At 38.8% G+C, this 56,047-nt stretch carries 53 protein-coding genes and 1 rRNA gene (1 of these 54 running past the window's edge); 38 read left to right on the top strand and 16 right to left on the bottom strand.

The window, feature by feature from the left end:
- The 9 genes from nirB (M3175_RS14480) to menC all read left to right on the top strand — a co-directional run.
- Nucleotides 1-962: the 3' portion of a nitrite reductase large subunit NirB gene (gene nirB / locus M3175_RS14480; RefSeq protein WP_251520118.1), read on the top strand. It extends 1,399 nt beyond the left edge of the window; the window shows 962 of its 2,361 coding nt (coding positions 1,400-2,361); its start codon lies off the left edge, out of view; its stop codon occupies nt 960-962.
- A 39-nt stretch (nt 963-1,001) separates the two neighbouring features.
- Nucleotides 1,002-3,146 carry an assimilatory nitrate reductase catalytic subunit NasC gene (gene nasC / locus M3175_RS14485; protein ID WP_251520122.1) on the top strand — a complete coding sequence of 715 codons (2,145 nt, stop codon included), beginning with the start codon at nt 1,002-1,004 and terminating at the stop codon, nt 3,144-3,146.
- Nucleotides 3,147-3,292: 146 nt separating this feature from the next.
- Nucleotides 3,293-5,707 carry a nitrite reductase large subunit NirB gene (nirB, locus tag M3175_RS14490; RefSeq protein ID WP_251520125.1) on the top strand — a complete coding sequence of 805 codons (2,415 nt, stop codon included), beginning with the start codon at nt 3,293-3,295 and terminating at the stop codon, nt 5,705-5,707.
- A gap of 27 nt (nt 5,708-5,734) precedes the next feature.
- On the top strand, nt 5,735-6,058 hold the full coding sequence (gene nirD, locus M3175_RS14495; protein ID WP_251520128.1) for a nitrite reductase small subunit NirD: 324 nt from the start codon (nt 5,735-5,737) through the stop codon (nt 6,056-6,058).
- A gap of 287 nt (nt 6,059-6,345) precedes the next feature.
- Nucleotides 6,346-7,209 carry a MurR/RpiR family transcriptional regulator gene (locus M3175_RS14500; RefSeq protein WP_251520131.1) on the top strand — a complete coding sequence of 288 codons (864 nt, stop codon included), beginning with the start codon at nt 6,346-6,348 and terminating at the stop codon, nt 7,207-7,209.
- Between the two features lie 33 nt (nt 7,210-7,242).
- Complete coding sequence (locus M3175_RS14505; RefSeq protein ID WP_251520134.1) at nt 7,243-8,631, top strand: YjiH family protein; 1,389 nt, start codon at nt 7,243-7,245, stop codon at nt 8,629-8,631.
- A 20-nt stretch (nt 8,632-8,651) separates the two neighbouring features.
- Entirely contained in the window at nt 8,652-9,782 is a 1,131-nt protein-coding gene (locus tag M3175_RS14510) for an amidohydrolase (RefSeq protein ID WP_251520137.1), read from the top strand.
- A gap of 26 nt (nt 9,783-9,808) precedes the next feature.
- On the top strand, nt 9,809-10,594 hold the full coding sequence (locus M3175_RS14515) for a GNAT family N-acetyltransferase (RefSeq protein ID WP_251520140.1): 786 nt from the start codon (nt 9,809-9,811) through the stop codon (nt 10,592-10,594).
- A 15-nt stretch (nt 10,595-10,609) separates the two neighbouring features.
- Nucleotides 10,610-11,716 (top strand): o-succinylbenzoate synthase, encoded by a 1,107-nt coding sequence (gene menC, locus M3175_RS14520; protein ID WP_251520143.1) that lies wholly within the window; start codon nt 10,610-10,612, stop codon nt 11,714-11,716.
- Between the two features lie 48 nt (nt 11,717-11,764).
- On the opposite strand, the gene M3175_RS14525 is transcribed toward menC, so the two are convergent.
- Nucleotides 11,765-12,196 carry a VOC family protein gene (locus M3175_RS14525; protein ID WP_251520147.1) on the bottom strand — a complete coding sequence of 144 codons (432 nt, stop codon included), beginning with the start codon at nt 12,194-12,196 and terminating at the stop codon, nt 11,765-11,767.
- Between the two features lie 135 nt (nt 12,197-12,331).
- Between M3175_RS14525 and M3175_RS14530 the strand changes: the two genes are divergently transcribed.
- The 5 genes from M3175_RS14530 to M3175_RS14550 all read left to right on the top strand — a co-directional run bounded on the left by M3175_RS14530 (nt 12,332) and on the right by M3175_RS14550 (nt 17,372).
- Nucleotides 12,332-12,523 carry a YwbE family protein gene (locus M3175_RS14530; RefSeq protein WP_251520149.1) on the top strand — a complete coding sequence of 64 codons (192 nt, stop codon included), beginning with the start codon at nt 12,332-12,334 and terminating at the stop codon, nt 12,521-12,523.
- 101 nt (nt 12,524-12,624) lie between these two features.
- Nucleotides 12,625-13,608 (top strand): DUF3231 family protein, encoded by a 984-nt coding sequence (locus M3175_RS14535; RefSeq protein ID WP_251520160.1) that lies wholly within the window; start codon nt 12,625-12,627, stop codon nt 13,606-13,608.
- Between the two features lie 189 nt (nt 13,609-13,797).
- A complete protein-coding gene (locus M3175_RS14540; RefSeq protein ID WP_251520184.1) occupies nt 13,798-14,784 on the top strand; it encodes an HD domain-containing phosphohydrolase in 987 nt (328 codons plus the stop codon).
- A gap of 92 nt (nt 14,785-14,876) precedes the next feature.
- Nucleotides 14,877-15,503: a GerMN domain-containing protein gene (locus tag M3175_RS14545; RefSeq protein ID WP_251520207.1), complete on the top strand. Its 627-nt coding sequence runs from the start codon at nt 14,877-14,879 to the stop codon at nt 15,501-15,503.
- 141 nt (nt 15,504-15,644) lie between these two features.
- Complete coding sequence (locus M3175_RS14550; RefSeq protein ID WP_251520209.1) at nt 15,645-17,372, top strand: methyl-accepting chemotaxis protein; 1,728 nt, start codon at nt 15,645-15,647, stop codon at nt 17,370-17,372.
- 39 nt (nt 17,373-17,411) lie between these two features.
- Here M3175_RS14550 and M3175_RS14555 read toward each other — a convergent pair whose 3' ends face one another.
- The 3 genes from M3175_RS14555 to M3175_RS14565 form a co-directional block, all read right to left on the bottom strand.
- Entirely contained in the window at nt 17,412-18,662 is a 1,251-nt protein-coding gene (locus M3175_RS14555) for an MFS transporter (protein ID WP_251520211.1), read from the bottom strand.
- An 83-nt stretch (nt 18,663-18,745) separates the two neighbouring features.
- Nucleotides 18,746-20,032 (bottom strand): alkaline phosphatase family protein, encoded by a 1,287-nt coding sequence (locus M3175_RS14560; RefSeq protein WP_251520213.1) that lies wholly within the window; start codon nt 20,030-20,032, stop codon nt 18,746-18,748.
- A 125-nt stretch (nt 20,033-20,157) separates the two neighbouring features.
- Nucleotides 20,158-22,482 carry an immune inhibitor A domain-containing protein gene (locus M3175_RS14565; protein ID WP_371321699.1) on the bottom strand — a complete coding sequence of 775 codons (2,325 nt, stop codon included), beginning with the start codon at nt 22,480-22,482 and terminating at the stop codon, nt 20,158-20,160.
- A gap of 343 nt (nt 22,483-22,825) precedes the next feature.
- Between M3175_RS14565 and M3175_RS14570 the strand changes: the two genes are divergently transcribed.
- Nucleotides 22,826-23,299 carry a flavodoxin domain-containing protein gene (locus M3175_RS14570; protein WP_251520218.1) on the top strand — a complete coding sequence of 158 codons (474 nt, stop codon included), beginning with the start codon at nt 22,826-22,828 and terminating at the stop codon, nt 23,297-23,299.
- A 59-nt stretch (nt 23,300-23,358) separates the two neighbouring features.
- Here M3175_RS14570 and pepT read toward each other — a convergent pair whose 3' ends face one another.
- The 4 genes from pepT to M3175_RS14590 all read right to left on the bottom strand — a co-directional run bounded on the left by pepT (nt 23,359) and on the right by M3175_RS14590 (nt 26,315).
- Nucleotides 23,359-24,594, bottom strand: coding sequence for a peptidase T (gene pepT / locus M3175_RS14575; RefSeq protein ID WP_251520220.1), 1,236 nt, complete (start codon nt 24,592-24,594; stop codon nt 23,359-23,361).
- A 351-nt stretch (nt 24,595-24,945) separates the two neighbouring features.
- Nucleotides 24,946-25,116 carry a YfhD family protein gene (locus M3175_RS14580; protein ID WP_251520222.1) on the bottom strand — a complete coding sequence of 57 codons (171 nt, stop codon included), beginning with the start codon at nt 25,114-25,116 and terminating at the stop codon, nt 24,946-24,948.
- A gap of 92 nt (nt 25,117-25,208) precedes the next feature.
- Nucleotides 25,209-25,337 carry a YfhE family protein gene (locus M3175_RS14585; protein WP_084362114.1) on the bottom strand — a complete coding sequence of 43 codons (129 nt, stop codon included), beginning with the start codon at nt 25,335-25,337 and terminating at the stop codon, nt 25,209-25,211.
- Nucleotides 25,338-25,412: 75 nt separating this feature from the next.
- A complete protein-coding gene (locus tag M3175_RS14590) occupies nt 25,413-26,315 on the bottom strand; it encodes a TIGR01777 family oxidoreductase (RefSeq protein ID WP_251520224.1) in 903 nt (300 codons plus the stop codon).
- A 102-nt stretch (nt 26,316-26,417) separates the two neighbouring features.
- On the opposite strand from M3175_RS14590, the gene recX reads away from it, so the two are divergent.
- Nucleotides 26,418-27,215: a recombination regulator RecX gene (gene recX / locus M3175_RS14595; RefSeq protein WP_251520227.1), complete on the top strand. Its 798-nt coding sequence runs from the start codon at nt 26,418-26,420 to the stop codon at nt 27,213-27,215.
- A 7-nt stretch (nt 27,216-27,222) separates the two neighbouring features.
- On the opposite strand, the gene M3175_RS14600 is transcribed toward recX, so the two are convergent.
- Nucleotides 27,223-27,882: an SDR family NAD(P)-dependent oxidoreductase gene (locus tag M3175_RS14600; protein WP_251520230.1), complete on the bottom strand. Its 660-nt coding sequence runs from the start codon at nt 27,880-27,882 to the stop codon at nt 27,223-27,225.
- A gap of 82 nt (nt 27,883-27,964) precedes the next feature.
- On the opposite strand from M3175_RS14600, the gene M3175_RS14605 reads away from it, so the two are divergent.
- Nucleotides 27,965-28,309 carry a YfhH family protein gene (locus tag M3175_RS14605; RefSeq protein WP_251520232.1) on the top strand — a complete coding sequence of 115 codons (345 nt, stop codon included), beginning with the start codon at nt 27,965-27,967 and terminating at the stop codon, nt 28,307-28,309.
- 5 nt (nt 28,310-28,314) lie between these two features.
- Here the strand turns inward: M3175_RS14605 and M3175_RS14610 are convergent, their stop codons facing one another.
- Nucleotides 28,315-28,467, bottom strand: coding sequence for a small, acid-soluble spore protein K (locus M3175_RS14610; protein WP_119707021.1), 153 nt, complete (start codon nt 28,465-28,467; stop codon nt 28,315-28,317).
- Between the two features lie 93 nt (nt 28,468-28,560).
- On the opposite strand from M3175_RS14610, the gene M3175_RS14615 reads away from it, so the two are divergent.
- A complete protein-coding gene (locus tag M3175_RS14615; protein ID WP_251520234.1) occupies nt 28,561-28,830 on the top strand; it encodes a YfhJ family protein in 270 nt (89 codons plus the stop codon).
- Nucleotides 28,831-28,863: 33 nt separating this feature from the next.
- Here the strand turns inward: M3175_RS14615 and M3175_RS14620 are convergent, their stop codons facing one another.
- On the bottom strand, nt 28,864-29,844 hold the full coding sequence (locus tag M3175_RS14620) for a metal-dependent hydrolase (RefSeq protein WP_251520236.1): 981 nt from the start codon (nt 29,842-29,844) through the stop codon (nt 28,864-28,866).
- Nucleotides 29,845-30,060: 216 nt separating this feature from the next.
- Here M3175_RS14620 and mutY point away from each other — a divergent pair, with 216 nt between their 5' ends.
- Nucleotides 30,061-31,155 (top strand): A/G-specific adenine glycosylase, encoded by a 1,095-nt coding sequence (gene mutY / locus M3175_RS14625; RefSeq protein ID WP_251520238.1) that lies wholly within the window; start codon nt 30,061-30,063, stop codon nt 31,153-31,155.
- A 47-nt stretch (nt 31,156-31,202) separates the two neighbouring features.
- Here mutY and yfhS read toward each other — a convergent pair whose 3' ends face one another.
- Entirely contained in the window at nt 31,203-31,427 is a 225-nt protein-coding gene (yfhS, locus tag M3175_RS14630) for a mother cell protein YfhS (protein WP_251520240.1), read from the bottom strand.
- Nucleotides 31,428-31,532: 105 nt separating this feature from the next.
- On the opposite strand from yfhS, the gene fabL reads away from it, so the two are divergent.
- From fabL to M3175_RS14680, 10 genes are all read left to right on the top strand, one after another.
- Nucleotides 31,533-32,282 carry an enoyl-[acyl-carrier-protein] reductase FabL gene (fabL, locus tag M3175_RS14635; protein ID WP_251520242.1) on the top strand — a complete coding sequence of 250 codons (750 nt, stop codon included), beginning with the start codon at nt 31,533-31,535 and terminating at the stop codon, nt 32,280-32,282.
- Nucleotides 32,283-32,357: 75 nt separating this feature from the next.
- A complete protein-coding gene (locus M3175_RS14640; protein ID WP_119707027.1) occupies nt 32,358-32,534 on the top strand; it encodes a gamma-type small acid-soluble spore protein in 177 nt (58 codons plus the stop codon).
- 290 nt (nt 32,535-32,824) lie between these two features.
- Entirely contained in the window at nt 32,825-33,082 is a 258-nt protein-coding gene (locus M3175_RS14645; RefSeq protein WP_251520244.1) for a YgaB family protein, read from the top strand.
- A 212-nt stretch (nt 33,083-33,294) separates the two neighbouring features.
- The gene (gene ntdP / locus M3175_RS14650) at nt 33,295-33,825 is read left to right on the top strand and encodes a nucleoside tri-diphosphate phosphatase (RefSeq protein ID WP_119710494.1); all 531 of its coding nucleotides are present in this window, start codon (nt 33,295-33,297) and stop codon (nt 33,823-33,825) included.
- 86 nt (nt 33,826-33,911) lie between these two features.
- Entirely contained in the window at nt 33,912-35,660 is a 1,749-nt protein-coding gene (locus tag M3175_RS14655; RefSeq protein ID WP_251520247.1) for an ABC transporter ATP-binding protein, read from the top strand.
- 213 nt (nt 35,661-35,873) lie between these two features.
- A complete protein-coding gene (locus M3175_RS14660) occupies nt 35,874-36,863 on the top strand; it encodes an ABC transporter ATP-binding protein (protein ID WP_251520250.1) in 990 nt (329 codons plus the stop codon).
- Entirely contained in the window at nt 36,856-37,821 is a 966-nt protein-coding gene (locus M3175_RS14665; RefSeq protein ID WP_251520252.1) for an ABC transporter ATP-binding protein, read from the top strand. The genes M3175_RS14660 and M3175_RS14665 overlap by 8 nt, the downstream gene beginning before the upstream one ends.
- Before the next feature lie 72 nt (nt 37,822-37,893).
- The gene (locus M3175_RS14670; RefSeq protein WP_251520255.1) at nt 37,894-39,492 is read left to right on the top strand and encodes an ABC transporter substrate-binding protein; all 1,599 of its coding nucleotides are present in this window, start codon (nt 37,894-37,896) and stop codon (nt 39,490-39,492) included.
- 74 nt (nt 39,493-39,566) lie between these two features.
- On the top strand, nt 39,567-40,571 hold the full coding sequence (locus M3175_RS14675) for an ABC transporter permease (RefSeq protein ID WP_251520258.1): 1,005 nt from the start codon (nt 39,567-39,569) through the stop codon (nt 40,569-40,571).
- Nucleotides 40,572-40,589: 18 nt separating this feature from the next.
- Nucleotides 40,590-41,486, top strand: a complete 897-nt coding sequence (locus M3175_RS14680; protein WP_251520261.1) for an ABC transporter permease — start codon at nt 40,590-40,592, stop codon at nt 41,484-41,486.
- A 39-nt stretch (nt 41,487-41,525) separates the two neighbouring features.
- Here M3175_RS14680 and M3175_RS14685 read toward each other — a convergent pair whose 3' ends face one another.
- The 3 genes from M3175_RS14685 to M3175_RS14695 form a co-directional block, all read right to left on the bottom strand.
- Nucleotides 41,526-42,608 (bottom strand): FUSC family protein, encoded by a 1,083-nt coding sequence (locus tag M3175_RS14685; protein WP_251520264.1) that lies wholly within the window; start codon nt 42,606-42,608, stop codon nt 41,526-41,528.
- Nucleotides 42,609-42,811: 203 nt separating this feature from the next.
- Nucleotides 42,812-47,281, bottom strand: a complete 4,470-nt coding sequence (locus tag M3175_RS14690) for a glutamate synthase-related protein (protein WP_251520267.1) — start codon at nt 47,279-47,281, stop codon at nt 42,812-42,814.
- A 399-nt stretch (nt 47,282-47,680) separates the two neighbouring features.
- Nucleotides 47,681-48,976, bottom strand: a complete 1,296-nt coding sequence (locus M3175_RS14695; RefSeq protein WP_251520270.1) for a glutamate-1-semialdehyde 2,1-aminomutase — start codon at nt 48,974-48,976, stop codon at nt 47,681-47,683.
- 164 nt (nt 48,977-49,140) lie between these two features.
- On the opposite strand from M3175_RS14695, the gene M3175_RS14700 reads away from it, so the two are divergent.
- The 7 genes from M3175_RS14700 (at nt 49,141) to perR (ending at nt 54,075) form a co-directional block, all read left to right on the top strand.
- Nucleotides 49,141-50,148, top strand: a complete 1,008-nt coding sequence (locus tag M3175_RS14700; RefSeq protein ID WP_251520273.1) for an ABC transporter ATP-binding protein — start codon at nt 49,141-49,143, stop codon at nt 50,146-50,148.
- A 9-nt stretch (nt 50,149-50,157) separates the two neighbouring features.
- Nucleotides 50,158-50,949: an ABC transporter permease gene (locus tag M3175_RS14705; RefSeq protein ID WP_251520276.1), complete on the top strand. Its 792-nt coding sequence runs from the start codon at nt 50,158-50,160 to the stop codon at nt 50,947-50,949.
- A gap of 19 nt (nt 50,950-50,968) precedes the next feature.
- Nucleotides 50,969-51,739 carry an ABC transporter permease gene (locus M3175_RS14710; protein ID WP_285852295.1) on the top strand — a complete coding sequence of 257 codons (771 nt, stop codon included), beginning with the start codon at nt 50,969-50,971 and terminating at the stop codon, nt 51,737-51,739.
- Nucleotides 51,740-51,820: 81 nt separating this feature from the next.
- Nucleotides 51,821-52,231, top strand: a complete 411-nt coding sequence (locus tag M3175_RS14715; RefSeq protein WP_251520284.1) for a potassium channel family protein — start codon at nt 51,821-51,823, stop codon at nt 52,229-52,231.
- Between the two features lie 77 nt (nt 52,232-52,308).
- Entirely contained in the window at nt 52,309-52,779 is a 471-nt protein-coding gene (gene bcp / locus M3175_RS14720; protein WP_251520287.1) for a thioredoxin-dependent thiol peroxidase, read from the top strand.
- A gap of 200 nt (nt 52,780-52,979) precedes the next feature.
- Nucleotides 52,980-53,531 (top strand): cob(I)yrinic acid a,c-diamide adenosyltransferase, encoded by a 552-nt coding sequence (locus tag M3175_RS14725; protein ID WP_251520290.1) that lies wholly within the window; start codon nt 52,980-52,982, stop codon nt 53,529-53,531.
- A 103-nt stretch (nt 53,532-53,634) separates the two neighbouring features.
- Nucleotides 53,635-54,075 carry a peroxide-responsive transcriptional repressor PerR gene (gene perR / locus M3175_RS14730; protein ID WP_119707042.1) on the top strand — a complete coding sequence of 147 codons (441 nt, stop codon included), beginning with the start codon at nt 53,635-53,637 and terminating at the stop codon, nt 54,073-54,075.
- A 31-nt stretch (nt 54,076-54,106) separates the two neighbouring features.
- On the opposite strand, the gene M3175_RS14735 is transcribed toward perR, so the two are convergent.
- Nucleotides 54,107-54,469: a YgzB family protein gene (locus M3175_RS14735; RefSeq protein ID WP_251520293.1), complete on the bottom strand. Its 363-nt coding sequence runs from the start codon at nt 54,467-54,469 to the stop codon at nt 54,107-54,109.
- 154 nt (nt 54,470-54,623) lie between these two features.
- On the opposite strand from M3175_RS14735, the gene M3175_RS14740 reads away from it, so the two are divergent.
- Nucleotides 54,624-55,499 (top strand): nucleotidyltransferase-like protein, encoded by an 876-nt coding sequence (locus M3175_RS14740; RefSeq protein ID WP_251520296.1) that lies wholly within the window; start codon nt 54,624-54,626, stop codon nt 55,497-55,499.
- A gap of 277 nt (nt 55,500-55,776) precedes the next feature.
- Nucleotides 55,777-56,047 (top strand): 16S ribosomal RNA (locus M3175_RS14745); the annotation flags it as partial.

Raw genomic sequence — 56,047 nt, forward strand, 5'->3', positions numbered from 1 at the left:
ATGAATTTGATGAAATGAAGATCGAGAAACCTACGATGTGTCATTGTACAAGGCTAACTGAGGATGAGGTTGTGCACGAGATGCAGGTGCAAAATTTATCCTCTGTTAACGAAGTCATGCAAGCACTGAACTGGAAACACAAAGAGGGGTGTTCCAAATGTGTTCCAGCTTTAACGTATTACTTAAGTATGATCAATCCAGAGTATGAGAATGTTCAAGAAACATTATTTGTCAACGAAAAGATGAATGCTACATTGCAAAAGGATGGAACGTACTTTGTTGTCCCGCAAATGTATGGGGGAATGACCAATCCAATTGAATTACGAAAAATTGCGAATGTCGCAGACAAATATGGAGTGTCAGAGTTAGCCATTACTAGTGAACAAAGAATTCATTTGATGGGCCTAACAAAAGAAGAGCTACCAAAGGTGTGGAATGATTTAAATATGCCCTTAAGTGCCACATACGGAAACAGAGTTCAGAATGTGAAGACGTGTATTGGTGAGCATATATGTCAATGTGATAAACGAAAGGCCCTACAGCTTTCAGCAACGCTAGAAAAGAAACTTGAGTATCTGATTACTCCTTACCGGGTGAAAATAGGTGTCTCTGCATGCTTGCATAATGGTGCTGGTTCGACAACGAAGGATATTGGAATCATTGGCACAAAGCGGGGCTGGGAAATTTATGTGGGAGGAAGCAGTGGTCGAAGTGTGAAGGCTGGTCAATTATTTACAGTTGCTGAAACAGAAGAAGAGGCGGTGTATTTCATTTGTGGTCTAATTCAGTACTACAGAGAAACGGCTAATTACTCCGAAAGAACATGGAAATGGGTGGATCGAGTGAGCCTATTGCATGTGAGAGAAGTGCTATTTGATTTCGAACTCCGCCAGCAGTTGTTAGAACGATTAGAAGAGGATTGCTTAATGATAAAGGGCCCTAAAGATGTTCCTATTTTTTAAAAGGTAGTACTAAAGAGTATAAGGATTGAGGGTGATGATGTGACTGAAATGCTATTAAAATACTTTCGTACAAAACAAAATCATGTAGAGTCAGAGAAAACATACGACTCGCAATGTCCATTTTGCAGCATGCAATGCAAGATGCAGCTCATAGAGCAATCAATCGTTACGCGCAAAAAATACACCACTGTGGGATTAGATAATCCAACTACACAGGGAAGATTATGTGTGAAAGGCATTAATGCCCACCAACATACTTTTCATAAAGACCGACTAAAGTACCCGCTCATAAAGGTAAACGGGGAGTTTGTTCGTGCCACATGGGAAGAGGCACTAGCAGTCATTAAAAGTAATATTCAGTCTATTCAAGAACTCCATGGAAAAGACGCAATGGCGGTGTACGGAAGTGCCTCGATCACGAACGAAGAAGCCTATTTACTAGGGAAATTTGCTCGTGTCGCGTTGCAAACAAAGTACATTGACTACAATGGTAGGCTTTGTATGTCTTCAGCGGCTTCGGCTGCTACTCAAACCTTCGGGATGGACCGAGGATTTACCAATAGCATAAGTGAAATTCCTTCTTCTCGTTGTATTATTCTTGCAGGAACAAATATTGCAGAATGCCAACCGACTATCATGCCTTATTTTGAAAAGGCAAAGGAAAATGGTGCTTATATTATTGCAATAGACCCTCGTGAAACGGGAACAACGAAACTAGCAGACTTGCATATTAAGGTGAAGCCTGGAACAGATGCCGCTTTTGCAAATGGAGTCTTAAAGGTCATTATTGAAGAACAGCTTTATAACAAAAGCTTTATCTCAGAAAGAGTCAATGGATTCGAAGATGTGAAGGAGAATGTATCCTCGATGACTCTTGAGGAAATCGAATTCTTTTCCGGTGTTCCGATTGAACAGATTCGTAAGGTTGCACACCGGTTTGCAAAAGAAGAAACAGGTATGATTTTTACAGCACGCGGAGTAGAGCAACACACAGATGGGTCCGCAGCAGTTAGAAATTTTCTAAATATATTACTTTCGGTTGGGAAAATTGGAAAACCAGGCTGTGGGTACGGAGCGATTACTGGTCAAGGAAATGGTCAAGGAGCAAGGGAGCATGGACAAAAGGCCGACCAACTTCCTGGCTATAGACTCATAGAAAACGAAGATCATCGAGCTTATATTGCAAAGGTATGGGGAGTTAATGAAGAAGAGCTGCCGAGAAAGGGAGTCTCTGCATATGAGATGTTTGAAAAAATTCATGACGGTGACATATCCGGAATGCTTTTGATGTGTTCTAACCCTATTGTCTCTAATCCCAATGCACATTTTGTGGAGGAAGCTCTACAAAAACTTTCTTTTCTTGTTGTGGTTGACTTATTTGTATCTGAAACGGCTCGATTAGCAGATGTGATCTTACCGGCTTCCTCCTACTTAGAGGATGAAGGAACGATGACCAATGTAGAGGGGAGAATCACGTTACGTGAGGCAAGTTATCCTTGTCCAGAAGAAGTAAAGCACGATTGGCAAATTCTTTGCGAAATTGCCCATGAACTTGGGAAGGGGAAGTATTTTTCTTTTGCATCCGCGGAGGAGATTTTTAACGAACTACGGATCGCTAGTAAAGGTGGAATTGCTGATTATTATGGAGTGACATATGAACGCCTAAGAAAGGAAAAGGGACTGTTATGGCCTTGTCCAACTATAAATCATAAAGGAACGGTCAGGCTTTTTGAAAATTCGTTTGCTCATCCTGATGGAAAAGCAAAGATGGTTTCTGTTTCTAATATCGCCCCTGTTACAAAGGATCAGGTATGTGAAGAGTTTCCACTTTATTTAACAACAGGTCGAGTGATGTCTCATTATTTAACAGGTGTTCAAACCCGTAAAAGTGCTTCATTAGCAGCAAGAAATGTGGAATCGCATGTGGAGATTCATCCAGCCACAGCTTTAAAATACGGGATTAGAGACGAAACACTTGTGAAGATTGCGTCTAGGAGAGGCAGTATTGTCGTACGGAGTAAGCTGTCGGATAGTATTCGTCAAGACACACTGTTTGTTCCTTTTCACTGGGCCAATTCACAAAATGTGAATTTCCTTGTCGGAAAGGAATTGGATCCAACCTGTCGTATGCCTGGATTTAAATTAAGCGCCGTAAAAATAAGCTCAGCTATGGATGTCGGATGACGATAATTTTGGGTGATTTACTCTTTTAATATTCGGAAAATTCGGTTTACGAACTAAAAAGGGTGTTAGGTAATCTAACATGTTAAACAATTTTACACAAATCATGTGTTACAGTTTAAGAAACTTTCTTGGGGAGGCGCGTTAATTTGGCAAAGAAAAAACTAATTCTTGTTGGTAACGGAATGGCAGGAGTCAGAACCATAGAAGAAATTTTAAAGCTTACAAAGGATCAATTTGAAATTACGATATTCGGGAGTGAGCCACATCCGAATTATAATAGAATCCTACTTTCAAAGGTTCTACAAGGAGACACAGAGGTCGCTGATATTACTCTTAATGATTGGAGCTGGTATGAAGACAATGACATTCAGCTCTATACAGATGAGACAGTGGTTAAGGTTGATTCCGACCGAAAAGTAGTTGTTACAGATGCTGGAAGAGTAGAGCCTTACGATGAAGTGATTGTGGCAACTGGTTCTGTCCCTTTCATTCTTCCCATTCCAGGTGCGAATAAGGAAGGTGTAACAGCGTTCCGGGATATAAAGGACACAGAAATTATGCTAAAGGCCTCTAAGAAATATAAAAAAGCGGCAGTAATCGGCGGAGGATTGTTAGGGCTTGAGGCGGCAAGGGGACTTCTAAACTTAGGGATGGAGGTTAGCGTCATCCATCTAGCGCCTTATTTAATGGAGCGCCAGCTTGACCCAATGGCAGGAAAAATGTTGCAAACAGAATTAGAAAAGCAAGGAATGACGTTTTTATTAGAAAAACAAACACAGGAGATTTTTGGAGAAGAGCGAGTCGAAGGCTTACGTTTCAGTGATGGAACCGAGATAGAAGCGGATCTGGTTGTTATGGCCGTTGGTATAAAACCTAATATTTCACTAGCAGTGGAAAGTGGGTTAGAGGTAAATCGAGGAATTGTTGTAAACGATTATATGCAAACGAATATCCCTCATGTATACGCTGTTGGGGAATGTGCAGAACATAACGGAATTCCATACGGACTTGTTGCCCCGCTTTATGAGCAAGGGAAAGTGTTAGCGAAAACGATTTGTGGTTCGAAGACTGAGCCGTATAAAGGTTCTGTATTGTATACCCAGTTAAAGGTATCTGGAGTTGAAGTGTTCTCTGCAGGTGATTTTACGGAAGGTGACGATAAAAAGGCTGTTAAAGTATTTGATGAGCAAGATAGCTATTATAAGAAACTCGTACTTCGAGGAAATCAAATTGTTGGTGCCGTTCTTTTCGGAGATAGCAGTGATGGAAATCGTTTGGTTTCTATGATTCAAAAGCAGGCTGACATTTCAGACACAATGAAGGTATCCTTGCTGCAGCCAACTGGCCAAGAAGCAGGTGCTAGTCTAGTAGCAACGATGAGTGATGATGAAATCATTTGTGGATGTAATGGGGTATCAAAAGGAGCGATCGTTTCTGCTATTCAAACACAAGGCTGTTCATCTGTTGATGAAATTAAAGCCTGTACGAGCGCTTCCCGTTCTTGTGGTGGCTGTAAACCACTCGTTGCCGAGGTACTTCAGCTTACATTAGGTTCATCCTTTGACAGTAAGCAGCAAAAGGAAGCAATTTGCGGATGTACCACTCTATCTCGTGATGAGGTAGTAGAAGAAATCAAAGCAAAAGGTTTAACTCATGTAAAAGAAGTCATGTTTGTACTTGATTGGAAAACCGAAGAAGGATGCTCGAAATGTCGTCCAGCTCTTAACTATTATTTAGGTATGGTCAATCCGACTGGATATGAGGATGAGAAGGAATCAAGATTCGTTAATGAGCGAATGCACGCAAACATACAAAAGGATGGAACTTATTCTGTTGTGCCTAGAATGTACGGTGGAGTGACCAATGCAAATGATTTAAGACGAATTGCTGATGTGGTAGATAAATATGAAATACCACTTGTAAAAGTGACTGGAGGACAACGAATCGACTTGTTTGGGGTAAAGAAGGACGATCTTCCAAAGGTGTGGGAGGATCTTGATATGCCTTCAGGATTCGCTTATGGAAAATCACTTCGTACCGTTAAAACATGCGTAGGAGAACAATTCTGTCGTTTCGGTACGCAAGACTCGATGGGACTTGGAATTCAGTTAGAAAAGAAATATGAAGGTCTTCAAACACCTCATAAAGTAAAAATGGCTGTCTCAGCTTGCCCAAGAAGCTGTGCGGAATCAGGGTTTAAGGATATTGGATACATTGGCATTGATGGTGGCTGGGAACTTTATATTGGTGGAAATGGTGGCACCCATGTGCGTGGAGGGGATCTTCTTTACAAGGTAAAGACAGAGGAAGAGGTTATTGAAATTACTTCTGCGTATCTTCAATATTATCGAGAGACAGCGAACTATTTAGAGAGAACATCTGCTTGGGTGGACCGAGTTGGTTTGGACCATATCCGAGAGGTATTAGATGATAAAGAAAAACGTAAGGAGCTAAATGCTCGCATGGACAAAGCCTTATCTGTAATCGAGGATCCATGGAAGGCCATTATCGAGGACAAAAAGTTGAAAAAAGAACTGTTTGAAACAGTAGTAACATCGTAATACAAGATAAAAGGAGGAGATCTTCGAATGGTTAATAAAAACATCAGTAAGGTATTAATTGGCTCCCTTCAAGAATTGCCAGAGCGCTTAGGGAAGACATTTCATGTGGGAAACATGGAACTTGCGGTATTTAAGCTTTCCAACGGAAAGGTACGAGCGATTGAAAACCGTTGTCCTCATAAAGGTGGCGTATTAAGCGAAGGAATCGTCAGTGGTGATTCGGTCTTCTGCCCGATGCATGATTGGAAGATCTGCTTAGAGGATGGCTTGGTTCAAGCACCGGATACAGGTTGTGTCAAAACCTATCCAACGGTAGTAGAAGGAGAAGACGTGTTTCTTCTTATTGAATAGTAATCATATGCAGACAAGGAAAAGGGGTTCTTCTTAGTTGCTCTCGGAGTAACGGAGAATTCCTTTTCTTTTTACCTGAATATTTATTAGAGTATATAAATAAAAACACAAATTCATCTTGAAAAAGTATTCTTTTATGCATTATAATTCAAAAGGTAGTTGGAATTATACATTAGAAGTTCTTGTTATTTTAAAAATTCGGAAAATTTCGCTTGAATATGAAGTATTTTCTGCTTTAAAATGGATAAAGGAAGTTTTTCCTTCACCAAATCCAAGAAGGTGACGAGATGAGTATGGAGCAAAAGACGGTAACGCAAAAGATTAAAGGTAACTTTTCGGCATTATCTTCAGGTCAAAAGAAAGTAGCAGAGTTTTTGCTAGAGCACTTGGATGAAGGTTCATTACTCACAGCTTTCCAAATTGGGCGAAAAGTGGGCGTTAGTGAAACAACAGTTATTCGCTTAGCGTATGCATTAGGCTTTAGTGGCTACTCAGAAATGCAGGAAACGGTTCGAAGAGAATGGCTAACACATGTACAACCAGGAAAAAGCGAAGGAAAACCTTCAAGTAGAGATGGTGTTGAAGAAAATCAGTTGTTTCATCAAATCATCGAGAAAGAGAGCCAAGTTCTAAATCAATTGCTTAACCAGTTAGAAATAGAACAAATATGGCGAGTAGTGGATAAGCTTCACCAATCAAAGCGGATATTTATCGCTGGCTTTGGTAGCTCATATGCTGCTGCCTACTGGTTATATTACGCACTAAAACAGATGAGAGAAAATGTGTTTCTTTCTAGCCCAAGTGGCTTTTTGCCTGAAGAAATATGTGAACTTGATGAGCAGTCAACCGTTATGATGTTCTCCTATCCTCGTTACCGAAGAGAATCACTTAAGCTAGCAAACTATGCAAACAATCAAAAAGCAACCCTCATAGCGATTACAGATCGGCAGCTTTCGCCTATTGGCCAGCTCGCACAATTGACCTTAACAACAGAGGAGCATTTAGAATCGAGTCATCATTCAATAGCTTCGGTGATTGGTTTGCTTGAGGTGATTATCTCTGGATTGAACAAAAGGGACAGTGAAAACAGCCATGTCCGTCAGAAGAAATTAGAGCAGTTATATTCCGAGCAAAATATTTTTTTAGAATGAAAAAATAGTTATTTAAGAGGAGGCTCAACCTATATGACCAATGCTTCAAATGTTAGAGTAGATAGAAAAGAAGCTTTACAAAAATCTTTTTCTGTTCAAGATTATATGAAATTTATCTTACCATCCTTATTCGGTATTATGCTATTTATTATTCCTATTTCAAATGGTGAAGGAATAACAATACCAGTTGCATTCCTTGCCAGCCAATTAAATACCCTTTTTGTTGATCAAATTCCAGCCTTTGCAACGGGTGTCATTATTCTATCTGTTTTAGGTTCACTTATTGCAGTTATTGCCAAGCCACAATTTATTCTCGAAAATATCTTTTTAAATAAACTGTTAAATGTAAGCAAGTTTTGGTTGATTGCACGTGTATTAGGGGCAATTTTTACAGTGATCGCACTTACGAAAGTAGGACCAGAATTTATTTACTCTGAAAATACAGGAGGGATGCTGCTATTTAGCCTACTTCCGATTTTATTAACCACTTTTTTACTTGCAGGATTTCTATTGCCACTTCTTTTGAACTTTGGGTTATTAGAGTTTTTTGGAGCATTAACAATGAAGATTATGCGACCAATTTTCAAACTGCCTGGACGATCTTCTCTTGACTGCTTAGCATCATGGGTAGGGGACGGGACAATCGGTGTACTACTAACAACGAAGCAATATGAGGAAGGGTATTATACAAAAAGAGAGGCAGCGGTAATTGCTACAACCTTCTCCGTTGTTTCCATTACTTTTACCATTGTTGTTATTCAATACTTGAATCTTGATAAATACTTTCTTCATTATTATGCTACGATCGTGATTGCTGGATTAGCAGCAGCTGTGATTATGCCACGTATTCCGCCGCTTTCTAGAAAAGCTGACACAGGCTATGAGCATGCTACGTTAGTCAAGGAAACGAGTATTCCAGCTGGTACATCGTACGCCCAGTGGGGATTAGCGCAAGCAGTTAGTAAAGCAAAGACAAATACAAGTGTAAAGGCAACATTAAAAGAAGGACTTCAAAATGTACTTGATATGTGGATGGGAGTTCTACCAATCGTTATGGCTATTGGAGTCACTGCTTTAGTGATTGCAGAATTTACACCGGTGTTCTCCATACTAGGAAAGCCGATTGAGCCAATCTTAACATTAATGCAAATACCTGAAGCAGACCAGGCTGCTCAAACGATGGTTGTAGGATTTGCGGACATGTTCCTACCAGCCATTATTGGAAGTGGAATTGAAAGTGAATTAACACGTTTTGTTATTGCTTGTGTATCCGTTACGCAACTGATTTACCTTTCTGAGATGGGCGGATTACTACTAGGATCAAAACTACCGGTTAGCTTCAAAGATTTAGTATTAATCTTCTTGATTCGTACTGCCATTACTTTACCGATTGTTGCGATTGCAGCACATATTATCTTTTAACTAGAAGGGTTCTGACATAAATGGTTCTTTTGGATAACTTTATTGATACAGAGCGGAAACAAATTTTGAATACGTATAAAGAACTTCATGAGCTTGCCGAGCCAAGCTGGAAGGAAGAAAAAACCTCTCTGTATGTAAGGCAAAAGCTAGAAATGGCTGGATTTGATGTCCAAACCTTTCAGGGCCATTATGGGTTGATTGCTGAAATTAAGGGTGAAAGTAATGAGGTAATAGCAATTCGTGCTGACATGGATGCACTTTTACAAGAGATAGATGGTGTTGTACAAGCAAATCATTCATGTGGTCATGATGGACATAGTACGATGGTGTTATTCACAGCACTTGCACTTGCTAAAATTAAACATCATCATACCATTCGCTTTATCTTTCAGCCGGCAGAGGAAATGGCTGAGGGTGCACTAAAAATGATTGAAGAAGGTGCGCTAGACCATGTAAAGTTTCTTTGCGGAATTCATTTGCGCCCTGCATTTGAGGTCGCAAATGGTATGGCAGCTCCTGTGATCTTGCACGGTGCATCAAGCTGTATAAGAGGTACGATTAAAGGGATACCGGCACATGCTGCGAGACCGGAGGAAGGCAATAATCCTATTGAAGCTGCGGCCCTTTTGGTTCAAGCTTTTCAGAATATTCGTGTCCAAACCGATGTTCCATACTCTATCAAAATGACTGAGCTTCATTGTGGAGAATCATCGAATCTGATTCCAGAAACAGCACGATTCACCGTTGATCTTCGGGCAAAATCGAATGAAGTCATGAAGTTGCTTATAGAAGAGGCAAAACAATCGATTCAAGCCATTGAGGATAGAACGGAAACAGTGATTGTTTTTCAACAAGATAGTTATTCTCCTGCTGCGGTGAAAAATGAACATGCTGTGAAGCTTGCAGAAGAAGCCATTAAATCCGTGCTAGGTGAGAAATGTCTGGTACCGATGTGTGACTCTCCAGGTGCAGAAGACTTTCACTTCTATACATTAAAGCGACCAGATATGGTTGCAACAATGATTGGGTTAGGTTGCGGATTAGAACCAGGCTTGCATCATCCTAATATGAAATTTGACATTACCGCATTACTTAATGGAACCAAAATTTTAACCAAGCTGTTATTGGAAGCGGACAAACAGGCTTGGTAATGACTCCGGTAAAGGAGGGAAGACATTTGAAAGAAGAAGTAAGTATTCGCAACCTTCAAACTGTCACAGAGTTAGAAAAGGTACGTGAATTAGAGGCTCAAATTTGGAGCTTAGAAGATTCTGTACCAGTCAACCAAACGGTAGCCGCAGTGAAAAATGGCGGCTTCGTTCTTGGTGCTTTTGTTCGTGAGAAGTTGATTGGTTTTCAATATAGCTTCCCAGGCTTTGATGGAACGAAAGCGTATCTTTGCTCTCACAGCCTCGGAATTCATCCTGATTATCGTGCATTCGGTGTCGGGGAGAAACTGAAATGGGCTCAGAAGAAAACAGCGCTTCTAAAGGGCTATGAGTTAATCACCTGGACATATGACCCGCTTGAAACCGTGAATGCAAATCTAAATTTACATAAACTTGGCGGCGTCTGTTCTACGTATATGGAAGATGTATACGGAGAGATGAATGATGGGTTGAACACTGGAATGGCAACCGACCGTTTTTTAGTAGAGTGGCGGCTAAAGTCTGAGAATGTGAAAAGAGACTTAGGTGGAGACGCGCAGCAGGTTATAAGAACAGATCAATTTAATGAAAACTTGAGTCCTGTTGAAATTCATTTGAACTTAACTCATGATACCCTTTTCGTATCGGTACCTGGCAATTTTCAGAGAATTAAAACAGAAGATTTCTCACTTGCCAAGCAATGGAGAGAGGCAACTCGAAAGGTGTTTAATCATTATTTTAAAGAAGGTTACACGGCTATTGATTTATTGAAGGATAAAGAAAACCACTACTACTACGTTTTACAAAAGCTATAGCAAGGGGAATGTGAAATGGAAGTAAAGAGCATCATTTTAAGGCATGTAAAAATGGACCTGTTAACCCCGTTCACAACGAGTGTTGGTACGGAGGTGGACAAGGACTTCATTGTCGTGGAAGTACAGTCGAAAAGTGGTTTATCAGGATGGGCAGAATCTGTTTCAATTATTGAGCCAATTTATAATGAAGAAACGGTAAAGACCAATTGGCATATCATGAGTGATTTTCTAATTCCCCTATTATTAAAAGAACCCATTTCGCATCCGGATGAAGTATCTGAGCGTTTTCAATTTATCCGAGGCAATTATAATGCAAAGGCTGCATTAGAGTGTGCTGTCTGGGATTTATACGCAAAAGAGAAAAACCTTTCCTTATCAAAAGCGCTTGGTGGAGTGAAGGATCGGATAGAAGTGGGAGTAAGTGTAGGAATTCAAAAGTCAGAAGCGGCGATGCTTAAGCAAATTGAAGAGTATGTAGAAGAAGGATATAAGCGTATTAAAGTTAAAATTAAGCCAGATTGGGATATTCAAATATTGAAATCTATTCGCCGAGAATTTCCTACGATTCCTTTAATGGCTGATGCGAATTGTGCTTATACATTAAAGGATATCGAACATCTACAAGCGTTAGATGAATTCAATTTAATGATGATCGAACAGCCGCTTGCCTGCGATGACATCATTGATCATGCATCGTTACAAGCGAAGCTTTCCACTCCTATCTGTTTAGACGAAAGTATCCACACAGCTGAAGATGCAAGAAAAGCTATTCAGCTTGGAAGCTGTAAAATCATTAATTTAAAAATTGGTCGTGTCGGAGGGCTTACAGAGTCAAGGAAGATACATGATCTATGTGTGAAATATGAGATTCCGATGTGGTGCGGTGGAATGCTAGAAGCAGGAATTGGAAGAGCCCATAATATTGCGATTACATCACTAGCCAACTTTACGCTTCCAGGTGACACAGCCCCTTCTTCGCACTACTGGAAGGAAGACATTATCTCACCAGAAGTAGAAATGAGCAACGGCTTTATTTCTGTACCGGACTTACCTGGAATTGGTTTTGAACCAAATATTAAGAAAATTAATCAAGTGACACTTGAACAAAAAATCTTTTCATAAATAGTAAAGGATATAGACTGTTTTTGTCTATATCCTTCTTTTTTTCTCCTAAAAACTGTTCATTTCATCACTTTCTAAATTGAGTTGCCAGTGGATCCCGAACTTATCTGTAACTTGACCGTATAGTTTGCTCCAAAATGTTTCTTGGAGTGGCATTGTGACCTTGCCATCAACACTCAATTGTTCAAACCAGGATTTTAGATTCTCACTATCTTTGTTTACAATAGCAAGAGTAACGTTATTTCCTTCAATAAACGGCATCCCAGGGAAGTTATCGGAAAACATCACATTCGTTCCGTCAATGCTAAGACGTGTGTGCATGACTAATTTTTTGGCTTCTTCTGGAAGTGGATGGTCCGGATGAGGTGGGGTATCTCCAAAAGTCATAATTTTTGGTTTCTCCGTACGAAACACATCTGCATAAAATTCAACAGCTTCTTTGCAATTACCGTCAAAAACAAGATAAACATCAACAGACATCATCTTCACTCCTAAAAAATAGTACAATCATTTCCATTATACCCAATGCTCATTTTAAAGGGAAAGGACACTAGCATTTGGAATTGTGCTGAAAATAGACGATAATTAACTTATACATAGTAGAGGAGCGGAAAAATGTTGTCACAAAAAAGAGAAAACATTAAAATTGGTAGTCATGTAAAGGTAGTACAAAAAGCAGATCAGCGAACAGGGAAATTAACGGAAGGTGTCGTTGCAAAAATCCTTACAAATAGTCCTACTCATCCACATGGTATCAAGGTGATGCTAGAAAATGGTGTAGTTGGGAGAGTAAAGGAAATAATATAATTTTCCAGAAGTAAGTATTTTAGGCAAAATAGAATTTTATTTTATTCCTCGTACAAAATAATGGTAGAAAAACTATTTTTTGACGCGTGGAGGAAATGAGAATGCCTGATACACCTTCAATGACATCTTCAGAGATTGGAGCAGTATGGATTACATATCAACAAAAAACCATGATGTTTCAAATGCTTGACTACTTTATCAATAATGCCGATGATCATGAAGCAAGAGAAATCATGAGCTCTTTAAAAGAAGAAATTCAACCATTTATAGCACAGATGGTTTCTATGTTTAATGCAGAGGGAGTTCCCATTCCGATTGGCTTTGTTCCTCAAGATGTAAATAAAGACGCACCGAAGCTTTATGATAATGGCTTCGATATTATGTTCGTACGGATAATGAAAGAAATCAGTTCAGGAATGCATACCTTAAACTTAACGATGGTTTATCGAGAGGATATCATACTTCTCTTTAGAGATTTAACGAAGATGACACAAAAATATTATGATGATTGTACAAAATATCTGCTGAAAAAAGGTCTTCTTCCAAGAGCGCCATACGTAACAACCGAAAAATCAATTGAATTTGTTAAAACAAATAATTACCTCGACGGGGCAAAACTGTTTAGTGAAAAAAGACCACTAAATACGGTGGAAATTGCACATATTTACCGTGGGGTTGAATCAAATGTGACTGGGATGCAAATGATCCTAGGTTATGCTCAGGTGGCGAAAGAAAAAGAAGTGAAGAAGTATTTCAATAAGGGTGGGGAATTAGCAAAATCAATGATTAAGGATATGAGTGAAGTTCTTCTCCAAAACAATATACAAGTTCCAACAACAGCAGGTGGAAATATAACAGATTCAAAAGTTCCACCATTTTCGGATAAAATAATGATGTATTGTATCAGCCTTTTCTGCAGCTTTTCATTAGGAGGAAATTCCGTTGGAACGGCCTTTAGCTTAAGAAATGATTTACCTGTAAAGCTAGCAACGTATATGAAGGAAATTTTCGAATATGCCCATGAGGGAGCAAAGATTATGATCCAGAATGGCTGGATGGAAGAGCCCCCACAGACGATCAAGTAGAAAAAAATAATAATTAGTACGTACTAGAGCGGGAGCATATCCTGCTCTTTTTTCGCGATAAATGGGTGTGTATTTTACTATAAACAAGCTGTTTTTGTCACATAATGTACCTTTGTTCCTGGTTGTATATCCCTATATAATAATATTGGGTAAGGTTTCTGCAACAAATAAGTAGGGGAGAGTACGGTCATGACAGTACTAGCATTACCTGATCATCTAACATGCTTTCTGAAACTTGGTGATGCAGTGATTATAACTGATAGAGAGCATACAATTATAGCAGTTAACAAAGAATTTGAAACGATTACTGGATACTCAATGGAACAAACAGTTGGGAAGAAAGCGGGTTTTTTTAAATCAAAATTTACCACTCAATCAACCTATGAATCAATGAAAAAGGCTCTTTCAGAAGAGAAGCATTGGTCTGGGATACTGGACAATCGTAAACAAACTGGGGAGCTCTGGCACTCCTCCATTACAATTACTCCAATTCGAATAGGGCAATACCTTTATTATGTGGGTGTATTTAGAGAACTCGAAAGCTTAAAAAAAGGAGTGTACTTTCCAGATAAAAAACTTTTTGAGGTGAAAAGGGAGCTTTTACGAGTTCTGGCAGTATCTTGTGAAATTCGGGATCCTGGCATTGAAGAGCATTTACTTAGGGTTCAAGATTTAACGGAATTATTGCTGAGGACGCATTGCCAAAGGAATGATCTCTCCTTAGATACGTCTTTTATAAACAATGTTATTCATTCGAGTATTATGCATGATATTGGGAAAGCTGGAATACCTGAAGGAATCTTGTATAAGCCAGGACCTCTAACATCGTACGAAAGAAGAATTATTGAACTACATCCTCTCATGGGAAAGGATATTTTTAATAAAATTACCACCTCAGCTAGTCATGAATTTATGAGTAACTTAGCTATTGCAGAAAACATTATTCTTTTTCATCATGAAAAATGGGATGGGACAGGATACCCCTATCGACTGAAAGGAGACGATATCCCATTTGAGGCAAGAATTGTTGCCATCGTTGATGTGTATGATGCCTTAACAAGTCGACGACCTTATAAAGACTCATGGTCAGAAGAGCAAGCGTTGGTGTACATAAAGGAGATGCGAGGAAAGCACTTTGACCCTGATTTAACAGATACATTCCTGAAACTATTTTAACTGAAAGCTAAAATTTCTTCCCCTATATAGGTAATCTTCAATTTCAGCGTAATATAATGAAGTATGACATGAAACGGGGGAGGGGGGAAGGGTTGAGCAAGCTTTTCGGACTACTAATCATTTCATTTGTGATACTCATTGGATGTACAAAGAATGCTGATGAAGAAAAACCTGTTGCACAACCATCTGTTGGAGAGAAACCGGCAAACGATGATGGAGACAATCCGTCATCAGGGGAGAAGCCTAGTCAAGACCAGGATGATGGAGAAGAAACAGATGACAATCCGGGTACAACCGATCAAGGAAGTACAGGTGTGACAAAGGTGAAAATTTTCCTTATTGGGATAGATGACAATGGAGCTAGTGGAAAAAAGATTGGGGCAAACGATAGTGCTATACCGGTGCTTGTTGATATTGAACCTACAAAGGCGCCATTAAAGGCAGCACTTACCAAGCTATTATCCTTAAATGAGCAAATATACGGCCAATCTGGGTTTTATCATTCTCTTTATCAATCAAACTTAGAAGTTAAAAGTGCGATAATTGATGATGGTGAGGCAGTTATTGAACTAACTGGTAATCTTAAACTTGGTGGGGCACTTGATAACCCTCGGGTAAAGGCACAAATTGAAGAAACGGCACTTCAGTTTGATAGTGTGAACAAGGTATCTGTATTTATTGATGGGAAAAAACTTGATGAAGTGTTATCACTTAAGTGAAATTCATATAGACCAAACAGCTTGAAGTCAGGACTTCAGGCTTTTTTTGTTCATACTTTTTTCACACTTCCTTTTTAATATAGAAATATTCTTTAGTTAGAATGACCTATATGAAATAGTTGTGGAAGGAAGAAAAGACCAATGAATTTATTGAAAAATCTCAAATTTGGACAGAAAATTGCTGTTCTCACCGTTAGCTTTTTTATTTTTCTTATTATTACAGGAATAACGTCCCTTGTTCAAATTTCAGAAGTGAACTCGAATATTCAAACCCTAAATAATGAAAATCTCGTACCAATCGTCAAGCTAGAGTCCATTAAATCGGATATTGAATACATAAGAACTCTAGCCAATTCACTTAAGGATGCTAGTGAAGATGAGGAAGAAATGCAATCCATTCAAGACAAAATCGTAGCACAAATGGCTAGTACAAATGAAAGCCTAGAAGAATATAAGAATAATAGTAACTACAATGAATTTATGGCTAGATACGATGAGTACATAGAGGCTGTAACATCTTTTCTTGAAAGCGATGGAGTAGGAAGTGTAGAGGAGCAGATGGAGGCTAATGTAGAAAGTCAGGGACCCCCTCAAGAAATGGTCTTACTAGATTCAACAAAAAAGGAAGCGGTAAGCGCACTTGATAAAATCATCGATCTACAAATTGCACAAGCTGAAAGCACGTATAATGAGAGTGAGGCTGTTTACAAGACGACTTTAGTCATAACGATTATTGTAATTGCAATTGCATTCGTGACCACTTTATTGCTTTCCATTTTTATTGCTAGATCAATAAGTATCCCTACAAGAAGGGTGACATCTAAGCTCAAGGAAATCTCAGAAAGTAACGGAGATCTTACGGGCCGTATTGGGTACGATAGTAAAGATGAGATTGGCGAGCTAAGCAAAAGTTTTGATACCTTTGTAGAAAAACTTCAAAGAATCATAAAGGAAGTGGCTGGGTCCGCTGAAACGATTTCAGAATCGAGTGATCAGTTAACAGATGCAACAAGTGAAACGACAAAGTCACTTGAGCAAATCACTTATACGGTTTCAGAAATTGCCTCTGGAACTTCACAAAGTGCGGCAGTAATGGAGGAAACGACGGGTAACTTAATTGAAATGGCAAGCTTCTCTAGTCGTACATCAAAAGCAACGAAACAAACAGCAGATAATACTCGACTGGTTCATGAGGCAGCTGTAAATGGCTCAAAAAAGATAACGGAAGTAGTATCTTCTATCTCAGATATTGCTGCATCGTCAAAGGATGTGACCATGGTCATTAATGAGTTGAATACCTCTTCAAATAAAATTAGTGATTTCATCCAGATCATTACCGGTATCTCTGCTCAAACGAATTTGTTAGCGTTAAATGCAGCGATTGAAGCAGCGCGAGCTGGAGAAGCAGGGAAAGGTTTCAGTGTTGTTGCCGATGAAATTCGTAAGCTTGCAGACGAAAGCAATCGGGCAGCCCTACAAATCTCAAATTTAGTTCAGGAAAACCAAGTGAAAACATCTTCTGCCGTTTCGTCTGTTCTAGAAGTAGAGGAGTTGGTAACAGCTGGAGTTGAGAAATCCAATGAAGTATCCGATGCCATTCAACATATTATTTCTCATATTCAAGAGATTTTACATGAGATTAACCAAATTGATGCAGCAGCTGAAAAACAAGCATTATCAACAAATGAAATGGAAATGGCAATGAGTAATCTAGCACAGACAGCAGGAGAAACGGCTACAGGCACTGATCAAATTCGTACCAGAATTTCAGAGCAACTCGCAACAATGACCAATATTGAGGGAACAACCGAACAGTTGTCTAAAATGGCAAAAACTCTACGAGAGTTAACGGCAGGATTCAAGATGTAATAATACGATAAAACCCACCATACGGTGGGTTTTACTACATTATGCAGACTTTGGTTCAGGTACTTTTGTTAATATAATAAGACCAATAATAAATAAGATTACGAGGCTGAAAACACCACTGCTTGTATGGCCAGTTATTTGTGCAGTTGCTGCAACAAGGAGTGGCCCCATAATAGAGGCGAATTTTCCAAAGATATTATAGAAGCCAAAAAACTCATTAGACCGTTCCTTTGGTACAAGCTTTGCAAAGTAGGATCGACTTAATGCTTGAATTCCACCTTGCGATGAGGCTACAAGCATGGCCAGTATCCAGAAATCAGTGGCTGTCTCAAGGAAGAACGCATAAATACAAACAATGATATAGACCACGATTCCAACGTAAAGCATTCTTTTCTCGGAGAATTTTTCGGCAAGCTTCCCATACAGAATTGCAAAGGGAGCAGCAACAACTTGGGTAACAAATAAAACAATTAATAATGTCGTAGAACCAATACCTAAATCCGTTCCATATGCAGTTGACATCGTAATAATAGTCCCAACACCATCGATGTAAAAGAAATACGCTAGTAAGAATAAAAACAAAGCCCGATACTTTTTAATTTCCCTAAAGGTTTCAGCTAGCCTTTTGAAGCTGCTTGCTACAGGCTTAGGGTCACGAGGAATGTAATATATTTGATGTACATTTTTGAATATTGGTATCGAGAATAAGCCCCACCAAAGAGCGGTTATGACAAATGAGATTTGACTAGCTGAAGTCGTAGAGATGGGAATGATCTTAGATTGTGCAAGCATAATGAACGCAATACTAATGATAAAAGGAATGGTACTTCCGATATATCCAAGACTAAACCCACGTGCAGACACACGACTCATTCGATCCTCTGTGGCAACATCAACTAAAAAGGCATCATAAAATACATTCGATCCGGACGAACCTATTACAGCAATCGTGTAAAAGATTAAAAGCCAAAGCCATTGATCGCTCGGAACAAAGGCTAATGCTGCTGTCATTGAGATCCCTAATGCAACAAAGAAGGTGAAAAACTTTTTCTTAAAGCCTTGATAATCAGCAATTGTACCCAATATGGGTGCTAGTAGAGCAAGAATGGATGTTGCAATTGCAATAGTATAGCCTAAATACGCAGTTGAATCAGCGGCATCAATTCCGGAGTTATTTGCTGCTGCCTTATAAAATAATGGAAAGACAGCAGTAGAGATAATGATAGAATAAGCAGAGCTTGCCCAATCATACATAATCCAGCTTTTCTCTTCTCTGTTAAAGCGCTTCATAAGATTCCCCCTTGGATGGTTACTTCCATTTTCACATAAAAATAGCTTCATAGATTAGTTTTGGAACTATTTTTACAAACCTTTTACATTATTAGTAACTTTTCTAGCACTCTCCCATCAACTGCCCCTAAGTCGAGTCCAAGGAGGCGAGCGAGTGTTGGACCTTCATCAATAAGCCTCATAGATGTGAGGACTTGACCGGTTTGGATTCCATTACCGCTTGCAATAAAGATGGTATTGTAGTCACTTTTTTCTGGTGAATAGCCATGGCAAGCTTTTGTATACTTTTTTGATGCAACGTCTGTTTCTGTAACTTCATCAATAAATGCGCCTTCAAATGATTCATGAAAGTAATATCCTCTAACTGCTTCTAACATTAAGCTGCAATTTGGGTCTGCCCCGAATTGAGAAGCTTCTTTTGAAGACCAAATTGCTTCGATTTCAGAACGGTTCAGTAATTCACGAACACGTCTCAATGTCTCTTGGTCTTGATCCTTTATATAGATATATGCAGATCCATCACAGCTTTTGCAGTAAGCCTTCCAGTGGGTAACTTGATTATTTTTCCCTGCTTGTAGAAGACCGTGCTCACGAAAAAGTACGTTAGGTTTTAACACTTTAGACTCATCGAGGGCACTGTGATCACCTAATATGATTAAAGTAGATTGATGGAAAATTCCTGCAGTCTGTAGTGCATCCATTATGCGGCCGAGTCTTTGGTCATGTCGCTTAATTGCTGCAATTGCTTCTTTTGATGAAAAACCAGTTTCATGCCGCTTCGTGTCAAGATCGGTAAAATGGATCAACATGAGGTTGGGCTTTTTCATACGAATCGTTTCAACAGCGGCTTCAAGTACGAAGTCATCGAGCTCTGGTTGGGAAAGTCCCTTTCTGATATGGCCGAATTTCTTGTTCATTTCAAGCTGATAAAGAGAGCTTCCGTTCACTAAAGAAACAGGGATTTGGTGATGCCATCGACGATTGGCGAAGATCTCGGGCATATTATAGTCAATATTTGCTTTTGCGGTTACAGGCCAAAGAAGAGCAGCTGTACTCATCCCTTTTTGTTTAGCTTCATCATATAAGGTGGTACCTTGGATATCTCTTCTGTACCAATACCAATCTGGTGAGACCCTTCCAGGTTGAAGTAAGGTGTTGTTAATTATTCCATGATTTTTTGGTAGTTTTCCAGTAACGATTGTTGCGTGACATGGATATGTTACAGAGGGATAAATCGTCTGGACATTTTTGCAATAAGAGCTATTTTTTAGTAGCCTTTGAAAATTTGGTAGTGCTTCTAGTAGTGGAAAATCTAAGCTTGATAAGCAGTCAAACGAAATGACAATTAAATGGTCAGTCAAACGCTCCATAAATGGCCTCCGTTATGTAGTTTGAAATCTATCTTCATCATATCAAAAAGGATTTCAATTTTCAGAAAAAAATAGAAGGCTACAGAAAAAAGACGATGGAGTGAACTCCATCGTCCGACGTAGTCTTATTTAATTAGAAGTATCTTACCAACTGTTCCATCAGCGCTTTGGCCAATCACACGAACTTTTAATCCGTATTGAGGTACGTTACGACCGGCATCGACCAAACCTTTGTTTGAATAATCTGCACTGTCATCAAATAATGGAGAGCGTTGAGTAAAATGATCTTTCATAGTGATTCCTAGAGTACTAGAGTAATCTAAGAACATTTTATCTGTTTTATTAACATTGAAGGCTGCATCGTGAATTTGGTAGCGAGTAGAACCAACTGCACCGTCACTCCAGTAGTTTGTGTGCTGATCCGCGTCAACGACACCAACAAAACCATCACCAGGGTGAATTCCTGTCCAGTTAGAATCGAACTTTTTATCAACATACCAAACAACTAATCCTTCATCATAACTCATTAAGCTAGCACCACGACGAATATTCGCTAACCCTTCGTCAACGCCGTTGTGGCTACGCCATTCAAGCAAATAGTAATGCTCGGAAGTAACAACTCCATTTGATTTTGAGAAGCCGTGAGATACGAAAGACGATTCACCCTCAGCATCATCAAATACAACTTGTTCTCCGTTAACACTTACTGCTACATCGTCTACATATAGACCTGGATTTACTGCTGCTACATCAGTCCAGTAGTTAATGGATAATGAAACTTTTTGACCAGCATATGCTGAAAGGTCAAATTCTGCATCCACCCATTTACCATTTGAAGAGCCTGTGATTCCATGTCCAGGGTTTTGGTCATGTGGATCCGTTTCTGTAGTAAGGTTTCCTGGAATGGTCTTACCATTAACTTGAACCGAAGCATAATCCCAATCAACTTCAATGTCGTACCATGTTTTGAATGTCAACTTTGCTGATGTTGCATTCGTTAAATCAAGAGTGGTCGAAAGAGAGTTATTTAAATTATTTGCACTACCTGAGAAATACATGGAGTCCCCACTGTATGGAGAAGTGATGACGGTTTCTTTGTCAGGAAGTGTTACTTTTAACACGTCGTTATTCGTACCTTTTGAGGCTGCTTCATCAAGAAGGACTTCAACGCCTGCCTTAGAGACATCAGCAATGTCAATTTCAGTGCCTGTTTGCCAGTTGCCACCAGCTGAAGCTTGTAGCATTTCTTTCATGTATGGGCTAAAGCCGGTTGGCATAGAACCAGGAAGGTCACCTGCCCAGCTGCCACTTGCCATAATAGACCAGTAGGCAACAGCCTCTCCAGCTCCAGTATATTGAGTGTCATACTCATCTGGAAGACCTAAATCGTGACCGAATTCGTGAGCCATGACTCCGACAGCACCGTCTTCAGGTTCAACTGTGTAGTCGTAAGCAGCCATTGTTCCACCCCAGTAAGGGACAGTTGCTGTAGTACCTGGAATTCTTGTTACAGAACCAAGATTCCAACGGTGAGACCAAATCGCGTCTCCACCTATTTTTCCACCGCCTGCTTCTTCACCAACACCAGAGTGAATGACCATTAGATGGTCAACGAGACCGTCTGGCTCAAGGTAATTTCCATCGCCATCAAGATCGTAACGATCCCATTCGTCGTAGTCTTCAAGATTAACATTTGGATCATCTGCTGCAGCTTTGAGTGCTTCAGTAATTAACGTTCGAGGTCGTGCATCACTACCGTCTGGGGTAGGAACATTACCACCGTAGTAAGCAGCCGGTTGACTTGCTTTGTACCATCCAGCGACTGTACCTTCAACAGAGTAGCTGCCACCAGATTGTTGTTCATAATATTGTTTCATAGATACATAGGTTTTGCCATCTGGCCCTTTCCAGCCACCTGTTCCAAATAGCATGTCCTGATAGTGAGCTTGCGAGTACGCTTCATCACCCTTGTAGTACATGTCGGTTTCTTCTGGAGTGAGTGTATTGTGAGGGAGGTCAGGGTATTCCATTAGCACAACGAGTACTTTATCTGTTCTCATGCCTCCGTCCCATGCTTCTTCTTGAACAGAGTCAACGGCTTGCTTCTTTGTCTGACCAAGCTTGTTTCCCTTACCATTTGTTAAGTTAGAGTTTTTCATTTCCTTTTGAAGAGCGGTCCGAACATCTTCTTCCTTTTCATGGAGTTCACCAGCTTCCTTTTCAGCTGATGTTGCTTTGTTTTGTAGGAATTTGTTTAAAGCTTTTTCTGCGTCTGCTGGGCTTGCATTTTGTGCGATTTTACCAGAAGCTTTTAGCATTTTGATTAATCGCTCGTCATTGGCAATTCCGAGGTCAAATGGGGAGCCACTTGCATGTGAGTGGGAAGCGTGTGAATCACTTGCTGATTCTGCTGCTATTTTTGAACTAGTTGGTAGAGTGGTAGAAAGCATCCCTACACTTAGTGCCAAAGCAGCGGCTGAGGATATAACTTTTGAGATTTTCAAATTTTTCCCTCCATCCTATGGTCTATGTTACTAGTTGAAAAGGTATGTAAAATTTCAATTATTTAGTAACACGAGTGATTCAAATATATCAGAATAATTTGAAAATGTTTATAGGGAAAAGTGACTGATTATTCTTTTAATAATATCTGAAAATTTTGTGAATATTTTACTATAAAAAGGTATCTAAGAAGTGGTGTTGGTAATATAGAATATAGAAGGGATTTACCTATGGTTTAAAGGGCAACTAAAAGTAAGGTTTGAGTCGAAAAGGGAGAAAGGAGGAGAAAATGTGAGTATTTTAATCATTTATGCAACGAAGCATGGAACGGTAGAAAAGTCGGCAAACCTGCTAAAAGAGAAGTTTAGCGATGTTGAGGTAGTGAATATTTTAAAGGATAAGGTACTAGGTCTTTCTAACTATTCGACAGTAATAATAGGGGGAAGTATCTATATGGGGAGAGTTCAAAAAGAACTCACATCCTATATGGAAACCCATCTAGAAGCCTTACTTTCAAAAAAAGTTGGATTATTTTTATGCGCAGGACACCCGGACCAATCTGTCATAGAAGAGGAGTTTAATCAAGCATTTCCTCAAAGCTTAATAGACCAGGCAGTTGCTAAGGATGTATTTGGATATGAACTGGACTTCGCAAAAATGAATATGCTAGAAAGATTCATCATCAAAAAAGTTCACAAAGTCAAAGAAAGCCAATACAATCTAGACGAAACCAAGATCGCCCACTTCGCAAACAAATTAAGGTGACAGACACCTTCCGTGGACAAATCAAGCTGATTTGTCCACGTGGGGCGCACAGTCACCTTTTAGTTAGCTTTTTCTTCAAATAGTCGAGCGATTTCCACTATCACATTTGTTGCCTTTAGCATGTTATCAATGGAGATAAACTCAAATTTCCCGTGGAAGTTCTCTCCGCCGGTGAAGATATTTGGTGTTGGTAGACCCATATAGGAAAGTTGAGAACCATCCGTTCCTCCACGAATGGGCTCGATAATTGGTTCAATGCCAAGCTTAGTCATTGCCTCGTAAGCAATATCCACAATCTCTTTAACTGGTTCAATCTTTTCTCTCATATTAAAGTATTGATCGTGAAGCTCAAGCTCAATGGTTCCTTGGCCGTACTTCTCGTTCAAGTTAATAGCAATTTTCTCCATTGTAGCTTTTCTATTATTGAAGCTTGTGCGATCAAAATCTCGAATAATGTAACTAAGAACAGTCTTTTCAACATCCCCATGGAAGGAAAGAAGATGGTAGAAGCCTTCATAGCCTTCTGTATATTCAGGTGCTTCTTCACTTGGAAGGAGGCTGTTTAGTTCCATTGCAATCTTAGCTGAGTTAACCATTTTACCTTTAGCCGTACCCGGGTGAATATTATTTCCTTTGATTGTTATCTTTGCAGCAGCAGCACTAAAGCTTTCGTATTGAAGTTCGCCAATCGGTCCTCCATCCACTGTATATGCATATGTGGAAGCGAATTTATCAACATCAAATTTATGTGGTCCACGTCCAATTTCCTCATCTGGTGTAAACGCGACACGAATTTTCCCATGTTTAATCTCTGGATGCTGAACAAGATAGTCCATAGCAGTCATAATTTCAGCAATTCCCGCTTTGTTATCAGCACCAAGTAAAGTAGTTCCATCGGTTGTAATCAAATGGTGTCCGATATAATTTTTTAAATTAGGGAAATCCTTTGGTGAAAGAACAATATGTAAGTCTTCGTTGAGAACGATATCTTTACCGTCATAGTTTTCGTGAAGTAATGGATTTACTCCATTACCGGTAAAATCTGTAGCGGTGTCAAGATGGGCTAAGAAACCAATCGTTGGAACCTCTTTATCTGTATTTGCTGGAAGGGTGGCCATAACATAGCCATTTTCATCTATACTAACATCTTCAAGGCCGATCGACTTTAGCTCATCTACAAGTTTATTGGCAAGTGTAAGCTGACCAGGGGTGGAAGGGCAGGTGTTGCTTTCATCATTTGATTGCGTGTCAATAACAACATAAGAAATAAAACGATCAATCAACTCGATTTTCAAAGCGCAATTCAGCTCCTTTTGGGTGATAATTAGGGTTACTAAATTTATATAACTACAAGAATCATATTATCATAGGGGAAAACCAGTGTCATGTATCATTTTAACGAGGAAGAAAAGATAATTGTCCTCCTCTGGTGGACAAATTCACCCAAAGTGTCCACGAGCGGTGACAGACACCCTCCGTGGACAAAACAGCATAAAGTGTCCACGAAGGGTGTCTGTCACCTGGTTTTGCACAGGGGTTGTGTATAACTGTTGGTAGAGGGAGCCCTTTGTATACATATTCATGGTGAATTGTTAACATTATCCACATGACTGTGGATAATGTTGTGCACAACTTTATTCTCTTACTTAGAACTGTTGGTTCTGGCCACTTTTTGCCCGCTTATCTGCTGCTTTTGAACGAGCCATTGCTTCTAAGTCGTCATGGTCCGCTAGGTCGCGACTAAATTCTACATCCAGTCCATCTGATTTCATATTTTTTGGTGTTTGTGGAAGTGTTTGTTTTTTGCTCAATGTCATTTGCCCCTTTCATAGAAAAAAGTACGGAAATGTAACATATTCCCGTACTTTTATCCTTTACCTTTCTGGACATTGTTATGAATGGAAAAAGTTTAATGTCTCGACTTTTTACCTGAGAATCCTCCTGCTTGGTCAGCAAGCTTGAACTCTCTTGAGTAAGTTACCTCTTGCATGCTTGACAACGTGCTTTTAGACTTATCCTTTTTCTTCTTATCACTCATTCAAAAAACATCCTTTCATTAAGGTAGTATTCACGTTACTAATTTTTACCTTAACGATCCATTTGCATACTTCTTTTATGAGTAAATATTTTGAAGAGCTTCTTGAAGTGTCGGAAATGTGAACGCATACCCACTCTTAAGTAACTTTTCAGGAATAACCCTTTGTCCTTCGAGCACAAGCATGCTCATTTCACCAAGTACAAGCCGTAGCGCAAACGATGGGGCAGGAATCCAATGAGGACGATTTAAAACAGATCCAAGTGTTTTTCCAAAATTCTTCATCGTCACTGCCTCTGGTGCACAAAAATTGACAGGTCCAGACAGATCAGATGAATCAATCACATGCTGAAGTCCTTGCACGACATCTTTAATATGTATCCAAGAAAGCCATTGATCTCCTGAACCAACCGTTCCTCCTGCAAACAACTGATAAGGAAGAGCGATCCTTGGCAAAGCACCATCCTTTTTGTCTAAAATTACTCCAAAGCGAGCAAATACGGTTCGAACACCAAGTTCTCTAGCCTCAAGGGTTGCAGCCTCCCATTGATCCACCGTCTGTGCAAGGAAATCATTACCGGCTTTTTCGGTTGCTTCGGTAAAAGTATCAACAGTTGAGGTACCATAAAAACCAATACCGCTCGCATTAATAAGTAATTTCGGTTTATTCTTTAAGCGCTTAATAATTGAAACAACTTCATTCGTTGCATTTATTCTGCTATTTACGATTTGCGCTTTCCGTTCATCCGACCAACGTCCACCATTAATGGACTCACCAGCGAGATTAATGATTACATCAACAGCTTCAATCTCACCTGCAGGATCTGACTCTTTAGAAAGCCACTTCACATAAGTGACGCCCTTTTGATACCCATTTACCTGATTTCGCGTTAAAATAAATAGATCATGTCCGTCCGCTCTGAGGGATTCAGTAAGAGCTTTGCCGACAAGTCCAGTCCCGCCTGTGATGGCAATTCGCATCAGCTTTCCTCCTATAAAAAATCATTTGCTTTTATTCTACACGATTGCCTTCATATTCAACGGACTTGAATGTGCTACAAAAACTATAAGGGGTGAATAAAGATGACAACAATCACAAAAATTACTGTTCAAAAAAAACGAACCGATCGCTATAATATTTTCCTTGATCATGGAAAAGGAGAAGAATATGGTTTTAGTGTGGATGAGGACGTATTAATTAAACACAGCCTCAAAAAAGGCATGGTACTTGATGAACTTCTCTTATCAGAAATATCGTATTCGGATGATATTCGAAAAGCTTACAACACAGCAGTGAATTATTTAGCACGAATGATGAGAACGGAAGCTGAAGTAAGAAAGCATTTAGTTGAAAAAGAAGTGGATGAGGTGATCATTCAAGAGGTCATTCATAAGCTGAATGAATACCAATTCCTAAATGACGAACAGCTTGCTTTTGCCTACGTTAGAACACAAATGAATACAACGGATAAAGGACCAACCGCCATCAAGCGAGAACTGAAGGAAAAGGGAATATCAGAAGCTTATATTCTTGAAGCAATTGATGAGTTTCCCTTTGAATTACAGGTTGAAAAGGCTATTGCTTTATGTGAGAAATATATGAAGAAAAACAAACAAGAATCACAGAAAATCATGAAACAAAAGATCGAACAACTTTTATTCAGAAAAGGATATACCTCAGAAGTTACACAAATGGCTTTAGAGCAGATTGAAGATACAAGTGACGTCGATGAATTGCAGTCGTTACGTTATCAAGCAGAAAAACTTGAGCGAAAATACAGTAAATTTACTGGATTTGAGTATGAGCAAAAAATGAAGCAGGCCCTTTATCGAAAAGGCTTTTCCATTGACGTTATTACAAAGTATTTAGAGTCCAAATAAAAATGGTTTATTTGGACTCAATTACAACATATTCTTGCTGTCTTTGTGAAAAAATGGTTTCTGCCACCTCTGCCGGAGATCGGAATTTGGAAGGATCTTTAACATGCTCGGAACCTTTCCAAAAGGGTGTGTTCATCCCACCCATATACACCGCTGAAATTAGAACAGGTTTTTCTTCATATTCCTTCTGTAAGCTTTCAGTAAAGCCTCGAACAGCAAATTTACTGGCAACATAGGCCGCCTCATTCACTTTTCCCCGCAATCCAGCGGTTGAAATGATATTCATAACAAAGCTTCCGTCCAATTCACATATATTTGGGAGAACAGCTTGAGTCATATACATGGTCCCAAGCACATTCGTTTGAAACATTTCCTCAATTGCATTCTCCTTTATTTTTACAAAAGGACCGAAGATACCAATTCCGGCATTGTTAATAAGTCCGACTACATTATACTCTTTGAAAAGGAATCGGATGTTCTCGTCAACCTCATGTTTGTTTCGTATATCCAAAACAGTAATAATAGCGTTATTTAGTTGTTTTTTTACTTCCAATAAAGTTTCTTCAGACCTTCCAACTAAAATAAGATGGTAGCCTTCCTTTCCATACTTTAATGCAAGCTCTCGACCAAGGCCTGTTCCAGCTCCCGTAATAATAACAGATTTCAATATGTATCTTCCTTTCGCATGGAATAATATTATGGTACCATTACGTATACGAAAATACACCATTAAGAAGCAGGTGGTTGGGATGGAAAAAGAAAAACGTTACAGTGAACTTTCTGAATTCGAATTGCACCAAGAAATAGCTAAACTAAATGAGAAGGCAAGAAAAGCAGAACAATTAGGCATGGTAAATGAATACGCGGTATTAGAAAGAAAAGCGATAATGGCTAAAGCCTATTTGTTGAATCCATCAGATTTTAAGCCTGGTGATATCTATGAGATTGAAGGCGATCCAGGCGCTTATTTTAAAATCGACTATTTAAACGGAGTGTTTGCGTGGGGCTACCGATTAGCAGGGAGCAAAAAGGAAGAGGCATTACCAATTTCGATGCTGAGAAAAGAGGGAACCAGACAAGCTGATTCCCAGTAATTAATTTAACCTCGAGTACTTGAATTTTTCATCCGTTCTTGTGGATGTGTATTAATTGTTCCATCCGCTCTTTTGGAAGCAAATTCAGGTCTCGCCCTTGGTTCGCCCTGAAATTTATTACCATTTTGGTTTGCAAAATCCTTTGCTTTATTTCGCATCGCTATACCTCCTAAAATGAGTGATGAAATAATCAAGCACTATTAGTATGCATTACTCAGAGGATATCGATAACTGGAAAAGAGGTGAAATGAATGGAACAGTATCAGCAAAAACTAATTGAATTACTATTGGAAAAAAATAATAACCTTTCATTTGGGCAGGCTCGTACATGGGTCGAACTTCTGTGGGATGATTTTGAAACAACAAGAGCAAAAGCTGGTTACTCCTACCGAGGGAGTGAGATGACTGAAAAAATTGTTCGACAATGGATCGATTATTATGGTGATAAGCTACATGATTTTGTTGCTTCCAATCCAAAATATAAGCATCTATTAGAACAGGACCCAAATGAACTACATTAAAAAGCGATGTCTACTAGAGACATCGCTTTTTCGTTATCCAGGGATAATATCCAGCTTTTTACGTAATTTTTCCTCACTAAAGATCCAACCAGTATAAGAGGAAAGAACTTGAAGCTCCAGATCTAGTTGAACAACAGCCACAAATGGATAATGTCCGTTACTTCGATAACGCAGGTCGATGAATCTTACTTCGTAATACGTATCATATTCATCAACTTCCCACCGATAAACAGGAGAAAACGATAGAAAAGCTGAAAGGTTTTTATCTTGCTTTGCTGCTTCAAGAACCGGGGTCTCAGGGACAGCGACGCGTTTAAATTGGTCAAGAATACGCACTTTGTTATCATGGGCACGTCCAACAAAGAATTGGTTTTTATTCATGACAGCAATACGCCACTGGTGAAACTTCATCGTTGGAGCAATAATAATGTCTGTTGCATCTGGAACAAGTTTTTTTACCTCATGATAAACCTTTCGTTGGGTTATAAATCGAAAGATATAATAAGCAACCAAGACTGCATACACACCGATAAACGTATAACCAGGATGTGCTCCAAACACCCAAGCGATTATTCCAACAATATGCATTGCAAAAATAAATGGATCAAACGTGTTAATAATTCCTAGTGCCACCCATTTAGAAGAAAAAGGTCGTAACGCCTGCGTACCATAGGCATTGAAAATATCAACGAAGACATGAAGAAACACAGCTAAAAAGGTCCAAAGCCATAAGTGAAGTAAATTGGCATCTGGAAAAATGGGATAAATGACAGCTGTGATGGCTAATGGCCAGAGCAATACAGCTGGAATGGAGTGTGTGATTCCACGGTGGTTACGAATATAAACGGCATTGTTTCTAAGCTTTAAAACGGTGTCGATATCAGGGGCTTGTGAGCCAACAAGAGTAGCAATCATAACACTAGTTGCTGTTACAGAGCTGCTTGCTACCACGGGATCGAGTGTCGCAAGTCCTCCTAAAGCTAATCCCATCACTACGTGTGTACCGGTATCCAAAGGAATCTCCCTCCTTTTTAGGAAATATTTAATCCTTCTCTTATCTTAATTTTATCAATAATTTTCTTGTAAAAGTAGTGATTAATCGTTACTTTAAAGTAGTTGTAACATTTACTGTGTAATTATTGTCCAATTTTAAGATTTCGTTAAAAATGAAAGGGATAAGCTATTGTATTCCCTTAGTATGTACTTGTTTAATATTTTGGAGGCAAAAAAATGTCTAATTCTTTAAAAAACGTTCCAAATATAAATAAAGAAGAATTTCAAAAGGATTTAATCGGCTGGTTTGAAAGAGAGCAAAGAGATCTTCCTTGGCGGAAAGACCAAGATCCTTACAAAGTCTGGGTATCAGAGATCATGCTTCAGCAAACTAGGGTCGATACAGTCATTCCGTATTTTAACCGATTTATCACAGAGTTCCCTACAATAGAAGCTTTTTCTAATGCTGATGAAGAAAAAGTATTAAAGGCTTGGGAAGGATTAGGTTACTACTCAAGAGTGCGTAACCTTCAATCAGCTGTTCGAGAGGTGCATGAGCAGTATGGAGGAAAAGTACCAAATACGCCAAAGGAAATTTCTAGCTTAAAAGGTGTCGGTCCCTATACGGCAGGAGCCATTCTATCCATAGCATATGGAGTACCTGAGCCGGCCGTTGATGGGAACGTGATGAGAGTATTTTCCAGGATTCTTTCAATTTGGGATGATATTGCAAAAGCATCCAGTAGAAAAGTGTTCGAGGAAGCTGTTCGTGCCTTTATTTCACATGAAAACCCCTCTTATTTTAACCAAGCATTAATGGAGTTAGGCGCCTTAATTTGTACGCCAACTTCACCATCATGCTTGCTCTGTCCGGTTCGTGACCACTGTCATGCCTTCGAGGAAGGAACACAGAACGAATTGCCTGTTAAAACGAAGGCGAAAAAACAACGAAAGGTTCAACTCGCAGCGGTTGTTCTGAAAGATACGGAGGGACGAACGGTTATTCAAAAGCGTCCTTCATCCGGTTTACTTGCGAATTTGTGGCAGTTTCCGAATGTCGAAATCCATCTACCAGTTTTAGGAGATCGAGAACAGTTAGTATCTAATCTAAAGGAAGAATGTGATATTCAATGCGACATAGGGGAGCTTGTCGGTCATATTGAACATGTCTTCTCTCATCTTATATGGAATATTAATGTTTATGAAGGAACCTTATTAGCACCGATCAAAACTTCAGATACTTTGAAGCTTGTTGGCCAGGATGAAATAGAAAGTTTTGCTTTTCCAGTTTCCCATCAGAAAATGCTACGTCAATATTATAAAAATGAGTAAACGCCACTAGCATGTGGCGTTTTTTTCTAATGTAGTCACTTCCGCTCTTAATCGTAAGAAATTCTAGTCCCGTGAGTCCAGTCGGCTTCATTTCGATGAAGTCCACCACGCCCTTCGATTTCCTTAATAATCTCTCGGTGGATGGTTACACCTTCTGAATTTAAATACGGCATAATTTGTTGAAGCGAATGATGGAAAAAAGCTAACTCTTCATTTTTCCAATCCGTTTTCGGTATCATGGAGAGTTCAGTCATATCTCGTCCTACATACATTGTCTCACACATCCTCTATTTTTCTTATAGATGTATTGTGGTAATCTTATTTGTGAACTATTCATATAAAAGAAAAATTATCAGAAAGTGAAGGGATATGTACATATGACAAATAAAGTTGCACTAATTACAGGGAGTAGTAGAGGTATTGGAAAAGCCACTGCCCTACGATTAGCAAAAGAAGGATACGATATTGTCGTTAACTATGCTCGCAGCAAAAAAGCGGCAATTGAAACGGCAGCAGAAATTGAGGCACTTGGTAGAAAGGTATTAGTTGTTAAGGCAAATGTTGGCGATGTTAGTAAGATCAAAACGATGTTTGAAGAAATTGATGCTCATTTTGGAAGACTCGATATATTTGTAAGCAATGCTGCTTCAGGTGTTCTTCGTCCAGCAATGGAACTTGAGGAATCTCACTGGGAGTGGACAATGAATATTAATAGCAAGGCACTCTTATTTTGTGCACAGGAAGCAGCAAAGTTGATGGAGAAAAATGATGGAGGAAAAATTGTGAGTATTAGCTCACTAGGATCCATTCGCTATTTGGAAAATTACACAACTGTTGGTGTATCAAAGGCAGCGCTTGAAGCACTTACCCGTTATTTAGCTGTGGAATTAGCACCCAAAAACATTCGAGTGAACGCTGTTTCAGGTGGGGCAATTGATACCGAGGCACTTCTTCATTTTCCAAATCGTGAAGAAATGTTGGAAGAAGCCAGACAAAAAACTCCAGCAGGGAGGATGGTTGAAATTGATGATATGGTAAACACGATTATGTTCTTATTAAGTGATGGATCCGATATGATTCGAGGACAAACGATTATCGTTGATGGAGGAATTTCTCTTTTAGTGTAATGAAAATTGGTAAAAATTTCTCTAGGATAGACCAGTCACCTCTTGGATAAATTAATTTCTGTGGAGGTGATTACAATGGCAAAGCAACCAAACAAATCTCTATCTGGAACTAACGTTCAAGAAGTGAGACAACAAAACGCTGCATCAGCTGGACAAGGCCAATACGGTACTGAGTTCGCTAGCGAAACTAATGCACAAGAAGTAAGACAACAAAACGCTCAAGCTGAGTCTCGCAAGGGCCAAAACTCTTAATACTAACAACTGTAAGGTGCTCTTTCTAATCGGAAAGAGCACCTTCTTTATTTAGCGCTTCCGCTTTTCTGTGTCCAGCTCCAGAAGCTAGGGGCTCGAGGTCATAAGTCAAAGCACTCCAGAAGGCAGGCCTTCCTGCGTGCTTCGCCTTATGCTTGTCGGGGCTAAACAAGGCGCTTCCGCTTTTCGGTGTTCGACAAAACTTCTAATACGTCTACATAACTAGTCAAAGGAAACTCATGAGCCTTACCGAATAGTATATATATCGAAAAAGAAGGCGGTGGACAATGGTGAGTGATTTTTCACGATTAGTTGGTGAACAAATGGCTACAATGGAAAAGCTACTATACATACAAACAGAGCTTGAACGCTGTCAGGAAATTGAAGAGGAATTAAGATTGCTGCAAAAGCATGCGAATATGGAAAGTATTCAGGATGAAATTCAGCAAATGAAGAAGGATTTGCGCGATATTCATCAAATTTTTGAGAGGCAAACGGAAGAGCTTATTCGCTCATATCAGGAAGCAGAAACAGCTTTAAAAAGATAAAAAGAGAAAAAATATCACAATTTAACTAATTTTATACGTAAATTATTAAAGCCTTTGAGAAATTTCAAGGGCTCTTTGTTTTAAATTCGATGTTTTACCGTTATAATAGTAGAAAACAGGAAATGTTCTTTGTAACCTTTTGAGGAAAACATTTATTATATTAGCATTTTTTAGGTTTCGGGAGCGTTCGAAAAATGAAAGTAGGGAGAAAAATGGGCGTACCCATGGAAGGTGAACCGATCCAAATACATAGTTACAAACATAATGGTCACATCCATCGAGTATGGGAGGAGACTACCGTATTAAAGGGAACGCAAGGATTAGTCATTGGTGGAAATGACCGTACCATCGTAACTGAATCGGATGGAAGAACGTGGATTACTAGAGAACCAGCTATCTGTTATTTTCATTCTCAGTATTGGTTTAATGTCATCGGAATGATACGTGAAGATGGAGTGTATTATTATTGCAACATAAGCTCCCCATTTATTTTTGATGGAGAAGCATTAAAATACATTGACTATGATCTTGATATTAAAGTGTTTCCAGATATGACTTTTAATTTGTTAGACGAGGATGAGTACGAGCGTCATCGTATTGAAATGAACTACCCGGAAGTCATTGATAAAATTCTACGTGCAAATGTGGACAACCTGATTAGTTGGATTCGTCAACGAAAAGGACCATTTGCACCAGATTTTATTGATACATGGTACGAAAGATATTTAACATACAGACGGTAATCATTTAACGGAAGAAAAACGCCTGTTGTCACTAGTTGCAACAGGTTTTTCTTTATGTGAGTAAGAGCTAAATGGAGGGTGTCAGGATGAGTAGCATTCGTAGGTATTTACACTTTGTAAAACCGTATCGGTTACAAATCATCGGGACAATCATTATTGGAATCATTAAGTTTGTCATACCGCTATTAATTCCGATTTTAATCAAATATGTCCTAGATGATATCGTTGGTAATCAAACATTATCTGCTGAAGAAAAAACGAGTAAACTATTTATGATAATGGCCATTATGATGGTTATATTTGTTGTTGCTAGACCACCAATTGAGTATTATCGACAATACTATGCCCAATGGGTTGCTAGTAAAATTCTATACGATATCAGAGACAAGCTGTACACACATATCCAAAAATTGAGTTTTAAATATTATTCAAATACCAAAGCAGGAGAAGTCATCTCACGTGTGATTAATGACGTGGAGCAAACAAAAACATTTGTTATTACAGGACTAATGAATTTATGGCTTGATATTGCCACTATAGCAATAGCAATCATTTTAATGATGATGATGGATGTTAAGTTAACACTTGTTTCACTTGTGTTGTTTCCTTTTTACGCCTTTTCCGTCAAATATTTCTTCGGCAATTTAAGGGGACTTACAAGAAAAAGGTCACAGGCTCTTGCTGAAGTACAAAGCTTTCTGCATGAGAGAGTTCAAGGAATGTCTGTTATTAAAAGCTTTGCAGTAGAAGATTATGAGCAGGAACGCTTTGACAAGCAAAATAGGAATTTTCTAATAAAAGCCCTAGACCATACGAAGTGGAATGCGAAAGCCTTTGCGGTTGTAAATACGATAACAGATATTGCTCCGCTCATTGTGATCGGATACTCAGGCTATCAGGTTATTCAAGGAAATCTTTCGATAGGGGAAATGGTGGCGTTTATTGCATATATTGATCGTTTGTATAATCCGCTACGAAGACTGGTTAACTCATCCACGACATTAACACAATCAATTGCCTCAATGGATCGTGTGTTTGAATTTGTGGATGAAAAATATGATATTGATGATATACCAAATGCAGTTGAATGTAAAAATGTGGTTGGGAATGTCCACTTTCAAAATGTGTTTTTTCGATACAATGAGAATGAACAAGATATATTAAAAAACATAAATCTCGAAGTGAAGCAAGGGGAGACCATTGCACTCGTAGGGATGAGCGGTGGAGGTAAATCCTCTTTGATTAGCTTAATTCCTAGGTTTTATGATGTGACAGGTGGAGCGATTTATTTAGACGGACAAGATATCCGTTCCTTCCAGGTACGTTCACTAAGAGATAAGATTGGAATGGTTTTACAAGATAGTATTTTGTTTAGTGATTCGGTTAAAGAGAATATCTTACTAGCTAAACCTGGAGCTTCAGATGAAGAGGTAATTGCTGCTGCAAAGGCAGCCAATGCTCACGAATTTATCATGAACCTACCAGAAGGGTACGAAACAAAGGTAGGAGAAAGAGGCGTCAAGCTTTCTGGCGGACAAAAGCAGCGGATAGCTATTGCTAGAGTATTTATTAAGAATCCGCCAATTCTTGTGATGGATGAGGCCACTTCCGCTTTAGACTTAGAGAGCGAATCATTAATTCAAGAAGCTTTTGAAAAGCTGGCAAAGGACCGAACCACCTTTATTGTTGCTCATCGACTGTCCACGATCACTCATTCAGACCGAATAGTCTTGATAGAGAATGGAGAGATTTCTGAAATAGGAAAGCATGAAGAACTGATGAAAAAGCAAGGGAATTACTATAAATTATTCCAAATTCAACAATTGGAGCATTAACATCACCCCCGAGGGAGAAACCTTCGGGGGCTTTTTGTCATGTCTTCTTAGAGGTATTCATAAGATAGGAAGGATGGCAATAGAAAATTGTTATGTTAACATATTATTCTAAAAATTAGTAAGATTGAGAAATAGTTGTAGACTTACCAGTATTTATAGAATAAAATGAAAAAAAAGAATGAATTGAATATTCAGTAAGAGAGGAGTAACTTTGTGAGTCAAACTCCAGTATTAGATGTAAAACAGCTCCAGACGACCTTTTTTTCCGCAGATGGAGAGATTCCTGCCGTTGACCAAATCAGCTTCTCTGTAAATAAGGGAGAGATTCTTGGAATTGTTGGTGAATCAGGATGTGGAAAGAGTGTAACTTCCCTATCGATTATGAAGCTCGTTCCCCAGCCGCCAGGGAAAATAACAAATGGTGAGATCTGGTTAAATGGTGAAAATCTCGTTCAAGCTTCAGAGAAAAGAATGCGTGAAATAAGAGGCAATGAAGTAGCGATGATTTTCCAAGAGCCCATGACTTCCCTTAATCCGCTTTTTACAATAGGAAATCAATTAATAGAAGGAATTCGAATACATAAGAAAATGAGTAAAAAAGAAGCACGAACCGAAGCGATCCAGATGCTAAAGCTTGTTGGACTTCCTCGTGCAGAACAAATAATCGATGAATACCCTCATCAGCTATCAGGTGGCATGAGACAGCGTGTCATGATTGCGATGGCCCTTTCCTGTCACCCACGACTATTAATCGCCGACGAGCCGACGACCGCATTGGATGTTACAATACAGGCGCAAATTCTAGCGTTAATGAAGGATTTGAACGAAAAACTTGATACAGCAATCGTCATGATTACTCATGATCTTGGAGTAGTTGCAGACCTTTGTCAGCGGGTCATCGTTATGTATGCGGGGAAAATTGTTGAGGAAGCTGAAGTAAGAGATATATTCAAAAACCCAAAGCATCCATACACGATGGGACTATTACAATCAGTACCAGATGTTAGAGAGAAAAAGGAGAGGCTTTATTCCATCCCTGGGAACGTTCCGAAGCCTGGATCCATACAAACAGGCTGTCGTTTCGCAGCCCGCTGTGATAAAGCCCACGATCGTTGCTACATAGAGGATCCGAAACTCTATCAATTGGGTAGTGGTCAAAGTGTAAGATGCTTCCTCCATGAAGGAGTTGTTGCTCATGACTGATGTTTTATTAAAAGTTGATAATCTAAAAAAATATTTTCCTATTACTGGCGGCTTATTTGGAAAAACAGTCGGTCATGTAAAAGCAGTCGATGATGTAAGTTTTTATGTTCGTAAGGGAGAAACGCTAGGTCTTGTTGGTGAATCTGGTTGTGGTAAATCAACAACTGGCCGTGTATTAATGCGTTTGTTAGAAGCGACAGAGGGAAAGGTCGTTTTTGAGGATCAAGAATTAACAAGTCTTAATGCAAATGCTATGAGAAAAATGAGAAAAGAAATTCAAATGGTTTTTCAGGACCCTTTTGCCTCGCTAAACCCTCGCCATACAGTTGAAAAGATTCTTGAAGAACCGCTTATCGTTCATGGAATCGGTGATAAGGAAGAGCGGAAAAGAAGAGTAATAGAAATGCTTGAGGTTGTTGGTTTGAGCAGCTACCACGCGAAGAGATACCCGCATCAATTCAGCGGTGGTCAAAGGCAACGGATAGGCATTGCGCGTGCATTAATGACCAAGCCAAAGCTTATAATCGCTGATGAACCTGTTTCAGCACTTGATGTATCGATTCAGTCACAGGTGTTAAATCTTCTTGAGGATTTGCAAAAGGACTTTGGTTTAACCTATATCTTTATTGCTCATGATCTAGGAGTAGTTAAACATATTAGTGATCGAGTTGGGGTTATGTATTTAGGTAGATTAGTAGAGATTACTGAATCAGAGAAGCTTTACGATAAGCCTCTACACCCGTATACGAGGGCATTACTTGATTCCATTCCAATACCTGACCCAGATGTCAAAAAGGATCGGGAGCTTTTGAGTGGAGATCTTCCAAGCCCATCTAATCCTCCCTTGGGTTGTGCGTTTCACACACGTTGCAGGGATTGTATGGATGTTTGTAAAACAACTAGACCCGAAATGAAAGAAGTTGAACCTGGTCACTTTGCTGCATGTCACCTTTACTAAAAAGTGACTTGAGGCATGGATGATAAATAAAAAAGAGAGTAGTGAACTCTCAGATTAAGAGGGGGAAAAACATTGAAAAAGCGTACTAGTCTTATGTTCCTTGCTTTTATCTTAATGCTTTCATTAGCATTGGTAGGATGTAGCAAGAACACAGCTAATGAGTCTTCATCAGAAGGAGAAGGTTCAGGAAGCGAGGAAGCTGCGGTTGATACATTAGTTTTTGGACGTGGTGGCGATTCAGTCTCACTAGACCCAGCTACTGCTACTGATGGGGAGTCTTTCAAAGTAACAAAAAACATTTTTGAAACTTTGATTGAATTCGGAGAACAAGACACTGAACTTGCTCCCGGATTAGCAACAGAGTGGTCAAATAGTGAAGATGGCTTAACTTATACATTAAAGCTACGTGAAGGGATCAAGTTCCATGACGGAACAGATTTCAACGCAGAAGCTGTTAAGTTTAACTTCGACCGCTGGGCAAGTGGTGATAAAGAACAATACTACTACTATAACTCTCAATTCGGAGATCGTATCAAAGAAGTGAAAGTGGTAGATGACTACACAGTTGAATTTGTTCTGAATTCTCCATTAGCACCATTCTATAAAAACTTAGCAATGAGCCCATTCGCGATTGCAAGCCCTGCAGCAATTGAAGAATTTGGCGATAAGTTCATGGAAAATCCAGTTGGAACAGGTCCATTCGTATTTAAAGAGTGGAAGCGTAATGACAAAATTACAATTGTAAAGAACGAAGAATATTGGCAAGAAGGATTACCGAAGCTTAGCCAAGTTATTTTCCGTGCAATTCCTGATAACTCTGCGCGATTAAATGCATTATCTTCAGGTGAAGTGGACCTAATTGATGGTGTAAACTTCTCGGATGTTGGAACGATTGAGGCAAATGCAGATTTACAATCCTTCTACCGTCCTTCTTTAAACATTGCTTACCTTGGTTTAACAAGTACGCGTGGTCCGTTGAAGGAAAAATTAGTTCGTCAAGCGCTTAACTATGCAGTAGACAAAGAAGCTCTTATCGATGCATTCTATGCAGGAGCTGCAGAGCCTGCGAAGAATCCAATGCCTCCAGTTGTTGCTGGATACAATGACGATGTAGTTGATTATGAGTATGATCCTGAAAAAGCGAAAGAACTTTTAAAAGAAGCTGGCTTCGAGAACGGCTTTGAAATGGAACTTTGGGCTATGCCTGTAGCAAGACCTTATATGCCAGATGGCCAAAAGGTTGCAGAAGCACTACAAGCTAACTTCGAGGCAATCGGAGTAAAAGCTAAAATTGTTACTTATGAGTGGGGTACTTACTTAGACAAGGCTCGCCTTGGAGAAGCGGATACATTCCTACTTGGCTGGACAGGTGACAATGGTGATGCTGATAACTTCTTATATGTTTTACTTGACCAAGATAGCATCGGAAGCAATAACTACTCTTTTTATCAAAACCAAGAAGTTCACGATCTATTGATCGCAGCGCAATCTACAGCTGACCAAGCTGAGCGTGAAAAGCTTTATAAAGAAGCTCAAGTATTAATTAAAGAAGATGCTCCATGGATTCCACTAGTTCACTCACAACCAGCTTTAGCAGGAAAAGCGAATATTACTGGCTTCCTTCCGCATCCAACTGGTTCTGATGTTCTTTCTACGGTTGAATTCAAATAATGAATGAGGAAAAGGGAGTGGAGTTTCGCTCCCTTTTTTCTCTCTACTCACCCTAAATTGAAGCGAGGTGGACTATGCTTACTTATACAGTAAAACGATTATTTTCCTTGATTCCAGTTCTTCTTGGATTATCATTAGTTGTCTTTTTTATGATACGAGCGATACCGGGTGATCCTGCTCAGTTAATTCTAGGTCAGCTTGCAACCAAGGAGGCGGTTGAATCATTAACAAAACAATTGGGCCTCGATCAGCCATGGTTCGTTCAGTATTTTCATTATCTAGGAAACTTGGTAACAGGAGATCTTGGTGAGTCAATTAGGACAAAGGCGCCGATTTCCGAAGAAATGGTTCCTTATTTAATGGCGACCATTGAGCTTTCCTTCTGTGCAATGTTAGTTGCAGTTGTAATTGGCGTTAATGCTGGAATCATCAGTGCGTGGTTCCAAAATTCATGGTTTGACTATGTAGCCATGGTGCTAGCGTTAATTGGTGTATCCATGCCAATCTTTTGGCTTGGTTTAATGGAACAATGGGTATTTGCTATTAATTTAGATTGGCTGCCAACTTCGGGCAGGGAGGAAGTAAGAAACCCGGTTACTGCTATAACAAATATTTATATTATTGATACCCTCATTCAAGGGAGAACAGACCAGCTAGTTGAAGTCATTAAACATCTTGTACTTCCTAGTATCGCGTTAGCCACCATTCCAATGGCAATCATTGCAAGAATCACACGTTCAACCATGCTTGAGGTTATGCGTTCAGATTTTATCCGTACAGCACGTGCAAAAGGATTAAAGATGTTTTGGGTGGTGTACAAGCATTCCTTAAAAAATGCTATCATTCCAGTTTTGACCATAATTGGACTACAAACAGGGCTACTATTAGGTGGTGCGATCCTTACAGAAACAATATTTAGTTGGCCTGGAATTGGTCGTTATATTTATGAAGCGATTGGTTACCGTGATTATCCGGTGGTGCAGTCTGGAGTACTAGTTATTGCTTTTATATTTGTCATGATTAACTTAGTTATCGACTTATTATATGCTGCGATAGATCCTCGAATTAAATACCATTAATTGAAAGGAGGGGCTTCAATGGAACTTTCAACACATAAAAATGATCAGCCCATTATTGGGACTGACGAGAAGGTTGTTTCACCCTGGCTTGAAGCTTGGATTAGCTTTAAAAAGAATAAGCTTGCAGTAATTGGAGCGTTTATCGTTATATTCTTTATTTTAGTTGCCATATTTGCACCTTTAATTGCACCATATACGTTTAAGGAACAAATGCTGTCTAACCGTTTGTTACCACCATCGAGTGATCATTGGTTCGGAACGGATGATTTCGGTCGAGATATTTTTTCAAGAGTTGTATATGGGGCAAGAATCTCCTTATGGGTCGGGTTTTTAGCTGTTTTAGGATCGATCGTAGTTGGATGTCTACTGGGAATATTAGCGGGTTATTATGGTAAGTGGGTTGATACGATTATCTCAAGAACATTTGATATTATGCTTGCTTTCCCAAGTATTTTACTCGCAATTGCAATCGTGGCTGTTCTTGGCCCATCTTTACGTAATGCATTAATCGCGATTGCTATTATCAATATTCCAAACTTTGGACGTTTAATACGATCAAGAGTATTAACGGTTAAGCAGGAAGAATATATTATGGCAGCAAAAGCAGTGGGAATGAAAAACTCTCGTATTTTATTTCATCATGTGTTGCCGAATAGTATGGCTCCGATCATTGTACAAGGAACATTAGCAATAGCAACAGCTATTATTGAAGCAGCAGCATTAGGTTTTTTAGGACTTGGGGCAGAGGCACCAAACCCTGAATGGGGGAAAATGCTTGCGGATGCAAGAACATTCCTAATACAAGCACCGTGGACAATGATTTTCCCTGGGCTTGCCATCATGTTGACTGTACTTGGATTTAACTTAATGGGGGATGGTTTACGAGACGCACTAGACCCACGAATGAAGAACTAACAAAAAGCAGCTGATAAAAATCAGCTGCTTTTTCCTATTTTAATCTTGAATTTCCTCGAATTTCACTTCATTGACTTCTTTATGATACGAATGGAAGCTGTTAACGAGAACATCTAGATGCTCTAAAGTTTCGTCGTACTCTACCATTGCGGAAACGACTTGCATCGTATGAAAAAAGACATTATCGTTTTCATGCTCATTTAGTTTATCTTGTTGAGAAAGAAATAAATTAAAAAGATCTTTTCTATTCAAACAAAAGTTGCCTACCTCGTGATTTGGTGGCATTTTTCCCTTACCGGCAAATCGATACATGATTTGTTCATGAGAATCAATTAAACAATCTAGTTGCTGCTGAAGTTCTAGTTTAAATTCTTCGGGTAGCTGAGAAAGTTCATTTTCATATCGATGAAGCCTTTTTAACACATTGAGTGCACGTTTGGTTGTCGAAATCATTTGACGATATATAACAAGCTTCCTTGCCTTAACAATATCATTCTTCTTAAAATAATTTCGATCTTCCTTATATAAAATATATAATTGATCAAGTTTGATCACCATATCCTTTAATTTTTCAATATCATTCTTTAGCAAATGATGATCAGAGGCGTTTCTAGTGTTCATTCGTATCCAGCGAGTGATTTCATCCATCATATTTGATATTTTAAAGAACAGTTTATTTTCGTATTTAGGTGGTAGAAATACTAAATTAACAATAAAGGCAGCGAAAATTCCAAGCATAATTGTAGAAAAACGAATAATCGCAAACTCAATAAATGTATCACCAGGATTTTCCATAATTGCAATAATGGTAACAAGTGCAAGTGGTATGGTTTTTTCTATATTTAGTTTAAGATTGATAATAATGACAATGATAGCTGCCAGTCCAATGATAACTATGTTATTTCCAAGTGTTAAAACAAATAATACAGCAATAACAGCACCAATTAAATTTCCTTGTGCTTGTTCAATAATCGTTAAATAAGAGCGGTATACGGTGGGTTGTAAAGCAAAAATTGCAGCAATTCCGGCGAAAACAGGTGAAGGTGATTGGAAAACTTCCGCAAGAAACAAAGATAAAACAATTGCAATTCCCGTCTTTAGAATGCGGGCGCCAAGCTTCATAAGTAAATAATTCCTTTCCTACTACTGATAAGTTTTCATAACAATAATGTACTATACAGTGATTAAAATGTAAGTTCAAGGGTTATTTATATGATTTTTTATATATTTTATGATTTTTATGCAATATTATTTTGTAAGTTTTTATTACAAAAAAAAATGCCCGTAAAAAGGGGCATTTTTCTTTGTACAAGCTCATTTAAAAATCACTCTGTAGAAACAGATGGATCTGCTTGCTCTTTAACTGGTACTGCTTGAACGAAGTGCTGTTCAGGTTGTTTTAAAAGCTCAGCAAGTTGATTTGCTTCTTCTTCTTGACCTTGCTCTTGAAGCAATGCAACATATTGACCTAATAGATCCTTGATATCTTGCTTGCCTTCTTCTGTTAAATTCGTGATTGAGATTTTAGCGCCTTTAGCAATTCTTCGCTGTAACGCTTCTTTTGTTAAGCCCATTTCTGGTTGATGTCTTAAGTAAACAACTCCACCAGTCATACCTGCACAAATCCAAGGTCCTGGGTCACCAAGAACAAGGCCACGACCATTTGTCATGTATTCAAAGGCAAAACCTTTAATATTTGCTCTTGCTCCGATATTTCCATTTTCAACCGTTGGAATTGGTTTCGTTACTTGACCACCGATAATAATATCTGCACCAGATAGACGAATTCCCGCACGTGCATCGGCATTTCCTTGTGCAACTAATAGACCATGCTGTGCTCCGTATCCAAACCCTTTACCAACGGAACCATTCAAATACTTGCCGTTTTTCCCTTGAGCCTTAAAGATAAGGATTTTTCCACCAACAGATGTCTTACCTGTACCGTCTTGTGCACCACCGTTAACTTCAATGCTGATTCCATCGCTGTTATAAGCACCTAAGCCATTTCCAGGGATAGAACCTTTCTTGTATTTCAATTGAACAGGAGGAAGGCTTCGGTATGATCCATCTAAGCGACCACGTACGCGGTGACAAGATACGCGGCTACCTAATACTCTTTGTTCAGATGTAACACTATGGAACTCACGAGATTGGTGTAACTCATCAACACTTGCATCTAAATACTCTGCACCAACTGCAACTTGAAGCTGCTTTTCTTCTGCAGTAGCGGCTGCTTCCTTATGATGAAGCTGACCAATTTCAAGAGGCTTTAACAAATAAGTTAAGTTCAGTTGATCTTGACCCTTTGTTTGTTCAAGTAGATCAGAGCGACCAACAATGTCTTGTAGATTTTTTACTCCAAGTGAAGCAGTAAGCTCCTTCAGTTCACTAGCAAATGCCGTGTAGAAGTTTACAATCGCTTGGACAGCTAAGTCAGATTGTCTTGGAACGAAACGTCTTAAACCATGTTCTTTGGCTTGTGCTTCAGAATCGATTTGAGTTGCAATTCCAACGTGACATGTATCAAGATGACATCCACGGCAAGTTGTACATCCAATAGCAATCATTGAAAGTGTTCCGAATCCGATACGGTTAGCTCCAAGAAGCATTACCTTTATTACGTCTTGAACACTCTTAATTCCACCGTCTGCCCAAAGCTCTACATGATCTCTCAGTCCTGCTTCAAGAAGGGCGTTGTGAGCTGCTTTTACACCGATTTCTACAGGAAGACCAACGTGTTGAAGGGCATGAATTCTTGCTGCACCTGTTCCACCATCAAATCCACTTAACGTAATAATATCTGCTCCAGCTTTTGCAATACCAACTGCGATCGTTCCGATGTTTGGAACAACAGGAACTTTTACTGCAACTTTTGCTTTATCATTAGCTGTTTTTAATTCATGAATCATTTGTGCCAAATCTTCTATTGAATAAATATCATGGTTGTTAGAAGGTGAGATTAAGTCAGAACCGATCGTTGCATTACGTGCTTCAGCAATTTTAGCAGTAACCTTTGATCCAGGTAAGTGACCACCTTCACCAGGCTTCGCGCCTTGACCAATTTTAATTTCAAGTAGGTTAGAAGAGTTTAATAATTCAGCGTTAACACCGAAACGCCCGGAAGCTACCTGCTGTCCACGTGTACGTGGATACTTGCCAAGCATATCTTTGATCTCTCCACCTTCACCATTTAAACTAACCATGTTTAGTCGGTCTGCACCTTCAGCATAAGCGCGGAAAGCAATTTCATTTTGAGAACCGAAAGACATAGAAGCGATAACGAATGGAAGATCATGATCTCCTACTTTTAAGCTAACATCTGCTGCTTTTACAGTAGAATTAACTTTCTTTAAACTTGTTAAGTGACGAATCGTAACTGGATTCTGCTCTTCTTGCTCAGAGATTTTCTCCTTTAATGGAGTGTAGTCTCCGGTGGAAGCAACTTCTCCAATTGCTTTCCAAATACGAGGGAAGAGGTTGAATGTTTTTCCGATTCTTTCCTTTTCATTCTGGTAGTCTGTAGCTCTTGCAATGGCATCTTCTTTTAGTGTTGCAAAGTTATGCACGGAATGCTCAGAACCAAAGAAATTAACAACTTTAAGTGCATTTGCGATTTCGTCGTTTAATCCGATAGCTGAGAATAATCGGCTATAACCACGTAATTCATGAATACCAATTGTAGAAATAACTTTCTCAAGTCCTTTAGTAAGGGCAGAGTACAGGTTAACCAATGGCTTTGTTGACTCATCATATACAGTGATAAACATATAGTAAGGGCTAATTAAATCTGCCCCAAGACCAAATGCAACAATCACATCATGTAATGAGCGGATAGCAGCAGAACGAAGGAGAAGGGAACAATTTCTTCTAATCTCTGCTTTTACAAGTGCTTGATCAATAGCTGACGTTGCTAAATGAGGGTCAAGCCATAAATGACCATCATGATGTGCATGGTTATCGTCAAGGACTAGAAGTGTTTTTCCACTATTCACAGCTTCAACCGCTTCAGATTGCAGTCGAGAAAGTGCTTCAGTAACTGTCTCATCAGTCTTAATAGTTGTTGAGAGATAAGCTACAAGCTTTTGTTGTCCAAAATGATTCGTTAACTGATCATAGCTAGGTTGATTTAGCTCTTTACTAATCTCATAACCAACTGAACCTTCTATTAAAATAGGAGTAGTTAATTCTATTACATTACCTTTTTTATTATTTTCGAATAAAGAAGGTCTTTGGCCGATGATTACGCGAGTGGAGAAGTGTTCTGTTTCACGATCACGGTCGATGGCTGGATTTGTAACAACCGCTACGCTTTCTTTAATATAGTCAGCCAGATTTTTACGATCAGGATTTAAAGAAGCTAATGGTGAGTCATGCCCTAAAGAACGAATAGGCTCTACACCTTTTTCAGCCATCTGTTCTACTAACTGAACGTGGTCACGCTCCCAACCAAATGCTTTGTATTGTCCGTTGTGTAATTTTGTTGGGTAGTTCATTGATACATTTTTCTCAAGAGCTGGGGCATCAAGACGTAATCTCGCATCCTTAATGTCACAACGCTTAGAAAATCTTTCATATACAGCAGCTTGGTAATCATCATGCTCATAAAGCTTTAATGTGTCGCCGTCCCACTTAAAACCAACTTTTTCACCTGGTGCTAATGGCTTTGGTTCACTTACATATTCACTTGAAGGAATGATACCTGGTTCTGAAGAGAACAGGTAAGACGTTTCTGTCTCAAGCATCCAGAGAGGACGTAATCCAAGTGCATCAACACTGAATGCTGCTTCGTCACCAAAACGAGAGATAATTCCAGCAGGTCCTTGTGCGAAATGTCCCCAAGCCTCACGCATATAAGTATATAAATCTTGTAAATGTTCAGGGTATGCTTTGATTTCGTTCACGATTGGAGGAAAGACTAGGTCTAGTGCCTCAAATAGTGTGTATCCATCACGACAAATCAATGTCTCCATTGTTCTACTCAAGTCTTGTGAGTCACTACCATCTTTTACAAGAGGTACACCAATTAAACGAGCTTCGTCTCTTAGCTTAGCAATGGTGTTAATTTCCCCATTGTGTCCGAGAACGCTGAAAGGTTGAACACGGAAAAAGCTTGACAATGTATTAGTTGAGTAACGGTTGTGTCCAAGTGTCATAGTAGATGCAACAATAGGATTTGCTAAGTCAGTATAGTACTTAGGAAGAATATCGCCAGCACCCATTACTTTATAAACAGCATGGTATTGGCTTAATGATGCTACATGTACATTTTCATTTTTCTCAAAATCAATTATCATGTTAAACAGCTTATTAGAAAGTTCTTGGCCAGAAGCATCTGCTAAAGCAGCAAATTGCCAGAACACAGGATTTTCTTGAATCGCAATAGGTCCAAGTGCAGAAGAATGTGTTACTTCATCTGATTCAAAAACAATAGTAAAATTAGAATCTTTTAATTTTGCAATCAAGTCCGTTTTAATTTCTTCAGGAGTGTGTTTACTACTAATAAAGATATGACCTACGACAAAGTTGTCACTGTCAACAATGCTCTGGTCAGCTCCTGCATTAGTTAGCTTTTCTTTCCATAAAGCTTTAGGAATATCAATATGAATACCTACTCCATCGCCTTCTCCGTTAATAAATCCTGCTCGGTGATTCATGGTGACAAGTGCATTGATACAATTAAAGATATTCTCTCTTGTAGGCTTATTTGATTTTTCTAAGCTAGATACAATCCCGCATGCATCATGCTCTTCGCGGTAGAATTCTTTAAATAAAGAAGGGGTCCATTGTTCTGTCATACTTTTCGGCTAATCGGGATTGTTTCGTCCCTTCAAAGCCGTTTCACCTCCTGATCAAAGATCTATTTGTTAAAAATGAGTTTAAAAAATCGCGGATACAAACGTTGGTTTAGTGAGTCAGTGTATTAAAGAGTGGAATTAATAACTTACCTTGATCTTTACCTTCTTTGGGAAGTATCACTGGCTGCAAGAAAGTTCGAGCATAAAAACAAAATTGTTTAACTTATAATATCATATGAATTTTCAGAAATCAATTAAATATGCAAAAAGTTGGATAGGGAGAAAGGAAAAAATATTGGAAATTAAGAGTCATATACTAGTAATGGAAGCGTTTTCAATAAGTAAAAAGTAAAAAACGGAACTTTTGTAAAGTTCCGCAATGTATAAAAATATGAATAATTATTCGCTTTTTAATAGTTCAAATGCATTGTTAACCGCATGAATGGTTGCCTCAATATCGTCTTGTGTATGGGCAATTGTAATAAACCATGCTTCATACTTAGAAGGTGCCAAGTTGATTCCTTGGTGAAGCATATGCTTGAAAAATCTTCCGAACATCTCTCCATCAGTGTTTTCAGCCTGTTCATAATTAATAACCTTTTCGTTCGTAAAATAAATGGTTAATGCACCTTTTAAGCGGTTAATGGTGATGGAGATGTTGTGTTCCTTCGCCGCTTGTGAAATTCCTTCCTCGAGCATGGCGCCTAATCCTTCTAAATATTCATACACTCCATCTTGTTTTAACACTTCTAGACAAGCTATTCCAGAAAGAATGGAAGCAGGGTTTCCAGCCATTGTACCTGCTTGGTATGCAGGCCCGAGTGGTGCCACCTTTTCCATTATTTCTTTTTTACCTCCATATGCACCGATTGGAAGTCCGCCACCAATAATTTTTCCTAATGCAGTTAAGTCAGGTTGGATCCCTAGTAAATCTTGTGCCCCACCGTACATAAAACGGAAGGCGGTAATTACCTCATCGTAGATTACAAGTGCGCCTGCTGCATGAGTTAAATCATTCACTTGCTGTAGGAAACCTTCTACTGGTTCAACAATTCCGAAGTTACCGACGATCGGTTCAACTAGAACGGCTGCAATTTCATCGCCCCATTTTTCTAAAGCTTCCTTAAATGGTTCTATATCATTAAATGGAACAGTAATTACTTCTTGAGCTATTGACTTTGGAACACCCGCTGAATCTGGAGTGCCGAGGGTAGATGGTCCTGACCCTGCAGCAACAAGAACAAGGTCGGAGTGTCCGTGATAACAACCAGCAAACTTAATGATTTTATCTCTCCCTGTATAAGCACGAGCCACGCGGATAGTCGTCATAACTGCTTCAGTCCCAGAATTGACAAATCGAACCTTTTCTAAGTTGGGCATTGCTTCTTGAAGCATTTTTGCAAACTTTACTTCATGAGGAGTAGGTGTTCCATAGAGTACACCAGATTCAGCTGCTTTTTTTATTGCTTCCGTAATATGAGGGTGTGCATGTCCAGTAATAATGGGACCGTAAGCTGCTAAATAATCAATGTATTGATTGCCATCAACGTCCCAGAAATAAGCGCCGTTTGCTCTTTCCATAACCACTGGTGCACCGCCTCCGACGGCTTTATAGGAACGGGAGGGACTATTCACTCCACCGACAATAACCTCTAATGCTTCATTATGTAATCGTTCCGAATTCGTAAATTGCATGTTATTCCTCCTAGTTAAATCGAATGACATTATTTTAGCATGTTTTTATCATTTTTCCCCTTCGTACAACTATAGCAAATTTTTTAGATAAGTGTATTTGGTTGAGAAGAGATAGTGGTTTGGGTACACTAAGATTTGTGTTTGATAGATATGGAGGAAACAGGATGAAAAATGCTATTGAAGTACATGGATTAAGAAAAGAGTTTAAATCGTATTCTTCGCGTTCGGGTCTTAAGGGAGCGTTTAGAGACTTATTTTCGAGAAATTATAAAGTGCTTCGTGCTGTAAATGATATTAGTTTTTCCGTTAAGCAAGGAGAGATGGTTGGTTATATCGGTGAGAACGGAGCTGGTAAATCAACAACGATTAAAATGCTAACAGGTATATTAACCCCTTCTTCAGGTGATGTGGTAGTAAATGGAATGAATCCTCATAAAGAACGAGAGGCTTTTGTTCAGACAATTGGTGTAGTGTTTGGACAGCGCTCGCAGCTTTGGTGGGATATTGCTGTTCAAGAGTCCTTTCGTTTATTAAAAAAGGTTTATAAAGTTTCCGATGAAGAGTATGACCGTCATATGGGCCATGTTATCCGAACTTTGGATATTGAACCACTTCTGGATAAACCTGTTCGAAAGTTGTCATTAGGTCAAAGGATGCGCTGTGAGCTTGCTGCTGCTCTCATACATAATCCGCCACTTTTATTCTTAGACGAACCAACCATCGGACTAGATGTACTAGTAAAATTGAAAATTCGTGATTTTTTAAAGGAAATAAATGAAAAATATAATACAACCATCCTGCTAACAACTCATGATTTAACGGATATTGAAGCACTTTGTGACCGTGTTGTTATGCTTGATGAAGGTAATATTATTTACGATGGTGCCTTGAAAAACTTAAAGGAAACATGGGGTGAAGGAAAAGAAGTTCAATTTCAATTTTTAGAGCGTGTTGAGCTTTCGGCCTTAGAGAAGGTAACTCAAGAATTACATGTTAAATGGGAGTTAGAAGAAAAAGAACAGCATTTTACTGCTTATACAACCGACGAAGCAAATGCGGTCTCGGATTTAATTGGTGCAGTGATTTCTTCCTTTCAAATAAAAGATGTGAAGATTATGGAGGTTTCTACTGAAGAAATTATCCGTAAGATTTATGAGAAAGGTGAAGTATAGGTGCGAAGTATGGATAAATATATTGAGATGATTCGAATAAGATTCTTAATGATGTTAGCGTACCGAACAAATTATTACACAGGTATTTTAATTTATAGTATTAATATTGGTGCTTATTATTTTTTATGGAAGGCTATTTATGGAGGCAAGGAGACGATTGAGGGGTTATCGGTACTCCAGATGACTACTTATGTAGCGGTTGCGTGGATGGCACGTGCGTTTTATTTTAATAATATTGACCGTGAAATGGCTATGGAAATTAAGGAAGGAAAGGTAGCTGTTGAATTAATTCGACCTTATAATTACTTAACGATGAAGACCATGCAAGGGCTTGGTGAAGGAATATTCCGTTTATTTTTCTTTTCTGTCCCTGGAATGCTTATCGTTTCGTTGATTTTTCCTATTCGGTTTTCAGCAGATATATACACATGGGCTCTCTTTTCTGTTTCTATTGTCCTAAGCTTCTTAATAAATACTCAAATCAATTTATTAACAGGAATGACTACTTTTTTCTTATTTAATAATACAGGTCTCATTCGAGCGAAAAGGGTAATTATTGATTTGTTTTCTGGACTTTTATTACCACTCAGTTTTTTTTCTCAGGGAATTCAAGAGGTATTTAAGTTTCTCCCATTTCAAGGAATCAGTTATGTCCCAAGCATGATATTCACAAATGGTTTTTCATTTAGTGAGACCATGCAAGCAATCATGCTACAAGGTATGTGGGTGTTAATCTTAATCGTTCCGATACAGGCTCTTTGGATATTAGCCAAGAAAATGCTTGTCATCCAAGGAGGGTAATAGGGTGTTTTATTTACAAATGCTTGCACAATATATTGGTCAATATTTGAAAACTAGACTTCAATATCGTTCAGACCTTGTTGTTGAACTGGTATCAGATTTGCTTTTTCAAGGGGTAAATTTGATTTTCATTATTGTTGTTTTTGGTCATACTGATTTTTTAAATGGCTGGAGTCGGGATGAGATTATCTTTATTTATGGTTTCTTCCTTGTGCCTTTCGCTTTATTTTCGTCCTTCTTTAATATTTGGGATTTCAACGAGCGATATATAGTAAAAGGCGAGCTGGACAGAATCTTAACTCGACCAATACACAGCTTGTTTCAAATTGTCCTTGAACGAATGGAATTGGAATCTCTATTTGGAGCAATTACAGGTTTTGTGGTTATGGCATATGCGGGTGCACGTCTTGGACTTTCTATCAATTGGTACGATCCTATTTTGTTCTTAATTTTTGTAATAGGTGGAGTTCTTGTGTATGCAGGTGTCTTTATTCTTATCGCCTGTATCAGCTTTTGGGCAGATGCTAGAACATCCATTATGCCAATGATGTACAACATAGGTAATTATGGAAGGTACCCGGTAGATATTTATAACACGGTGATTCGCTTTGTGCTCACATGGATTCTTCCTTTTGCATTTGTCGGAGTATACCCAGCCGCGTTTTTCTTGAGAAGAGAAGAATGGTATGTGTATTCCTTTTTAACGCCCGTTATAGGAGTTGTGTTTTTTGCTATATCCGTATTTGTATGGAACGAGGGAGTTAAACGATATCGAGGAGCAGGGAACTGAAGACCGTGTACATGCAGTCATAACATAAATGAGAAGCGCGTATAGTAAAGTGAGGAGTTCATTGGAAAAGAGGATAAGAATATGATATTTTCTCTGTCTTTACTAATTATTTTCATTTGTCTTTTTATGAGCTTACGACTGCTTTTTGTCCCGAATAAAATAAAAGGGAAACAGGTGTCATTTGAAAATTTTCTCTTTCTTGCCTTTATCTATGCAACAGTAACCATTGGTTTTGGCTTGTTATATTTATTATTAGAAATACATGGTCACGATGTGCTGCTTGAAACCAACCAAGCAAACAATTCCCTACATTATATAGAAAGATTAGCAACAAGTATTTATTTTAGTGCCATTACCCTCTTCTCGGTAGGATATGGTGATATATCACCGGTTGGTATCGCGCGGGGGATAGCGGTGTTCCAAGCACTGATAGGATATACAATTCCTGCAGCTTTTGTCGCAAGAGCAGTCATTGATATGGAAAAGAACTAATTACTCGCCCCTCCAAAGTTGTATTTTATTTGTAAGTTAGATAGGCTAACTGTATATAGAATATTGGAGGGGTATTTATGGATGTAGTAGGAAAAGTAGCTCCGGATGTAGCGCTACTTGCGAGCAATGGGGAGACAGTTCGGCTCTTAGATTTTAAGGGGAAGAATATTGTGTTGTATTTTTACCCAAAGGATATGACGCCTGGCTGTACGACACAAGCTTGTGATTTTCGAGATCAGCACGAAAGCTTTGCTGACTTGAACGCTATTATTATTGGGGTAAGTACAGATCCGATGAGCAGACATGAAAAATTTATTGGTAAATATGATCTTCCTTTTTTATTATTAGCAGACGAAGAACAAAAGTTGTCAGAAGCATTTGGGGTCTGGAAATTAAAAAAGAACTTTGGTAAAGAATACATGGGCATTGAGCGTTCAACCTTCATTCTTGATGAAGAAGGAATCGTAGTGAAGGAATGGAGAAAAGTGTCTGTGAAAGGTCATGTAGAACAGGCATTACAATTCCTGAAAGAAAAAATTAAAGCCTAATTTTCTATTTAAAGGCTATTGTCCATTCAAATAAACAAGTAGTGAATACATTATATTAGGGCATACCTCCTCAGATACTTTTTAACAGGCTAATCATAGCCTGTTTTTTTTTATGAGTGTGCTAGTCATTCGGTTGAATAAATTGAAATATCAACCACATACATATAGTAATAAGGGAAATTAACCTAAAGAGGTGTCGTATGAAAATCTATACAAGAACAGGTGATAATGGAAAAACATCGCTACTTTATGGTGAGCGTGTAAAGAAAAGTGATCAAAGAGTAGAAGCGTATGGAACATGTGATGAAGCGAACTCAGCGATTGGGCTTGCTTTAAGTCTTTTGGTACTAGATGATCAAGAAGCAGAGAAGGATATTAAAGAAACACTGACTCATGTACAAACCACTCTTTTTTATGTTGGAGCTGAGCTTGCTACACCATTAGGAAAGAAAGTGATAAGCACAGTAACGGAAAAGGATGTAAGTGAACTTGAGGTTTGTATTGATCGGTGGGAAGAGAACCTTAAAGAATTGAAAAACTTTATTTTGCCAGGGGGGAATTCAACTGCCGCAGCCCTTCATATGGCACGAACAATTGTGAGGCGGGCAGAAAGATGTGCAGTCGATATCGACCAAGTAAACCCGAAAATAATTGCTTATTTAAATCGTCTATCTGATTTGTTATTTGTCGCAGGAAGATATGTGAATAGTCAGAAGGGTATAAATGATGTTCTAGTAAAAGTACAACAATAAATATTTATCATTTACACGGCAGGAATATTGACAAAGTATAACACATCTTAGTACACTAATTGTAAATATTATAAAGTAATAATTTTTACTAGAAAAGAGGTGCATGGCGGTGTCGCATCAATTGAAAGAAGCGCTTGACACGTTAAAAGAAACTGGAGTCCGTATTACTCCCCAGCGTCATGCGATACTTGAATATTTAATAAACTCCATGTCACACCCGACTGCTGATGATATTTATAAAGCTCTTGAAGGAAAATTCCCTAATATGAGTGTGGCTACAGTTTACAATAATTTACGAGTATTCCGCGAGGTTGGACTTGTAAAAGAACTTACTTACGGTGATGCATCCAGTAGGTTTGATTTTATTACAACCCATCATTACCATGTGATCTGCGAAAAGTGTGGAAAGATCGTTGACTTCCACTATCCAGGTCTTGATGAAGTAGAACAATTAGCATCACATGTTACGGGATTTAAAGTAAGTCACCATCGAATGGAGATTTACGGAACTTGTCCGGATTGTGCTATTAAAGAAGCTCATTAAGCTTAAAAAGATGGAAAATAAAAAAGCTGACTTACATGTCAGCTTTTTTGCTGTTTTTACGGTTATATTTTTCATCAAATTCCTTGCCAGTTAAGCTCGGGTCAAGGGTTAGTGGTTCGTTACAATACATACACATATCCACTCGCCCTAATACCTTCGTTGTTTTTTGGCAATTTGGACAAACTACCTGAACGGTCTTCGTAGATAACATTCCGATCCAGAAATACACCACCGTGCTCGCGATGATTGATAAAAGCCCAAGAAGCATAAAGAAAGTCATAACCAATGGAGAAGTTCTAAAGAAGATTCCTATATACATAATAATGAATCCGATAAAAATTAAGCTTAGAGCAAAAGTGCGGATTTTGTTAATTTTGCTAGAATATTTACCCATTTTTGTTCCCTCCTAAAAGCTAAATATATCATACCATTATTGTTGAGATAAATATATAATAAGGAGGTCTGTGTCGAAATTTGACTTTTTATTTTGAAGGAGTTTCATGTTCGACGTCGAAATTATAGCCTATCAAGAATTGGGAGGAATTCCTATGGAAGACTTTCTCCGTCCTTTATACCAGGAACGGGCAAGCCAAGCGAATACACTTGGTGTTTTATTTATAGAGAAAAAACAGAAATCCATTCCTACAACAGATACGTTTGATGCTGTTTTACTTATTGTTGTAAAGGAAGCGGAACAAGCGGTTTTTATTAAACATTACACTTATGAAAATAAAAAGGCTGCTTTACATGTTGTAACAGAAGCACAAATTAATGAATGGATTCTTCTTGGTACCAATCGTAAAATCTTTGACTGGTTTTATAACGGGAAAATTCAATTCGATCGTAATGAGTACCTTCATAATTTAAAAAAAGAACTTATGGAATTTCCTTTCTATGGTAGAAAGGTTAAGATGGGTCTCGAGTTTGCAAGATTAATTCGTCGCTATATGGATGGGAAAGCCTTCTTTGAAAATAAACATCATTTAGATGCATATAATCATGTGGTTCACTCTCTTCATCATTTAGCAAGACTTGCTGTAATCGAAAATGGTTTTCATCCTGAAGTGACCGTTTGGCATCAGGTAAAACAAATTGAACCTGAAATTTTTAAATTGTATTCAGAGCTAGTAATGAGTGAAGAATCAATTGAAAAAAGGCTTGAACTATTATTTTTAGCAAGTGAGTTTCTTATTCATTCAAGAACGAAAGTAGGCATTATGCATCTTCAAGAAGTACTAGAACAAAAGGACCTTTGGACGTTCCAAGAAATCTTAAGTCATGATGAGTTGAAAGAATACTCGGTAGATTTAAGTATGTTATTAGAGTACTTAATAGAAAAAGGATATATTGAGGTTGTTAATCAGGAAACAAAGGGACAAGGTGTTTTTCATAGATATTATAAAGTTGCTGAAAAATTATCGTAAAAAAATATCGTTTTTTTGTTGACCTGTGTTCGGATTCTTGTTATATTAATATCCGTCGCTACGAAATGTCGCTATAATGACTTTGTAGCTGACGGAAATGTTTTTCAAAAACAGTGTTGACATGATATTAACGCTGTGATATATTAATAAAGTCGCCTCTGAGCGAGATGATAAAAATTGTTCTTTGAAAACTAAACAAATCATACGTCAACAAAAAATGATTAGTGTTGAAATACACACTAGCCAACGTTTTAACTTTAAGAGCTAATCTTACTCTTTATTGGAGAGTTTGATCCTGGCTCAGGACGAACGCTGGCGGCGTGCCTAATACATGCAAGTCGAGCGGACTTGGAGGAAGCTTGCTTCCTCCTTGTTAGCGGCGGACGGGTGAGTAACACGTGGGCAACCTGCCTATGAGACTGGGATAACTCCGGGAAACCGGGGCTAATACCGGATAATTCTTTTCTACACATGTAGAAAAGCTGAAAGATGGTTTCGGCTATCACTCATAGATGGGCCCGCGGCGCATTAGCTAGTTGGTGAGGTAA

The organism is Robertmurraya korlensis (genome assembly GCF_023715225.1).
In the GTDB taxonomy this organism is placed as follows: domain Bacteria; phylum Bacillota; class Bacilli; order Bacillales; family Cytobacillaceae; genus Robertmurraya_A.

Bases quoted from the DNA above. Each gene is read 5' to 3' on its own strand.
- M3175_RS14640 (WP_119707027.1), top strand. From the start codon at position 32,358: ATGGCAAAGCAACCAAACAAATCTCTATCTGGAACTAACGTTCAAGAA.
- M3175_RS14685 (WP_251520264.1), bottom strand. From the start codon at position 42,608: ATGAAGCTTGGCGCCCGCATTCTAAAGACGGGAATTGCAATTGTTTTA.
- yfhS (WP_251520240.1), bottom strand. From the start codon at position 31,427: ATGTATGTAGGACGAGATATGACTGAACTCTCCATGATACCGAAAACG.
- M3175_RS14525 (WP_251520147.1), bottom strand. From the start codon at position 12,196: ATGTCTGTTGATGTTTATCTTGTTTTTGACGGTAATTGCAAAGAAGCT.
- M3175_RS14530 (WP_251520149.1), top strand. From the start codon at position 12,332: ATGTTGTCACAAAAAAGAGAAAACATTAAAATTGGTAGTCATGTAAAG.
- M3175_RS14560 (WP_251520213.1), bottom strand. From the start codon at position 20,032: ATGGAGCGTTTGACTGACCATTTAATTGTCATTTCGTTTGACTGCTTA.
- M3175_RS14505 (WP_251520134.1), top strand. From the start codon at position 7,243: ATGACCAATGCTTCAAATGTTAGAGTAGATAGAAAAGAAGCTTTACAA.
- M3175_RS14605 (WP_251520232.1), top strand. From the start codon at position 27,965: ATGGAAAAAGAAAAACGTTACAGTGAACTTTCTGAATTCGAATTGCAC.
- M3175_RS14710 (WP_285852295.1), top strand. From the start codon at position 50,969: ATGCTTGCACAATATATTGGTCAATATTTGAAAACTAGACTTCAATAT.
- mutY (WP_251520238.1), top strand. From the start codon at position 30,061: ATGTCTAATTCTTTAAAAAACGTTCCAAATATAAATAAAGAAGAATTT.
- M3175_RS14585 (WP_084362114.1), bottom strand. From the start codon at position 25,337: ATGAGTGATAAGAAGAAAAAGGATAAGTCTAAAAGCACGTTGTCAAGC.
- fabL (WP_251520242.1), top strand. From the start codon at position 31,533: ATGACAAATAAAGTTGCACTAATTACAGGGAGTAGTAGAGGTATTGGA.
- M3175_RS14610 (WP_119707021.1), bottom strand. From the start codon at position 28,467: ATGCGAAATAAAGCAAAGGATTTTGCAAACCAAAATGGTAATAAATTT.
- M3175_RS14500 (WP_251520131.1), top strand. From the start codon at position 6,346: ATGAGTATGGAGCAAAAGACGGTAACGCAAAAGATTAAAGGTAACTTT.
- M3175_RS14675 (WP_251520258.1), top strand. From the start codon at position 39,567: ATGCTTACTTATACAGTAAAACGATTATTTTCCTTGATTCCAGTTCTT.
- M3175_RS14550 (WP_251520209.1), top strand. From the start codon at position 15,645: ATGAATTTATTGAAAAATCTCAAATTTGGACAGAAAATTGCTGTTCTC.
- M3175_RS14735 (WP_251520293.1), bottom strand. From the start codon at position 54,469: ATGGGTAAATATTCTAGCAAAATTAACAAAATCCGCACTTTTGCTCTA.
- perR (WP_119707042.1), top strand. From the start codon at position 53,635: ATGGCGGTGTCGCATCAATTGAAAGAAGCGCTTGACACGTTAAAAGAA.
- ntdP (WP_119710494.1), top strand. From the start codon at position 33,295: ATGGGCGTACCCATGGAAGGTGAACCGATCCAAATACATAGTTACAAA.
- M3175_RS14565 (WP_371321699.1), bottom strand. From the start codon at position 22,482: ATGCTTTCTACCACTCTACCAACTAGTTCAAAAATAGCAGCAGAATCA.
- M3175_RS14580 (WP_251520222.1), bottom strand. From the start codon at position 25,116: ATGACATTGAGCAAAAAACAAACACTTCCACAAACACCAAAAAATATG.
- M3175_RS14655 (WP_251520247.1), top strand. From the start codon at position 33,912: ATGAGTAGCATTCGTAGGTATTTACACTTTGTAAAACCGTATCGGTTA.
- M3175_RS14555 (WP_251520211.1), bottom strand. From the start codon at position 18,662: ATGAAGCGCTTTAACAGAGAAGAGAAAAGCTGGATTATGTATGATTGG.
- M3175_RS14510 (WP_251520137.1), top strand. From the start codon at position 8,652: ATGGTTCTTTTGGATAACTTTATTGATACAGAGCGGAAACAAATTTTG.
- M3175_RS14690 (WP_251520267.1), bottom strand. From the start codon at position 47,281: ATGACAGAACAATGGACCCCTTCTTTATTTAAAGAATTCTACCGCGAA.
- M3175_RS14725 (WP_251520290.1), top strand. From the start codon at position 52,980: ATGAAAATCTATACAAGAACAGGTGATAATGGAAAAACATCGCTACTT.
- M3175_RS14705 (WP_251520276.1), top strand. From the start codon at position 50,158: ATGGATAAATATATTGAGATGATTCGAATAAGATTCTTAATGATGTTA.
- M3175_RS14590 (WP_251520224.1), bottom strand. From the start codon at position 26,315: ATGCGAATTGCCATCACAGGCGGGACTGGACTTGTCGGCAAAGCTCTT.
- bcp (WP_251520287.1), top strand. From the start codon at position 52,309: ATGGATGTAGTAGGAAAAGTAGCTCCGGATGTAGCGCTACTTGCGAGC.
- M3175_RS14665 (WP_251520252.1), top strand. From the start codon at position 36,856: ATGACTGATGTTTTATTAAAAGTTGATAATCTAAAAAAATATTTTCCT.
- M3175_RS14740 (WP_251520296.1), top strand. From the start codon at position 54,624: ATGGAAGACTTTCTCCGTCCTTTATACCAGGAACGGGCAAGCCAAGCG.
- M3175_RS14540 (WP_251520184.1), top strand. From the start codon at position 13,798: ATGACAGTACTAGCATTACCTGATCATCTAACATGCTTTCTGAAACTT.
- M3175_RS14715 (WP_251520284.1), top strand. From the start codon at position 51,821: ATGATATTTTCTCTGTCTTTACTAATTATTTTCATTTGTCTTTTTATG.
- M3175_RS14615 (WP_251520234.1), top strand. From the start codon at position 28,561: ATGGAACAGTATCAGCAAAAACTAATTGAATTACTATTGGAAAAAAAT.
- nirD (WP_251520128.1), top strand. From the start codon at position 5,735: ATGGTTAATAAAAACATCAGTAAGGTATTAATTGGCTCCCTTCAAGAA.
- M3175_RS14535 (WP_251520160.1), top strand. From the start codon at position 12,625: ATGCCTGATACACCTTCAATGACATCTTCAGAGATTGGAGCAGTATGG.
- M3175_RS14700 (WP_251520273.1), top strand. From the start codon at position 49,141: ATGAAAAATGCTATTGAAGTACATGGATTAAGAAAAGAGTTTAAATCG.
- M3175_RS14695 (WP_251520270.1), bottom strand. From the start codon at position 48,976: ATGCAATTTACGAATTCGGAACGATTACATAATGAAGCATTAGAGGTT.
- menC (WP_251520143.1), top strand. From the start codon at position 10,610: ATGGAAGTAAAGAGCATCATTTTAAGGCATGTAAAAATGGACCTGTTA.
- M3175_RS14680 (WP_251520261.1), top strand. From the start codon at position 40,590: ATGGAACTTTCAACACATAAAAATGATCAGCCCATTATTGGGACTGAC.
- recX (WP_251520227.1), top strand. From the start codon at position 26,418: ATGACAACAATCACAAAAATTACTGTTCAAAAAAAACGAACCGATCGC.